At 59.0% G+C, this 57,671-nt stretch carries 50 protein-coding genes, 2 tRNA genes and 1 rRNA gene (2 of these 53 running past the window's edge); 19 read left to right on the forward strand and 34 right to left on the reverse strand.

Annotated features, from left to right (window positions below; all coding sequences use genetic code 11):
* From PSH94_RS21445 to mrcB, 10 genes are all read right to left on the reverse strand, one after another.
* Positions 1-758: ribosomal RNA gene (locus PSH94_RS21445) — 16S ribosomal RNA — on the reverse strand (it extends 779 nt beyond the left edge of the window).
* A 544-nt stretch (positions 759-1,302) separates the two neighbouring features.
* Positions 1,303-1,923, reverse strand: coding sequence for a protein-methionine-sulfoxide reductase heme-binding subunit MsrQ (gene msrQ, locus PSH94_RS21450; RefSeq protein ID WP_181079984.1), 621 nt, complete (start codon positions 1,921-1,923; stop codon positions 1,303-1,305).
* On the reverse strand, positions 1,923-2,936 hold the full coding sequence (gene msrP / locus PSH94_RS21455; RefSeq protein WP_181079985.1) for a protein-methionine-sulfoxide reductase catalytic subunit MsrP: 1,014 nt from the start codon (positions 2,934-2,936) through the stop codon (positions 1,923-1,925). Before msrP ends, msrQ begins: the two co-directional genes overlap by 1 nt.
* Before the next feature lie 63 nt (positions 2,937-2,999).
* Entirely contained in the window at positions 3,000-3,857 is an 858-nt protein-coding gene (pssA, locus tag PSH94_RS21460; protein ID WP_181079986.1) for a CDP-diacylglycerol--serine O-phosphatidyltransferase, read from the reverse strand.
* 143 nt (positions 3,858-4,000) lie between these two features.
* Positions 4,001-5,017, reverse strand: a complete 1,017-nt coding sequence (ilvC, locus tag PSH94_RS21465; protein ID WP_003194132.1) for a ketol-acid reductoisomerase — start codon at positions 5,015-5,017, stop codon at positions 4,001-4,003.
* Between the two features lie 47 nt (positions 5,018-5,064).
* A complete protein-coding gene (ilvN, locus tag PSH94_RS21470; protein WP_003176102.1) occupies positions 5,065-5,556 on the reverse strand; it encodes an acetolactate synthase small subunit in 492 nt (163 codons plus the stop codon).
* 2 nt (positions 5,557-5,558) lie between these two features.
* Positions 5,559-7,283 carry an acetolactate synthase 3 large subunit gene (locus PSH94_RS21475; RefSeq protein WP_266246786.1) on the reverse strand — a complete coding sequence of 575 codons (1,725 nt, stop codon included), beginning with the start codon at positions 7,281-7,283 and terminating at the stop codon, positions 5,559-5,561.
* Positions 7,284-7,714: 431 nt separating this feature from the next.
* Positions 7,715-8,044, reverse strand: coding sequence for a YqcC family protein (locus tag PSH94_RS21480; protein WP_181079988.1), 330 nt, complete (start codon positions 8,042-8,044; stop codon positions 7,715-7,717).
* A complete protein-coding gene (locus PSH94_RS21485) occupies positions 8,044-8,778 on the reverse strand; it encodes a tetratricopeptide repeat protein (RefSeq protein WP_253509377.1) in 735 nt (244 codons plus the stop codon). Before PSH94_RS21485 ends, PSH94_RS21480 begins: the two co-directional genes overlap by 1 nt.
* Positions 8,779-8,794: 16 nt before the next feature.
* Positions 8,795-11,119 (reverse strand): penicillin-binding protein 1B, encoded by a 2,325-nt coding sequence (gene mrcB / locus PSH94_RS21490; RefSeq protein ID WP_181079990.1) that lies wholly within the window; start codon positions 11,117-11,119, stop codon positions 8,795-8,797.
* 118 nt (positions 11,120-11,237) lie between these two features.
* Here mrcB and PSH94_RS21495 point away from each other — a divergent pair, with 118 nt between their 5' ends.
* From PSH94_RS21495 to PSH94_RS21505, 3 genes are all read left to right on the forward strand, one after another.
* Entirely contained in the window at positions 11,238-12,794 is a 1,557-nt protein-coding gene (locus PSH94_RS21495; RefSeq protein ID WP_305435726.1) for a bifunctional aminoglycoside phosphotransferase/ATP-binding protein, read from the forward strand.
* A 92-nt stretch (positions 12,795-12,886) separates the two neighbouring features.
* Positions 12,887-13,231, forward strand: coding sequence for a pentapeptide repeat-containing protein (locus tag PSH94_RS21500; RefSeq protein ID WP_253509381.1), 345 nt, complete (start codon positions 12,887-12,889; stop codon positions 13,229-13,231).
* A gap of 203 nt (positions 13,232-13,434) precedes the next feature.
* Positions 13,435-13,707 carry a TfoX/Sxy family protein gene (locus tag PSH94_RS21505; RefSeq protein ID WP_181079993.1) on the forward strand — a complete coding sequence of 91 codons (273 nt, stop codon included), beginning with the start codon at positions 13,435-13,437 and terminating at the stop codon, positions 13,705-13,707.
* Positions 13,708-13,942: 235 nt separating this feature from the next.
* Here the strand turns inward: PSH94_RS21505 and PSH94_RS21510 are convergent, their stop codons facing one another.
* Genes PSH94_RS21510 through PSH94_RS21520 form a run of 3 tightly spaced genes read right to left on the reverse strand, consistent with a single transcriptional unit; the run spans position 13,943 to position 16,622 of the window.
* The gene (locus PSH94_RS21510) at positions 13,943-14,710 is read right to left on the reverse strand and encodes a heme ABC transporter ATP-binding protein (RefSeq protein WP_305435727.1); all 768 of its coding nucleotides are present in this window, start codon (positions 14,708-14,710) and stop codon (positions 13,943-13,945) included.
* Complete coding sequence (locus tag PSH94_RS21515) at positions 14,710-15,747, reverse strand: iron ABC transporter permease (protein ID WP_253509385.1); 1,038 nt, start codon at positions 15,745-15,747, stop codon at positions 14,710-14,712. The genes PSH94_RS21510 and PSH94_RS21515 overlap by 1 nt, the downstream gene beginning before the upstream one ends.
* Positions 15,744-16,622 carry a hemin ABC transporter substrate-binding protein gene (locus PSH94_RS21520; RefSeq protein WP_305435728.1) on the reverse strand — a complete coding sequence of 293 codons (879 nt, stop codon included), beginning with the start codon at positions 16,620-16,622 and terminating at the stop codon, positions 15,744-15,746. The genes PSH94_RS21515 and PSH94_RS21520 overlap by 4 nt, the downstream gene beginning before the upstream one ends.
* 155 nt (positions 16,623-16,777) lie before the next feature.
* On the opposite strand from PSH94_RS21520, the gene PSH94_RS21525 reads away from it, so the two are divergent.
* Positions 16,778-17,095, forward strand: a complete 318-nt coding sequence (locus PSH94_RS21525) for a Rieske 2Fe-2S domain-containing protein (protein WP_181079996.1) — start codon at positions 16,778-16,780, stop codon at positions 17,093-17,095.
* Here the strand turns inward: PSH94_RS21525 and sfsA are convergent.
* On the reverse strand, positions 17,092-17,802 hold the full coding sequence (gene sfsA, locus PSH94_RS21530) for a DNA/RNA nuclease SfsA (protein ID WP_305435730.1): 711 nt from the start codon (positions 17,800-17,802) through the stop codon (positions 17,092-17,094). The genes PSH94_RS21525 and sfsA overlap by 4 nt on opposite strands.
* Positions 17,802-18,974: a pyridoxal phosphate-dependent aminotransferase gene (locus tag PSH94_RS21535; RefSeq protein ID WP_305435732.1), complete on the reverse strand. Its 1,173-nt coding sequence runs from the start codon at positions 18,972-18,974 to the stop codon at positions 17,802-17,804. The genes sfsA and PSH94_RS21535 overlap by 1 nt, the downstream gene beginning before the upstream one ends.
* Before the next feature lie 320 nt (positions 18,975-19,294).
* On the opposite strand from PSH94_RS21535, the gene dksA reads away from it, so the two are divergent.
* The 14 genes from dksA to PSH94_RS21605 all read left to right on the forward strand — a co-directional run bounded on the left by dksA (position 19,295) and on the right by PSH94_RS21605 (position 38,723).
* Positions 19,295-19,735, forward strand: coding sequence for an RNA polymerase-binding protein DksA (gene dksA, locus PSH94_RS21540; protein WP_034100675.1), 441 nt, complete (start codon positions 19,295-19,297; stop codon positions 19,733-19,735).
* Between the two features lie 83 nt (positions 19,736-19,818).
* Positions 19,819-20,706 carry a tRNA glutamyl-Q(34) synthetase GluQRS gene (gluQRS, locus tag PSH94_RS21545; protein WP_305435733.1) on the forward strand — a complete coding sequence of 296 codons (888 nt, stop codon included), beginning with the start codon at positions 19,819-19,821 and terminating at the stop codon, positions 20,704-20,706.
* Between the two features lie 62 nt (positions 20,707-20,768).
* Positions 20,769-20,945: a hypothetical protein gene (locus PSH94_RS21550; protein WP_003176118.1), complete on the forward strand. Its 177-nt coding sequence runs from the start codon at positions 20,769-20,771 to the stop codon at positions 20,943-20,945.
* On the forward strand, positions 20,929-23,883 hold the full coding sequence (locus PSH94_RS21555; protein WP_181080000.1) for a sensor histidine kinase: 2,955 nt from the start codon (positions 20,929-20,931) through the stop codon (positions 23,881-23,883). The genes PSH94_RS21550 and PSH94_RS21555 overlap by 17 nt, the downstream gene beginning before the upstream one ends.
* Positions 23,884-23,905: 22 nt before the next feature.
* Positions 23,906-25,345, forward strand: coding sequence for a sigma-54 dependent transcriptional regulator (locus PSH94_RS21560; protein ID WP_181080001.1), 1,440 nt, complete (start codon positions 23,906-23,908; stop codon positions 25,343-25,345).
* 692 nt (positions 25,346-26,037) lie between these two features.
* A complete protein-coding gene (locus tag PSH94_RS21565) occupies positions 26,038-27,441 on the forward strand; it encodes a polynucleotide adenylyltransferase PcnB (RefSeq protein WP_181080002.1) in 1,404 nt (467 codons plus the stop codon).
* Between the two features lie 2 nt (positions 27,442-27,443).
* A complete protein-coding gene (gene folK / locus PSH94_RS21570) occupies positions 27,444-27,941 on the forward strand; it encodes a 2-amino-4-hydroxy-6-hydroxymethyldihydropteridine diphosphokinase (protein WP_181080003.1) in 498 nt (165 codons plus the stop codon).
* Positions 27,942-28,155: 214 nt separating this feature from the next.
* Entirely contained in the window at positions 28,156-28,956 is an 801-nt protein-coding gene (panB, locus tag PSH94_RS21575; protein ID WP_253509391.1) for a 3-methyl-2-oxobutanoate hydroxymethyltransferase, read from the forward strand.
* Positions 28,953-29,804: a pantoate--beta-alanine ligase gene (panC, locus tag PSH94_RS21580; protein WP_305435734.1), complete on the forward strand. Its 852-nt coding sequence runs from the start codon at positions 28,953-28,955 to the stop codon at positions 29,802-29,804. The genes panB and panC overlap by 4 nt, the downstream gene beginning before the upstream one ends.
* 222 nt (positions 29,805-30,026) lie before the next feature.
* Positions 30,027-31,691 (forward strand): glucose-6-phosphate isomerase, encoded by a 1,665-nt coding sequence (gene pgi, locus PSH94_RS21585; RefSeq protein WP_181080006.1) that lies wholly within the window; start codon positions 30,027-30,029, stop codon positions 31,689-31,691.
* Between the two features lie 105 nt (positions 31,692-31,796).
* On the forward strand, positions 31,797-33,734 hold the full coding sequence (gene acs, locus PSH94_RS21590; RefSeq protein WP_305435736.1) for an acetate--CoA ligase: 1,938 nt from the start codon (positions 31,797-31,799) through the stop codon (positions 33,732-33,734).
* 16 nt (positions 33,735-33,750) lie between these two features.
* On the forward strand, positions 33,751-34,620 hold the full coding sequence (locus PSH94_RS21595; RefSeq protein ID WP_305435737.1) for an oxygenase MpaB family protein: 870 nt from the start codon (positions 33,751-33,753) through the stop codon (positions 34,618-34,620).
* Positions 34,621-34,685: 65 nt separating this feature from the next.
* Positions 34,686-35,702, forward strand: coding sequence for a class I SAM-dependent rRNA methyltransferase (locus PSH94_RS21600; protein WP_253509399.1), 1,017 nt, complete (start codon positions 34,686-34,688; stop codon positions 35,700-35,702).
* An 87-nt stretch (positions 35,703-35,789) separates the two neighbouring features.
* Entirely contained in the window at positions 35,790-38,723 is a 2,934-nt protein-coding gene (locus PSH94_RS21605) for a DUF748 domain-containing protein (RefSeq protein WP_253509401.1), read from the forward strand.
* A 269-nt stretch (positions 38,724-38,992) separates the two neighbouring features.
* Here the strand turns inward: PSH94_RS21605 and PSH94_RS21610 are convergent, their stop codons facing one another.
* The 16 genes from PSH94_RS21610 to rlmE form a co-directional block, all read right to left on the reverse strand.
* Entirely contained in the window at positions 38,993-39,595 is a 603-nt protein-coding gene (locus PSH94_RS21610) for a BON domain-containing protein (RefSeq protein WP_181080011.1), read from the reverse strand.
* A 294-nt stretch (positions 39,596-39,889) separates the two neighbouring features.
* Positions 39,890-41,995, reverse strand: coding sequence for a polyribonucleotide nucleotidyltransferase (gene pnp, locus PSH94_RS21615; RefSeq protein ID WP_181080012.1), 2,106 nt, complete (start codon positions 41,993-41,995; stop codon positions 39,890-39,892).
* A gap of 193 nt (positions 41,996-42,188) precedes the next feature.
* A complete protein-coding gene (rpsO, locus tag PSH94_RS21620; RefSeq protein ID WP_003176135.1) occupies positions 42,189-42,458 on the reverse strand; it encodes a 30S ribosomal protein S15 in 270 nt (89 codons plus the stop codon).
* Between the two features lie 115 nt (positions 42,459-42,573).
* Positions 42,574-43,491, reverse strand: a complete 918-nt coding sequence (gene truB, locus PSH94_RS21625; RefSeq protein WP_034117853.1) for a tRNA pseudouridine(55) synthase TruB — start codon at positions 43,489-43,491, stop codon at positions 42,574-42,576.
* A 3-nt stretch (positions 43,492-43,494) separates the two neighbouring features.
* A complete protein-coding gene (rbfA, locus tag PSH94_RS21630; protein ID WP_057725021.1) occupies positions 43,495-43,890 on the reverse strand; it encodes a 30S ribosome-binding factor RbfA in 396 nt (131 codons plus the stop codon).
* A 159-nt stretch (positions 43,891-44,049) separates the two neighbouring features.
* Entirely contained in the window at positions 44,050-46,566 is a 2,517-nt protein-coding gene (infB, locus tag PSH94_RS21635; protein WP_181080014.1) for a translation initiation factor IF-2, read from the reverse strand.
* A 27-nt stretch (positions 46,567-46,593) separates the two neighbouring features.
* Positions 46,594-48,075: a transcription termination factor NusA gene (nusA, locus tag PSH94_RS21640; protein ID WP_181080015.1), complete on the reverse strand. Its 1,482-nt coding sequence runs from the start codon at positions 48,073-48,075 to the stop codon at positions 46,594-46,596.
* Positions 48,076-48,122: 47 nt separating this feature from the next.
* Entirely contained in the window at positions 48,123-48,581 is a 459-nt protein-coding gene (gene rimP, locus PSH94_RS21645) for a ribosome maturation factor RimP (protein WP_181080016.1), read from the reverse strand.
* A 140-nt stretch (positions 48,582-48,721) separates the two neighbouring features.
* Positions 48,722-48,798: transfer RNA gene (locus PSH94_RS21650), tRNA-Met, on the reverse strand.
* Positions 48,799-48,894: 96 nt separating this feature from the next.
* Positions 48,895-48,980: transfer RNA gene (locus tag PSH94_RS21655), tRNA-Leu, on the reverse strand.
* Between the two features lie 22 nt (positions 48,981-49,002).
* Positions 49,003-49,386 (reverse strand): preprotein translocase subunit SecG, encoded by a 384-nt coding sequence (gene secG / locus PSH94_RS21660; protein ID WP_253509405.1) that lies wholly within the window; start codon positions 49,384-49,386, stop codon positions 49,003-49,005.
* Positions 49,387-49,390: 4 nt separating this feature from the next.
* Positions 49,391-50,146, reverse strand: a complete 756-nt coding sequence (gene tpiA / locus PSH94_RS21665) for a triose-phosphate isomerase (protein ID WP_181080018.1) — start codon at positions 50,144-50,146, stop codon at positions 49,391-49,393.
* 66 nt (positions 50,147-50,212) lie between these two features.
* Positions 50,213-51,550: a phosphoglucosamine mutase gene (gene glmM / locus PSH94_RS21670; protein WP_181080019.1), complete on the reverse strand. Its 1,338-nt coding sequence runs from the start codon at positions 51,548-51,550 to the stop codon at positions 50,213-50,215.
* Between the two features lie 16 nt (positions 51,551-51,566).
* Positions 51,567-52,418, reverse strand: a complete 852-nt coding sequence (gene folP, locus PSH94_RS21675; protein WP_305435739.1) for a dihydropteroate synthase — start codon at positions 52,416-52,418, stop codon at positions 51,567-51,569.
* A gap of 8 nt (positions 52,419-52,426) precedes the next feature.
* Positions 52,427-54,337, reverse strand: coding sequence for an ATP-dependent zinc metalloprotease FtsH (ftsH, locus tag PSH94_RS21680; RefSeq protein WP_305435741.1), 1,911 nt, complete (start codon positions 54,335-54,337; stop codon positions 52,427-52,429).
* Between the two features lie 200 nt (positions 54,338-54,537).
* On the reverse strand, positions 54,538-55,188 hold the full coding sequence (gene rlmE, locus PSH94_RS21685; RefSeq protein WP_010206606.1) for a 23S rRNA (uridine(2552)-2'-O)-methyltransferase RlmE: 651 nt from the start codon (positions 55,186-55,188) through the stop codon (positions 54,538-54,540).
* Positions 55,189-55,293: 105 nt separating this feature from the next.
* Here rlmE and PSH94_RS21690 point away from each other — a divergent pair, with 105 nt between their 5' ends.
* A complete protein-coding gene (locus PSH94_RS21690; RefSeq protein ID WP_010206607.1) occupies positions 55,294-55,602 on the forward strand; it encodes a YhbY family RNA-binding protein in 309 nt (102 codons plus the stop codon).
* A 9-nt stretch (positions 55,603-55,611) separates the two neighbouring features.
* Here PSH94_RS21690 and PSH94_RS21695 read toward each other — a convergent pair whose 3' ends face one another.
* The 3 genes in view from PSH94_RS21695 to carB are tightly spaced (at most 28 nt apart) and all read right to left on the reverse strand, a layout consistent with a single transcriptional unit that may run on beyond the window.
* Positions 55,612-56,016: an MFS transporter gene (locus tag PSH94_RS21695; protein ID WP_181080022.1), complete on the reverse strand. Its 405-nt coding sequence runs from the start codon at positions 56,014-56,016 to the stop codon at positions 55,612-55,614.
* Between the two features lie 28 nt (positions 56,017-56,044).
* Positions 56,045-56,521: a transcription elongation factor GreA gene (gene greA, locus PSH94_RS21700; protein WP_181080061.1), complete on the reverse strand. Its 477-nt coding sequence runs from the start codon at positions 56,519-56,521 to the stop codon at positions 56,045-56,047.
* Positions 56,522-56,523: 2 nt separating this feature from the next.
* A protein-coding gene (carB, locus tag PSH94_RS21705) for a carbamoyl-phosphate synthase large subunit (RefSeq protein WP_010206612.1) crosses the window boundary here: on the reverse strand, positions 56,524-57,671 show its final stretch. It continues 2,074 nt past the right edge of the window; only the last 1,148 of its 3,222 coding nucleotides appear in the window; the start codon falls outside the window, past its right edge; it ends in the stop codon at positions 56,524-56,526.

A 57,671-nucleotide genomic window follows, 5' to 3' on the forward strand; every position in this document is an offset into this window, starting at 1 on the left:
GCACCTCAGTGTCAGTATCAGTCCAGGTGGTCGCCTTCGCCACTGGTGTTCCTTCCTATATCTACGCATTTCACCGCTACACAGGAAATTCCACCACCCTCTACCATACTCTAGTCAGTCAGTTTTGAATGCAGTTCCCAGGTTGAGCCCGGGGATTTCACATCCAACTTAACAAACCACCTACGCGCGCTTTACGCCCAGTAATTCCGATTAACGCTTGCACCCTCTGTATTACCGCGGCTGCTGGCACAGAGTTAGCCGGTGCTTATTCTGTCGGTAACGTCAAAACCATCACGTATTAGGTAATGGCCCTTCCTCCCAACTTAAAGTGCTTTACAATCCGAAGACCTTCTTCACACACGCGGCATGGCTGGATCAGGCTTTCGCCCATTGTCCAATATTCCCCACTGCTGCCTCCCGTAGGAGTCTGGACCGTGTCTCAGTTCCAGTGTGACTGATCATCCTCTCAGACCAGTTACGGATCGTCGCCTTGGTGAGCCATTACCCCACCAACTAGCTAATCCGACCTAGGCTCATCTGATAGCGCAAGGCCCGAAGGTCCCCTGCTTTCTCCCGTAGGACGTATGCGGTATTAGCGTCCGTTTCCGAACGTTATCCCCCACTACCAGGCAGATTCCTAGGCATTACTCACCCGTCCGCCGCTCTCAAGAGAAGCAAGCTTCTCTCTACCGCTCGACTTGCATGTGTTAGGCCTGCCGCCAGCGTTCAATCTGAGCCATGATCAAACTCTTCAGTTCAAACATCTTTGGGTTTTTAAGAAACCCTAAACTTGGCTCAGCAATCGTTGGTTACATCTTTGATTTCTCGCGGAGTAACTTGTGATGCTGATAATCTTGTTGACTATCAGTCTGACTCCACAAGCACCCACACGAATTGCTTGATTCAGTTGTTAAAGAGCGGTTGGTTAAGATCTTTCGTCTCAACCGAGGCGCGCATTCTACAGCAGCCTCATTTGCTGTCAAGTGATTATTTTCAGAAGTTTTCGAAGATTTCTTCAACAACTTCAACCACTTGCGCTTCCGATCTCTCGTTAGCGGGAGGCGAATTCTACAGCGTTACACGCTGCTGTCAACACCTCTTTTTCTCCGCTTTCGACCGAGAAGATCGAAACGTTAATAGAGCCAAACAACCTTGCTCTACCAACTCCTTCTGAGCTTCGATGAACTGAAGCGATCCGCTGTCGAATTCTGCGTAACTCTTTGTTTACCAAGAGTTTTCCGTTTCGACTGCGCCGGAAGTGGGGCGAATTATAGACTTCTGGAATCTGCCGTCAAGCGTTAATTATGCTTTTGTCGCGAAAGATGATTTTTTCGCGATAACCCGCGGGATACGCCGCATAACCGGGGGAATTCGCAAGACCAGAAGCGCCGCACCTAGAGAGGCGTAGACGGCCCATTCTTTAAGATCCGCCCTCACGATCCACAGCATATGCAACAAGCCAAGCCCAAGAATTACGTACACAAGACGATGCAGCTTCTTCCAACGCTTACCCAGCCGGCGCTGACTATAGCGATTCGATGTCACTGCCAACGCTGACAAACCCAGGAAACCCAACGCTCCGACAATAATGTACGGGCGCTTGCGCAGCTCCACTCCCAGTTGCGACCAATCCAGCCCCAGAACAAAGACACCATAGGCCGCCAAGTGCAGCACCACATAAGCAAAGCACCACAACCCCAACTGCCGGCGCACCGCTATCCATCCCGACCATCCAGTGAGCTTCTGCATCGGGGTCATTGCCAGAGTGATCAGTAGCAGGATCAAGGTCCCCAGACCCAACCGATCAACCAACACCTTGCCCGGATCGGGGCCAAGTGCAGAACTCCATGCCTGGTATAGCCAATACAACGGCCATATCGCCACGGCTATAAAGACGGCAACACGCCAGATAAGTTGACGCATCAATAGTTCTTCCGCAGATCGAGGCCCGTATAAAGAGACGCCACCTCTTGCGAGTACCCATTGAACATTTGCGTTTCACGCACATTGGGACTGAATAGGCCGCTCGGCAGCCGACGCTCACGGGCCTGTGTCCAACGAGGATGATCGACCGTAGGATTCACATTCGCATAAAACCCATACTCATCCGCAGCGATGCTTTGCCAGGTGGTTTTCGGTTGCTCACTGACAAGACTGATGCGGACAATTGACTTCACACTCTTGAAGCCATACTTCCAAGGCACAACAAGACGCAAGGGTGCGCCATTCTGGTTAGGCAGCTCCCGCCCATACATGCCCACGGCAAGAATCGCCAAAGGGTTCATTGCCTCGTCCAGACGCAAACCTTCTACATATGGCCAATCAATCAAGGCGAAGCTGGAACGTTGACCCGGCATGCTCTTAGGATCCTGCAGGGTTTCGAAACGGATGTACTTGGCCTTGGAAGTCGGCTCGACCTGCTTGAGCAGGGCTGCAATCGGAAACCCTATCCATGGAATAACCATCGACCACGCTTCGACACACCGCAGCCGGTAGATGCGCTCTTCCAATTGATAAGGCTTAATGAAATCTTCCAGGGCATAACGCCCAGGCTTTGCAACCTCACCATCAATCACAACACTCCAGGGCTCAGTCTTGAGCGAACCGGCGTTTTTCGCCGGATCCCCCTTGTCGGTACCGAACTCGTAGAAGTTGTTGTAGTGCGTTGCGTCTTTGAATGGCGTGATGGCCTCATCCTTGACCGTTATCGCTTGCCACTTTGTAGCAGGCAGCTTCTCGGCAAACCAGCCAGGCGCCCTGCCCGGCTCGACGTCGGCATAACGGGCAGCTTCATCCGCGCTCGCCCAGCGTGGCAAGCTGCTGGTGGCAATGCTGGCAAGCGCACCACCGAGCAAGCTGCGGCGAGAGAGGTAGAAGGACTCGGGGGTGACATCCGATTCGTGGCAATCGGACGCTTTAGGCGATTTAATTAACATGGCAACTCCGCAGCGTTGGAGAACTGATGCACCAATAGACTGCGGAGTATGGGCGAAATTACATTAAGGCAGCGTTTTGTCCCGACGCAGACGCAGCAGATATTGAATCGGCCCCGACGCTGCATAAGCCAGGAACGCCAGCAGCAGAATACGCGGCGGGTCGCTGAACACCACAGCGAACACCAACACCACCACAAGAATCGCCACGAAAGGCACCCGCCCCTTGAGATCCAGCTCCTTGAAGCTGTTGTACTTGATGTTACTCACCATCAGCATCCCAGCAGCGGCAACCATCAGTGCCACCAGGAACGACATTTTCGACCCCTGGATGCCGTAGTCACTGAACGCCCAGACGATGCCCGCTACCACACCCGCAGCGGCAGGGCTGGCCAATCCAATGAAATAACGCTTGTCGGCGGTGCCCACTTGAGTATTGAAGCGCGCCAGACGCAGCGCGGCACCCGCGACATAAATGAAGGCGACCATCCAGCCGACCTTGCCCATATCACCCAACGCCCAGGCAAATGCCAGCAAGGCCGGGGCAACACCAAACGCGACCATATCCGACAGCGAGTCGTATTCGGCCCCGAAAGCGCTTTGCGTATTCGTCATTCGCGCCACACGACCATCCAGGCCGTCGAGCACCATGGCCACGAAAATCGCGATGGCGGCAAAGCCGAAATATTTGCTGGCGCTTACGGCATCACCCGCCGCCAACGCGCTTTGCGCGCTCATGGAGTTGATGATGGAGTAGAACCCAGCAAACAGGTTCGCAGTCGTAAACAGGTTGGGCAGAAGATAGATGCCACGATGCCGGACCTTGCGACCTTCCGCGTCATGCCCTTCTTCGACATGTTCATCGATCGGCAGCAGGCTTTCGGCGTCAGAAGCCTGGCTTGGCTCTTCGGGACGTTCGCTCATGGACTTTACCTTGCAACAGTTTGAAAAATTCAACAAAGACGTGCGGCGAGTGTTCGCCAGCAAACGATGCAGCTTTATACCAGAACCGGCGACCCAAACGAAAAAACGCGGCCTAAGCCGCGTTTTTCGCTGATGCGTACGACTTAGTTCTTGGCTTTGTCGACGATCTTGTTGGCACCGATCCACGGCATCATCGAGCGCAGTTGCTCGCCGATGACTTCGATACCGTGAGCAGCATTGTTACGACGCTTCGCGGTCATCGAAGGGTAGCCGGTAGCGCCTTCGCTGATGAACATTTTGGCGTATTCGCCGTCCTGAATGCGTTTCAGGGCGTTACGCATGGCCTGACGGGACTCGGCGTTGATGACTTCCGGGCCAGTCACGTACTCGCCGTATTCGGCGTTGTTGGAGATCGAGTAGTTCATGTTGGCGATACCGCCTTCGTACATGAGGTCAACGATCAGCTTCAGTTCGTGCAGGCATTCGAAGTAGGCCATTTCCGGCGCGTAGCCAGCTTCAACCAGGGTTTCGAAACCGGCTTTAACCAGCTCAACGGTACCGCCGCACAGAACGGCTTGCTCGCCGAACAGGTCGGTTTCGGTCTCGTCCTTGAAGGTGGTTTCGATGATGCCGGTACGACCGCCACCCACGCCGGCGGCGTAGGACAGCGCAACGTTCTTGGCGTTGCCCGACGCGTCCTGGTAGATCGCGATCAAGTCAGGGATACCACCGCCTTTGACGAACTCGGAACGCACGGTATGGCCCGGTGCTTTCGGCGCGATCATGATTACGTCGAGGTCGGCGCGCGGCACAACCTGGTTGTAGTGGATCGCGAAGCCGTGGGAGAACGCCAGGGTGGCGCCTTTTTTGATGTTCGGCTCGATTTCGTTCTTGTACAGCGAAGACTGGAACTCGTCCGGGGTCAGGATCATGACCAGGTCGGCAGCAGCAACGGCGGAAGCGACGTCCGTCACTTTCAGGCCGTGGGCTTCAGCCTTGGCCACGGTGGCCGAGCCTTTGCGCAGGCCGACAGTCACGTCAACGCCGGAGTCTTTCAGGTTGCAGGCTTGCGCGTGACCTTGGGAGCCGTAGCCGATGATGGCGACTTTCTTGCCCTGGATGATCGACAGGTCACAATCTTTATCGTAATAAACTTTCATGAGGTTCCTCTATATATCCAGGCCGTAAGGCCATTCGCTAATTTGGTTTAGATGCTGAGTACTTTGTCGCCACGGGCAATCCCGGTGACACCACTGCGGACGGTTTCCAAAATCGAGGCCGTCCCGATCGACTGGATGAAGCTGTCCAGCTTGTCGCTCGTACCGGTCAGTTGAACGGTATAAACACTGGCGCTCACATCGACGATCTGCCCGCGATAAATATCGGTAGTGCGCTTGATCTCGGCACGCTGGGCGCCCGTGGCCTTGACTTTAACCAGCATCAGCTCGCGCTCGATATGGGCGCTTTCCGACAGGTCGACCAACTTGACCACTTCGATCAGCTTGTTGAGGTTTTTGGTGATCTGCTCGATCACCTCATCGTGGCCGACGGTGGTCAACGTCAGACGCGACAGGGTCGGATCTTCGGTTGGGGCCACGGTCAGGCTTTCGATGTTGTAGTTACGTTGTGAAAACAGGCCGACAACACGCGACAGGGCGCCGGGTTCGTTCTCCAGAAGCAGGGAGATAATATGCCGCATGATTAAGTACGCTCCGTCTTGTTCAGCCACATGTCGCGCATAGAGCCGTCTTTGATCTGCATCGGGTAGACGTGCTCGCTGGTATCCACCTGAATATCGATGAACACCAGGCGATCCTTCATGGCGAACGCCTCTTCCATCTTAGGCTTCAGATCTTTCAGATCGGTGATGCGAATGCCGACGTGGCCATAGGCTTCAACCAACTTGACGAAGTCCGGCAACGATTCCATGTAGGAGTGGGAGTGACGGCTACCGTAGCTCATGTCCTGCCACTGACGAACCATGCCCAGCACGCCGTTGTTCAAGCAGACGATCTTCACGGGAAGGCCGTACTGCAGGCACGTCGACAGCTCCTGGATGTTCATCTGGATGCTGCCTTCGCCGGTGACGCACGCAACGTCCGCCTCCGGGAAGCTCAGCTTCACCCCCATGGCCGCTGGGAAACCAAAGCCCATCGTGCCCAGGCCACCGGAGTTGATCCAGCGGTTCGGCTTGTCGAACTTGTAGTACTGCGCAGCGAACATCTGGTGCTGCCCCACGTCGGAGGTCACAAAGGCGTCGCCCTTGGTCACTTCGCAGAGGGTTTCGATCACGGTTTGGGGCTTGATGATGCTGCCGTCGCCCTTGTCGTACGGGAACAGGCCGCGATCACCGCGCCATTCGTCGATCTGCTTCCACCAACTGGCGACAAACTCCTTATTCGGCGCTTCACCGATGTCCTTGAGCGCTGCCACCATTTCAGTCAATACGCTTTCCACCGGCCCCACGATCGGCACATCGGCCTTGATGGTCTTGGAGATGGATGCAGGGTCAATGTCGATGTGGATGATCTTGGCATTCGGGCAAAACTTGCTCGCGCCATTGATCACACGGTCGTCGAACCGCGCGCCAACCGCCAGAATGACATCCGCGTGGTGCATGGTCAGGTTGGCGGTGTAGCTGCCGTGCATACCGAGCATGCCGACGAACTGACGATCCGAACCCGGGAATGCACCGAGGCCCATCAAGGTATTGGTTACCGGCAGGTTGAGCAGCTTGGCCAGTTCGGTCAGCGGCGCGGAGCCACCGCCCAGGATCACGCCACCCCCCGAGTACAGCACGGGACGCTTGGCCGCCAGGAGCATTTCCGCTGCCTTGCGAATTTGACCCGAGTGCCCACGGACGGCCGGGCTGTAGGAGCGCAATTTGGCTTTCTTCGGAAAAATGTATTCGAATTTCTCCGCCGGGTTGGTCATGTCTTTCGGAATATCGACCACCACAGGGCCCGGACGACCGGACTGCGCGAGGTAGAACGCCTTTTTCATGACTTCCGGAATTTCCGAGGCATGCTTGATCATGAAGCTGTGTTTCACGATCGGCCGGGAGATACCGATCATATCGGTTTCCTGGAATGCGTCGGTACCGACCATGGTGCTGGCAACCTGGCCGGAAATGATCACCATTGGGATGGAGTCCATATAAGCAGTCGCGATGCCGGTAATGGCATTGGTTGCGCCTGGGCCTGACGTTACCAGCACCACACCGGCTTTACCGGTGGCACGGGCATAGCCGTCAGCCATATGGGTCGCGGCTTGTTCGTGGCGAACCAGGATGTGGGTAACAGCCGGTTCCTTGAACAGCGCGTCGTAAACATGCAGAAGAGCACCACCTGGGTACCCGTAGATATAGTCGACGCCTTCGTCACGCAAAAAGCGGACGAGCATCTCACCACCAGATAAAAGCTCCACGTTGTTCACCTCTAAAACGCCAGAATACCGTCCGTTGAAAACCGACGGGTCTTAATAGGTTTACTTCTCAACAGAGCATGAGCGACGGTGGTCGCCGACTACGTCAGCACTGACTGAGCAAGTATTGGGATCGTCCCAAGTGTTGCGGGCTTTTCCCACCCAGCGCGAGGTAACGCGTTGCGGGTGTAACAGGTCGGCGCGGATGTGCGCCTCATGATCTGCTGAGCGGGCCTGCTTCTGGCAGTCCCGATACAGCGGACTTTGGATTCTTCTGTTTCAGGCCGTTCAAGTCAAGCAATAATTGCGCTTTTTTCCAACTAAGCGCATGAGAACGCATAAGAAAGGGCTGTGAGGAGGGATAAAACTCGCCTGAATGTCGTCAAGCGGTAGAAATATGCGCAAGACTGCCGAAAAAGCCGGCAGTCAGGCAATTAACGAGCGCCGACGATCAATTGATCGAACTTTTTCAGCGCATTGCGCAGCCCGAGGCTTTCCACAGGCCGGTCGGCGTAGACCATCTCGGCCATTTCCAGAATTCCCGATGCGCCGGGCAGAGGCAGATCCTGCTCAAGGATGTGCTTCATGCGCGCCAGGAAAACCCACTGCAGCCATTGATGAAAGTCCAGCGTGTCCACCGAAAACGGCTCGACACTCCTGAGCGCCTCAGGGCTGGGAGGCGTCTCGTCCCACCAGCCCTGCACACGCAATTCCCGCTCGATCAGCAATAACTGTTCGGCAATCGCATGAAAACGCCCATCCATCAGAGGTTGACCTTGGCTTTCTGCCGAGCCTGGGCCGCACCGGCGGCATCACCCTGCGCCGCGCGCGCATCACCGATCAAAGCCCATAGGCTGGCTTGCAGGTCAGGCCGACCATTGGCCAGGCTGAGACCGCGACGCGCGAACTGTTCAGCCTGCGGCGCGTCGCCCTGGGCCATGCGCACCTGCGCCAAGCGATACAGAACCTGAGGCTCACGCGGCGCAACACGTTGCGCACGTTCAAGGCTGGACGATGCGCCATTCAAATCGCCGCCTGCCTGCTGCTGTTGCGCGGTAGTCAGCAAGGCCAGCACCGGCCCGTCCAACTGCTCATCAGCCGACAGGCCACCCGCATTGGAAGACGACGGAATGCCGCTCGGCGACGATGGCATGTTATAGGTGCCCTGATTGACTGGCGCCGTCTGAATCGGCGTGGCATCGATCGGCCCGGAAGTGCTTGGCCCTGGCGTCCACGGCTCAGCGCTGATCGGCGCCGCTGTGGCAGCACCGCCGCCGGGAACCATCACTACCACGCCCGAATCCTGCGGCACCGCTTGGGCCGCGGCCTGCACAGGACGCTTGGTCACGGTCTGGCGGAAGCCGCCATTGGCCGAGATACGGTCGCTATTGGAAACGGCTGTGCTCGAGTCCACCACGGGAATGGAACCGCGCTGCACGCTGGAGCAACCGCTGAGCAAAGCCAGCGCTGTAATAGCTGGAATCCACCACTTGTTCACTTGAAACCCTCTTTGCTTAATTCATCCAGCCCTTGACCCAGTCCATCACCGATTCCGCGTCAGCAGGGGCACCGCCACCGCACGCGGCACCGGGTGGTGGTTCGCTGCCGCGAATATACGGCATCTGCACCGCCCCCGGACAGTTCGCATCGGAGCCCTGGCCGGTGTGTGGATCAATCCAGGCCTGCACAATGTTGTCCGGCTGCGGCATGTTCAACGGAAGCGGGTCGGCCTTGCGCATGAAACTGGTCCAGACCTGCAACGCCCCCGTGGCACCGGTGAACGGCGTCTTGCCATTATCGTCACGGCCCAACCACACGACAGCCAGCACATCCTGTCCAAAACCTGCGAACCAGCTGTCGCGCGAATCGTTACTGGTACCCGTCTTGCCCGCCAACGTCAGATTCGAAGGCAGCACTTTATAGACCGAACTGCCAGTACCTTCGCGCATCACGCGCTGCATAGCGTTCTGGATCAGGTAGATGGAACCCGCGTCGAAACGCTGCTGAATCTGGAACGGATAGCGCTTGAGCGGTTCACCCTCGGCCGTCAATACGCTGCGAATACCGCGCATCGGCGTGTTGAAGCCACCGTTGGCCAGGGTCTGGTACATGGTTGCAACTTCCATTGGCGTCATGGCGCCGGCGCCCAGCAGGATCGATGGGAACGCCGGGAATTCCCGCTCGATGCCCAGGCGCGCCAGCGTCTTGAGCACGCTCGGCACCCCGACTTCCAAGCCAAGCCGAGACGTGGAGATGTTGTAGGAGTGCGCCAACCCCTGGTACAGAAATACCGTGCCATGGGAACGGCGATCAAAGTTCTGGGGGGTCCAGACCTGGCCATCGGCGCCCTTGACCGACAGCGGATCGTCCGAGAGCCAGCTGGTGAGCGTGTACTTGTTCGGTTTTTCCAACGCCGTCAAATACACCGCCGGCTTGACCAGCGAGCCAATCGGACGCACAGCATCCAAGGCCCGATTGAATCCGGCGAAGCTGGCCTGACGACTGCCGATCATGGCCTGCACTTCACCCGTCTCAGGATTGGTCACGACCATTGCCGCTTCCACTTCATCGGAACCCTTGCGGCCGGTCAGGCGCTTGAAGGTGTCGTTGACCGATGCTTCGGCCTTCATCTGCAGGATCGGATCGAAGCTGGTGAAGATCCGCAGGCCTTCCTCGGTCAAGTCTTCGTCGCGGTAGTCTTCACGCAACTGGCGTTTGACCAGGTCGATAAAGCCGGGGAAGGAGCTGTCCGCCAACTTGCCACGCGAGGTCACGCCCAGCGGCATTTTCTTGGCTGCGGCAACCTGCTCGGCGGTTGCGACACCCTGCTGCTCCAGCACGTCCAGCACCAGGTTACGGCGTTCCAGCGCGCGCTCCGGGTTGCGACGCGGGTTGTAATAGGACGGGCCCTTGACCATGCCGACCAGCAGTGCGACCTGATGCAGCTTCAATTCGGACAGCGGCTGACCGAAAAAGAACTGACTGGCCAGGCCAAAACCATGCACCGCGCGCTGGCCGTCCTGACCGACGAAGACTTCATTAAGGTAAGCCTCGAGAATTTCCTGCTTGCTGTAGTGCAGCTCAAGCAGCATCGCCATCATGGCTTCAGTGAGCTTGCGGGTCAGGCTGCGCTCGTTGGTCAGGTAGAAGTTCTTGACCAATTGCTGGGTAAGCGTACTGCCGCCCTGGGTCATTTTGCCGCCGGAGGTATTTACCCAGATGGCGCGGGCAATCGACTTGGGCGAGACGCCCCAGTGACTGTAAAAATCGCGATCCTCCACCGCAACCAGCGTTTCGAGCAGGTACGGCGGCACCTGGTCCAGCTTGATCAGGATGCGATCTTCGAGATTCTTGGGGTAAATGCCGCCGATCATCAGCGGTTCCAGGCGAACCACCGGCAGCTTCGAGCCGTTGAGCGACGACAGTTCGGCTACATAGTCGCCGGAGAAGCGCACACGTACCGGCTGAGGTTTTTCCAGACCTTCATAGAACTGGAAACCACGGGTGTTCAAATCGACGGTGTTACCGCTGACGGCGGCGGCACCGGGGCCATTGCTGACGGGTTCACGACGATAACCGAGCGCGTCGAGCTCGGTGAGGAAGTCGTCCTTGCTCAGCTTCTGGCCGGTGAACAACTCCAGCGGGCGTGCGTAGACCTTGGCCGGAATGGTCCACCGTTTACCGGAGAATTTCTCCTGTACCACGGCGTCGAGATACACCGCAAAGCCGGCGAGCACGACAAGACCGACAAGGCCGAGCTTGAGCGCCCAGCCCAACCAGGGGCGCAGGCTGCGGGAGGGTGTTTTTTTACGGGAACGGGGAGATCGGGTTCGAGTCATGGCGGCGGATTATACGCACTTTATCGATGATCAACATGAGCCGGACAGCGGTTTGCACGACCGCCCACAGCGGCCATAATGCCCACCATGATTTCCCCCAGACTCTGAAGGATCGCCCGTGAGCCAGTCCCTGATCGCAGCCCTGCAAAACCCGGCGTTGTACCCGCATCCGGTAGAAGCGTTCCAAGTCATCGAAACCCATATCTCCTGGGTCATTTTGACCGGCCCTTATGCCTATAAACTGAAGAAGCCGATGAACTTCGGATTCCTGGACTTCACCGCCCTGGACGATCGCGGGCACTTTTGCAAAGAGGAACTGCGCCTCAACCAACGCCTGACAACAGATTTATATCTGGACGTACTGCCGATTACCGGCACCACCGAATCGCCGCAATTGGGCGGTGATGGCCCGGTGATCGAATACGCGCTGAAAATGCGCCAGTTTCCGCAAAGCCAGCTGCTGAGCACCTTGCAGGCCAATGGCGAACTGACCAGTGCGCACATCGATGAGATGGCCCGGCAGATCGCGCACTTTCATCTCACCGCCCCACACGTACCGCAAGCTCACCCCGCCGGCACCCCGGAAGAGGTGATGGCGCCGGTGCGACAGAACTTCGAACAAATTCGGCCTTTCCTCAGCGACAAGGCCGACCTGATTCAACTCGACGCCCTGCAAGCCTGGGCCGAAAGCAGCTTCGAGCGCCTCAAGCCACTGCTCGCGCAACGCAAGCTCGATGGCTTCACCCGCGAATGCCATGGTGATATCCACCTCGGCAACGCCACGCTGATCGATGGTCAGGTGGTCATTTTTGACTGCATCGAATTCAACGAGCCCTTTCGCTTCACCGACGTTTACGCCGACACCGGCTTCCTGGCCATGGACCTGGAAGATCGCGGGCTCAAGTCCCTGGCGCGCCGCTTCATCAGCCAATACCTGGAGCTGACCGGTGACTATCAGGGCCTTGAGTTGCTGAACTTCTACAAAGCCTACCGCGCCCTGGTCCGCGCCAAAGTTGCGCTGTTCAGCATGCCGAGCGAGGCCAGCCCGGTGCAACGCGCCACCACCCTGCGCCAGTACCGCAACTACGCCAATCTGGCGGAAAGCTACAGCACCATTCCATCGCGCTTTCTGGCGATCACCCACGGTGTGTCGGCGGTTGGAAAGAGCCACGTTGCCATGCGCCTGGTGGAAGCCTTGGGCGCCGTACGCCTGCGTTCGGACGTGGAGCGCAAGCGCCTGTTCGGCCAACAGCAGATAGAAAACACGCCCCAGGCCGGTATCTATGCCGCCGATGCCAGCATCAAGACCTACGCACGCCTGAATGAAATCGCCACCATCGTGCTGCGCGCCGGTTTCCCCGTGGTGCTGGATGCCACATTCCTCAAACGCGAACAGCGCGATGCCGCCGCCAAAGTCGCCGAAGCCACCGGTGCGCCTTTTCTGATTCTGGATTGCAATGCGCCACCCGCGGTAATCGCCAGCTGGCTGGCACAACGTCAGGCGGAACAAAACGACCCTTCCGACGCGACCCTCGCCGTTATTGAGGAACAACAGGCCAACCGCGATCCGCTGACGGCCGAAGAACTGTTGCAGAGCAAGCGCGTAGAGACCAATCAGAGCGGGACATTGGATGCGTTGGTCGCGCACATTCGCCAACGTCTGCCAGGCTTGTAAGAAATATTTCTTGGTCGTGTCGCTGCTTGAGGCGCGCGACCTGCAAATAGTGGCACTATAATGGCGTCATAATTCCAACAGGAGTCGCCTTCATGAGTCAGCCCAAGCTTCTCGATACTCCGCTCTACTCGCTCCTGCATAAAGATGATATCCGCGGCTTCAACCACGAGCGCCCGACAGAGGGCATTGTCGATATGCGGGGCGGCGACTTCCGTGGGCTGGACCTGCGCGAGCTGAACGCCAATGGCGTGGATTTCACCGACGCGTATTTCCGCTCCGCCGATTTGCGCGGCGTGGATTTGCGCGGTTGCTCGCTGGAAGGCGCCAGCCTGGCGCATGCGCAGATTTCAGGCGCCTACTTTCCGCCTGAGCTGACCGCGGATGAAATCCTCATGTCGGTCAATTTCGGCACCCGCCTGCGCTACCGCACCAAGTGAACCCAACGACCTAAGCCCCGGTCATGCAAGCGCGTAACCGGGAGCTTGCGGCTGCGTCAGTCATGGCTACCACTCCATTCTTATAAGCGTTTAAGCCGCTTCGGAGCAAAGAACTGCACTTTTCCTACTGAGCGCTACACTCCTTTTCAGGCTTGCCTGGTCACGATACCCACCGAACCATTCGGCCGTCGCAAGGAGGCTTGATGAACGATGAGCTGCAACACCTGAAAAACCTCGGCAAGACTTCAGCACAGTGGTTGCATGCGGTGGGCATCCACAGTGCATCCGACTTGCGTCGCCTGGGCGCGGTCGACGCGTACAGAGCCGTCAGGACCCGCGGATTTCGGGCGTCTAAAGTGCTGTTATATGCGATTGAAGGGGCATTGCTGGATGTGCACTGGAATGACATACCTGCCGAGCGCAAGGAAGCACTGAATCGCCAGGTAGATGCAATTGCGGCACGACAGAAAAGCTGAACCTTTCACCCTCCAACCCCCATGTTTCGAACGAGCGTTTGAGAAAAGCTCTGATGCGAGCCGAAACAACGGTTGACTCTCAAATGAGAATCGTTATGATTATCACAACTGGTCGCGAGATCAGCCGATAACTGAAAGGCCCTTGGTTCGGGCGCTCAGATTATCTCCTCATCAGGCTAATCACGGTTATTTGACCCGGCTCTTGCCGGGTCTTTTTTTGCCTGCCAAACCCGTATCAGCGCGCGATGATCAACGGATGCCCGCGTTCCGGATGCGGCTGAACCAGCACTTCAAGCCCAAACACCGCTTTAAGGGCCTCAGGCTGCAGCACCTGCACCGGCGTGCCCAGTGCATGAGGGCGCCCTTGCGCCAGCAGTAGAATCCTGTCGCAGTAACGTGCGGCCAGGTTCAGATCATGCAGGATCACCAGCACCGCCGCCCCTTGATCAGCAAAGGAGCGGACCGCTTGCAAAATGGTGTGTTGGTGCAAAGGGTCGAGCATCGATGTGGGCTCATCCAGCAGCAGGGTCTGCCCCGCTTCACCTGGCCATACCTGCGCCAATACGCGCGCCAGGTGCACACGCTGACGCTCACCGCCGGACAAGGCGAGGTAACTGCGCGCGCTTAAATGCCCGATATCGGCGGCTTGCAACGCCGCCTTGATAATCTCGTCGTCACGCGCCTTGCCCGTCTGATGAGGCAGGCGCCCCATGCCGACCACGTCCTGGACACCGAAAGCGAAGTCCAGCGTGGACACCTGCGGCAACACCGCCAGGCGTTGCGCACGCTGCGCCCCACTCCATGCGCCCAGTGCTTTCTGATCCAGCCACACTGCGCCCTGATCCGCCTGCAATTCACCCGACAACGCCCCCAGCAATGTGCTTTTACCAGCACCATTGGGACCCAGTACGCCAAGCACTTCACCCGGCAGCAGGTCGAGGGTGACGCCCTCCAGTACGGTTTTGCGATCACGGCGGATCTGCAAGGCTTCAACCCGCAACATCAGGCGCGTCCTCGTAACAGCAAGTAGAGAAAAAACGGCGCACCGATAAACGCAGTCACAATTCCAATCGGCAACTCAGCAGGTGCCAAGGCCAGCCGTGCGACCAGGTCGGCAAACAGTAATAGGCTTGCGCCCGCCAACACCGAAGCAGGTAACAGCACCCGATGATCGGGCCCGGCCAACAGCCGAACCAGGTGCGGCACCACCAACCCGACAAAGCCAATCATGCCCGCCGCAGCCACCGCCGCGCCCACCCCCAAGGCAGTGCAGAACACCAACTCGCGTTTGAGACGTTCAACATCAATGCCCAAATGACCCGCTTCGGATTCGCCAAGCAGCAGCGCATTCAACGCCTTCGCCCGGCGCGGCAACCATAGCGCCACGCCGGCACTCACCAGCAGCAATGGCCACAGCCGCGAATAACTGGCGCCGTTCAGGCTGCCCAGGTTCCAGAACGTGAGCGTACGCAACGTCGCGTCATCCGCCAGGTAGGTGAACAATCCGACGGCCGAACCGGCGAGCGCAGTCAGAGCAATACCCGCCAGCAGCATGGTCGCTACATGGGTCTGACCATTGCGTCGCCCCAGGCGATAAACCAGCGCAGTCACCCCCAGCCCACCCAGAAACGCACACAGCGACAACAGGTAAGGGCCGAACACTTCCGGCAAACCGCCCAGCAACGTAGCACCGACTATGGCGACCGCCGCTCCCAGGGCCGCCCCGCTGGACACCCCGACCAATCCGGGGTCCGCCAACGGGTTGCGAAACAGCCCTTGCATCGCCACGCCCGACAGCGCCAACACTCCTCCGACCGCCAGGCCCAGCAGAGTGCGCGGCAGACGAATCTGCCCCAGAATCAGCTCAGCCTGCTCAAGCCCCTGGGCATCGAGCGGCACGCCCAGCAAGCGCAAAGCCGCACGCAGGGTGTCCCACAACGGCAGGCTCACCGGCCCCAATGCCAAAGACAGCCAGATCGCCAAGCCGCACAGCAGCGTCAAGCCGATAAACAAGGTGCGCGGTTTTACCAGAGTGCTCATCGGGCGGATTCAGTCGAGTCTGGATAAAACACCGCCGACAAGGCTTGCAGGCTCTGCGGCAGACGCGGCCCCAGCCCGCCGACCAGCAGGGTCGGGTCCAGCTCAAGCACTCGCCCACGCTTGGCCGCCGGTGTGGCCGCCAGAATCGGGTTTTCCTTGAACAACGCGGCACGCGCCGCATCACCGCCGAGCGCGCGATCCGCGAACACCAGGACATCCGGGCTCAACCCCGCCAGCGATTCCGCAGAAAACGGTTTGTAACCGGTGTGCGTCGCCAGATTCCGCCCACCCGCGTGCCGCAACACCCAATCCGCGACCGTGCCCCGACCGGCCACAAGCGGCTTGCCACCGGCATTGCCGACCAGCAACAACACGCCCGGCGCCTTGTGAGTGGCCTGCATCGTCGCAACGAGGGCTTCGTGCCGAACCAGCGCGTGTTCGTACTCACTGAACACCGCGTCAGCCTGGGCTTCGTTGCCGAGCAACTGACCCAAGTGACCGAGGTTGCTCTTCAACGTCTGCAAATCCGGCTGCGCCGAGAACAGCTCCACCTGCACACCTGCATTACGCATCTGTGCCAGCGCCGCCGGCGGCCCCATTTCCTCTGTACCTACAAGCACGTGCGGGCGCAGGCTCAGAACTCCCTCGGCGGACAATTGCCGCTGGTAACCGATGCTTGGCAATGCCTTGAGCGTTGCGGGATGCTGGCTGGTAGTGTCCACACCGACCAGTTTCGGCTCGCCGCCCAACGCCACCACCCACTCCGACAACGCGCCACCGGCACTCACCCAGCGTTGCGGCAGTTCAGAGGCCAGCGCCCCGTGGTTGACCAGCAGTCCGACAACAAGCGCAATAGCGCTGGCACTCAGGCGCATAACAGGGTTTCCTTCCAGGGGCAGGGCTTTTGAGGCTTGTCCGAGGTGACAGACGGGTTCCGACTGGCATCGAACGTAGCACCCCGTCAGCCAACGGGCGAAGCCGGCATTTGATAATTGTTTGCATTTGAACGTCAAGGCACTTAAGGATTGAAATGAAGTTTCTCTGCTCCTCCGCCGCGCTCGCGCCCAACACCAGCCTCGGTTTCAATATCGACGGTTGCACGTTATTGGCCGTGCGCCGCGATGGCATCGCTTACTTCTATATCAACCGCTGCCCCCATCGCGGTGTCGCGCTGGAGTGGCAGCCGGACCAGTTTCTCGACGACAGCGCCAGCTTGATACGGTGTGCCACCCACGGCGCGTTGTTTCTGATCGAAACCGGTGAATGCATCGCCGGGCCGTGCGCCGGTAGAAGCCTGGTCGCCGTGCCCGGCCGCGAAGACGCCCATGGCCTTTGGGTGGATGCCTAGTCGAGCAACACGTCCAGGCGGCGCTCCACGCAAATCTCCTGCGCCGTGACGCGCACGCCATACGCCAGCACTTCCACCCCGGCGGCCTTGGCCTCGCGTAATGCCGCACTGTAGGCCGCATCGATTTCCACGGCCGGGCGCACTGCGTCGATCCCCGACAGATTGACGCAATACAATTGCACGGCCCGCACGCCATCCCGCGCCAGGTGCGCCAACTCCCGCAGATGCTTGGCCCCGCGCTGCGTCACCGCGTCGGGAAAAGCCGCCACTCTGGAATCATCAAACCCCAAGGTGACGCTTTTGACTTCCACGTAGGCCGCGCCGTGGGGATAGTCCAAACGGAAGTCGATACGGCTTTTCTCCTGACCATACGGGACTTCGCGCTTCAGAGCGGTAAAACCATCCAGCTCGATGATGACCCCGGCGCGCAACGCCTCCTCCACCAACTGATTGGCGCGCGCCGTGTTCACGCAAGCCAGGCGGCCCTGAGGCGTTTCAGCGATTTCCCAGGTGCCGGGCAGCTTGCGCTTGGGATCATCGGAGCGGCTGAACCAGACCTGCCCGCCTTCGACCATGCAATTGAGCATCGAGCCGGTGTTCGGGCAGTGAATCGTGAGTAACTCGCCGGTAACGGTTTCGATATCGGTAAGAAAGCGCTTGTAACGACGAATCAAGCGGCCTTCTTCGAGGGGAGGATAAAAACGCATCAGCCTTGCCAACTCCGCAGACCACGGGCGATGCGTTGCACTGCTTCCTGCAGGCGCTCGGTGTTCTGCGTGTAGGCAAACCGTACGTGGTGGCTGGCCTGATAACGACCAAAATCCAGGCCGGGCGTAAATGCGACGTGCTCGGTTTCCAGGAAATGACGGCAGAATGCGAAGGCATCGCCGCCGAATGCGCTGATATCAGCGTACAAATAGAAGGCGCCTTCGGGCTCGACGGCAATACCGAAGCCCAACTCGCGCAATGCCGGCAGCAGGAAATCGCGACGGCGCCCGAATTCGGCGCGGCGCTCTTCCAGGATACTCAGCGTCTGCGGGGTAAAACACGCCAGCGCGGCATGCTGAGCCATGCTTGGCGCACTGATGTAGAGGTTTTGCGCCAACTTCTCCAGTTCACCCACCGCAGCGGATGGCGCCACCAGCCACCCCAAGCGCCAACCGGTCATGCCGAAATACTTCGAAAAACTATTCAGGACAAAGGCGTCATCATCGACCTCCAGCACACTGGCGGCGTCGGTGCCGTAAGTGAGGCCGTGGTAGATCTCGTCCACCACCAAATGGCCATCGCGCGCCTTGATCGCACTCGATAGCCCGGCCAGTTCGTCACGGGTCAGGATCGTGCCGGTCGGGTTAGCCGGCGATGCCACGAGGGCGCCCACGCTGTCCTGGTCCCAGTGCTTGGCCACCAGGTCCGCCGTCAGTTGATAGCGCACGTCCGGGCCCACCGGTACCAGTTGCGCCGCGCCTTCCACCAACCGCAGAAAATGCCGGTTACACGGATAACCCGGGTCTGCCAGCAGCCAATGCTTGCCGGGGTCCACCAGCAAACTGCTGGCCAGCAGCAACGCACCCGAGCCACCGGGCGTGATCAGGATCCGCTCGGGATCGACACTTAAACCGTAGCGTTGCTGATAGAACCCACTGATGGCCTCGCGCAGTTCCGGCAGGCCACGGGCGGCGGTGTAGCGGGTTTTGCCGTTGGCCAACGCAGCCTGGCCGGCCCGAATGATCGGCTCGGCCGTGGTGAAATCCGGCTCGCCGATTTCCAGGTGGATCACATCATGGCCCGCCGTCTGCAGCTCGTTGGCGCGCGCCAGCAACGCCATGACATGAAAAGGTTCGATGGCGCGACTGCGCGCACTGTAGGGCTGGGCCATTAGCCTTCCTTAACGGTGAGGACAAAATCAGGATTCTACCGAACCCTCGCGGTAAAACATGCTCTATTGCCTGCTCGGTCGTTCGAGATGAACCCGGCACGCGCCAGCAAAACGACTAAAATCAACATTCGAGGCGATCCATACCCAGCCACAGCGGGCTGCTGCAGTTTGCAACCCCTGGGCGGAGGGCTTCGACAACCGGGAGTGGCGCACCCTGAATCTATCTGGTAAGTTCGCCCGCTTGCAGCCGCAGGGCCGGCAGGTGTCGGTGACGTTGCAATCCTGCGCAATGGATTAGAAGAGTGAGAGGCGGTCTATTCATGTCCACCCAAGCAAAGCAACAGCAGCAGAGCCTCAGCGGCTTCACACCTTACGTCGAAACGAAGGGTGAGGAGTACATGGGCAAGCCCATGCGCCAGCACTTCACCAAGATCCTGCAAAAGTGGAAGCAGGACTTGATGCAGGAAGTCGACCGTACGGTTGACCATATGAAGGACGAAGCGGCCAACTTCCCTGACCCGGCCGACCGTGCCAGCCAGGAAGAGGAATTCGCCCTCGAGCTGCGTGCCCGTGATCGCGAACGTAAGCTGATCAAGAAGATCGACAAAACACTGCAACTGATCGAAGACGAAGAATATGGCTGGTGCGAATCCTGCGGCGTCGAGATCGGCATTCGTCGCCTGGAAGCCCGCCCAACCGCGGACCTGTGCGTAGATTGCAAAACCTTGGCCGAAATCAAGGAAAAACAGGTCGGCAAATAATCCTGCCGGGCTGAACGAATGGGGCGTGCTAACGCTCCATTTTTGTTTCTGGCGTTTGCCGATTTTCCAGTAGTATCCGGCCCATGACTGCCTCTACCTATATCGGGCGTTTCGCCCCCACGCCCAGCGGCCATCTGCATTTTGGTTCCCTGGTCGCCGCCCTCGCCTCCTACCTCGACGCCCGCGCCAACCATGGCCGCTGGCTGATGCGCATGGAAGACCTGGACCCGCCGCGCGAAGAACCCGGCGCCCAGACCGCGATTCTTCATGCACTGGAAAGCTATGGCTTTGAGTGGGACGGTGAACTGGTCCGACAAAGCGAGCGGCATGATGCCTACGCCAAAGTGCTGAACGACCTGTTCAACTATGGACTGGCCTACGCTTGCACCTGCTCGCGCAAACAACTGGAGCCTTATAACGGCATCTACCCCGGCTTGTGCCGTAACGCCGGCCATGACCTGCACGACGCGGCCATCCGTTTGCGCGTTCCCGAGCTGGAATACCACTTTACTGACCGAGTGCAGGGCAACTTCCGACAGCACTTGGGTCGCGAGGTCGGCGACTTTGTTATTCGTCGGCGCGACGGCCTCTACGCCTACCAATTGGCCGTGGTGCTGGATGACGCCTGGCAAGGCGTGACCGACATCGTGCGCGGTGCCGACCTGCTCGACTCCACACCGCGCCAGCTGTACCTGCAGGAACTGCTGGGCCTGCGCCAACCGCGCTACTTGCACGTACCGCTGATCGTGCAGCCCGATGGCAACAAATTGGGCAAGTCCTACCGCTCGCCGCCGTTGACACCCGACCAGGCCACGCCGTTGCTGTTAAGAGCTCTGCGCGCCCTCGGGCAGCAACCGGGCAGCGAACTGCTCTACGCCAGCGCGCGCGAGTTGCTCGATTGGGGTATCCAGCACTGGGATGCCACGCGCATCCCGCGCACACTCACGTTGGCGGAAGCGCACTTGAGCTGAAGGCGCTTGCAGCTTGCCAGCCATCCGTTACCATCGCGGCAGTTTTTTACTCAGAGGCCAACATGTACATCTATCGATTGGTCCTGCTGCTGGTCGTCGGGATCTACCTGTTTTCCCCCGCCATCATGGATTGGTGGATCGACGCCACGGGCGCCTGGTATCGCCCCTATCTGCTGTGGCTGATCCTGATCGTCGTGACTTTCATCCTGCAGAGCCAAAAAGATGCCGATGAGCTTTAGCCTCACCCAGATGTTGCTGATCAGCGCCGCCTACCTGGCCGCGCTGTTCGGCGTCGCCTGGATCAGTGAGCGCGGAATGATTCCGCGGGCGATCATTCGCCATCCGTTGACCTACACCTTGTCCCTGGGGGTCTACGCCAGTGCCTGGGCCTTCTACGGCACGGTGGGGCTGGCGTATCAGTACGGCTACGGGTTTCTGTCCAGCTACCTCGGCGTGTCCGGCGCGTTCCTGCTGGCGCCGGTGCTGCTGTACCCCATATTGAAAATCACCCGCACGTATCAACTGTCGTCCCTGGCCGACCTGTTTGCGTTTCGCTTTCGCAGCACCTGGGCCGGCGCGCTGACCACGGTGTTCATGCTGATCGGTGTGCTGCCCTTGCTGGCCCTGCAGATCCAGGCAGTGGCCGACTCCATCAGCATCCTCACCCATGAGCCGGTACAGCATCGCGTGGCCCTGGCCTTTTGCGCGCTGATCACCCTGTTCACGATTTTCTTCGGTTCCCGTCACATCGCCACCCGCGAAAAACACGAAGGCCTGGTGTTTGCGATTGCCTTCGAATCGGTGATCAAGCTGATCGCTATCGGCGGTGTCGGCCTGTATGCGCTGTACGGCGTGTTCGATGGCCCGCAGCAATTGGAGCTGTGGCTGCTGCAGAACCAGACCGCCCTCGCCGCCCTGCACACGCCCTTGCAGGAAGGTCCGTGGCGTACGTTGCTGCTGGTGTTCTTCGCGTCGGCGATTGTGATGCCGCACATGTACCACATGACCTTTACCGAGAACCTCAACCCCCGCGCACTGGTCAGTGCCAGCTGGGGCCTGCCGCTGTTCCTGCTGCTGATGAGCCTGGCGGTGCCGCTGATCCTGTGGGCCGGTCTGAAACTGGGCGCCACCACCAACCCGGAATACTTCACCCTCGGCATCGGCATCGCCGCCAACAGCCCGGCCCTGGCGTTGCTGGCCTATGTCGGCGGTCTGTCGGCGGCCAGTGGTTTGATCATCGTCACCACCCTGGCGCTGTCGGGCATGGCCCTCAACCACCTGGTGCTGCCGCTGTACCAGCCGCCGGCGGAAGGCAATATCTACCGCTGGCTGAAATGGACGCGTCGCGCACTGATCGTCGCCATCATCATGGCCGGCTACGGTTTCTATTTGATGCTCGGCGCCGGGCAAGACCTGGCCAACCTGGGCATCGTGGCATTTGTCGCCACCTTGCAATTCCTGCCGGGAGTGCTGTCAGTGCTGTACTGGCCGACGGCCAACCGGCGCGGCTTCATCGCCGGGCTGCTCGCGGGGATCCTGGTGTGGGTCGTGACCATGCTGCTGCCGTTGGTCGGCAACCTGCAGGGCTTCTACATTCCCTTGCTGAACATGATCTATGTACTCGACGACACCAGCTGGCACATGGCCGCAATTGCCTCGCTCGCCGCCAACGTCTTGATGTTTACGCTGATCTCGCTGTTCACTAACGCCAGCCCCGAGGAAACCAGCGCCGCCGAAGCCTGTGCGGTGGACAACGTGCGCCGCCCGCAACGCCGCGAATTGCACGCTGCCTCGCCCCAGGAATTCGCTACGCAACTGGCCAAACCCCTGGGTGCCAAAGCCGCGCAAAAAGAAGTCGAACAAGCGTTGCGCGATCTGTACCTGCCCTTCGACGAGCGCCGGCCCTACGCACTGCGCCGCCTGCGTGACCGCATCGAGGCCAACCTGTCCGGCCTGATGGGCCCCAGTGTGTCCCAGGACATGGTGGAAACGTTTCTGCCCTACAAGGCCGGGGGCGAAAACTACGTCACCGAAGACATCCATTTCATCGAGAGCCGCCTGGAGGATTACCACTCACGCCTCACCGGCCTGGCGGCCGAACTCGATGCACTGCGCCGTTACCACCGTCAGACCCTGCAGGAATTGCCCATGGGCGTCTGCTCCCTGGCCAAGGATCAGGAGATCCTGATGTGGAACAAAGCCATGGAAGAACTGACCGGCATCGCCGCGCAGCGCGTGGTGGGCTCGCGCCTGAATACGTTGGCCGAACCCTGGAAAGAACTGCTGCAGGGCTTTATCAACCTGCCGGATGAGCATTTGCATAAACAGCACCTGGCCCTCGACGGCCAGACCCGCTGGCTCAACCTGCACAAAGCCGCCATCGATGAGCCCCTGGCCCCCGGCAACAGCGGCCTGGTATTGCTGGTAGAAGACTTGACCGAAACCCAGATGCTCGAAGACAAACTGGTGCACTCCGAGCGCCTGGCCAGTATTGGTCGCCTGGCAGCGGGCGTCGCGCACGAGATCGGCAACCCGATCACCGGCATTGCCTGCCTGGCGCAGAACCTGCGCGAAGAACGCGAGGAAGACGGCGAAATCACCGAGATCAGCGGGCAGATCCTTGAGCAGACCAAGCGCGTTTCACGCATTGTGCAGTCGCTGATGAGTTTTGCTCACTCCGGCGCTCATCAGAATCAGGACGAAGCGGTGTGCCTGGCCGCGGTGGCACAGGATGCCATCGGGCTGCTGGCCTTGAACCGGCGCAATTTCGAAGTCCAATTCTTCAACCTGTGCGACCCGGATCATTGGGTCGACGGCGACTCACAACGCCTGGCCCAGGTACTGATCAACCTGTTGTCCAACGCCCGTGACGCCTCACCGCCCCACAGTGCGGTACGCGTCAAGAGCGAGGCTTTCGAGCACACGATCGACCTGATCGTGGAAGACGAAGGCAGCGGCATTCCACAGAACATCATGGACCGACTATTCGAACCCTTTTTCACCACCAAGGATCCGGGTGAAGGCACCGGTCTGGGCCTTGCACTGGTCTATTCCATCGTTGAAGAGCATTATGGACAAATCACCATCGACAGCCCGGCTGACACCGAAAGCCAACGCGGCACCCGTATTCGGGTGACTTTGCCGCGTCATGTCGAAGCGACGTCCGCTGTGAACTGAGACCGTCGAGAGAATTGAATCAATGCCGCACATTTTGATCGTCGAAGACGAAACCATTATCCGCTCTGCCCTGCGTCGCCTGCTTGAACGTAATCAGTACCAGGTCAGCGAAGCCGGCTCGGTACAGGAAGCTCAGGAGCGCTTCAGCATTCCTACGTTCGACCTGATCGTCAGCGACCTGCGCCTGCCGGGCGCGCCTGGGACCGAGTTGATAAAACTCGGCCAGGGCACGCCGGTGCTGATCATGACCAGCTACGCCAGCCTGCGCTCGGCGGTGGACTCCATGAAGATGGGCGCGGTGGACTACATCGCCAAGCCTTTCGACCATGACGAAATGCTTCAGGCAGTGGCCCGCATCCTGCGCGACCGGCAGTCGGCCGGCAGCGTGCAGGCCGAACAACGCCCCGCCGGCAAAGCCACCAACGGTGCCGAAAAGCCCGGTGTGGACAACAGCAATGGCGAGATCGGCATTATCGGCTCATGCCCGCCGATGCAGGACCTGTACAGCAAGATCCGCAAAGTCGCGCCTACTGACTCCAATGTACTGATCCAGGGTGAGTCCGGGACCGGTAAGGAACTGGTAGCCCGCGCCCTGCACAACTTGTCCAAGCGCGCCAAGGCACCGATGATTTCGGTGAACTGCGCGGCGATCCCGGAATCGCTGATCGAATCCGAACTGTTCGGCCACGAAAAAGGCGCCTTCACCGGTGCGAGCGCTGGACGCGCCGGCCTGGTGGAGGCGGCGGACGGCGGCACGTTGTTCCTCGACGAAATCGGCGAACTGCCTTTGGAAGCCCAGGCGCGTTTGCTGCGCGTGCTGCAGGAAGGCGAAATTCGCCGGGTCGGTTCGGTGCAATCGCAGAAGGTCGATGTGCGTCTGATCGCCGCGACCCACCGCGACCTCAAGAGCCTGGCCAAGATTGGCCAGTTCCGTGAAGACTTGTACTACCGCCTGCACGTGATCGCCCTCAAACTCCCGGCGCTGCGTGAGCGCGGCGCCGACGTCAACGAAATCGCCAGTGCCTTCCTGCAACGCCAGAGTGCGCGCATCAACCGAACCGACCTGAAATTTGCTCCGGATGCCGAACAGGCTATTCGGCATTACTCATGGCCGGGTAACGTGCGCGAGCTGGAAAACGCCGTGGAGCGCGCGGTGATCCTGTCGGAAAGCCCGGAAATCTCCGCCGAGCTGTTGGGCATCGATATTGAACTCAGTGACCTGGAAGACGATGAGTTCATCGGCCTTGCCCCACAGCAGGGCGCGGCCAGTAACACCAGCCATGAGCCGACGGAAGATCTGTCGCTGGAAGATTACTTCCAGCATTTCGTCCTGGAGCATCAGGACCATATGACCGAGACCGAGCTGGCGCGCAAATTAGGCGTAAGCCGCAAGTGCCTGTGGGAACGACGTCAGCGCCTAGGCATTCCGCGGCGCAAGACCGGCGTGGCCAGCGAAAGCTGAGGCGCGTACGCAGGTAACACCGAAGAATGTGAAAAAACTGTTACCGCAGACAATTCGCGTAACAAAAGCCGGGGCTTACGGTAACGAAGCCCCGGCTTTTTTTCGTCCGTCAAAAAGCCGAAACCACCTCAAACCCCCGGTTTTACTGGGCTTTGAAAAAGTTGGCACGCACCCTGCTATATGCTTAGTACAAAAACAATAACAAGCTTTGTACAAGACAATAAAAATAAGACGAATCGACTCACGCATAACAAAAACAACACGGCGGAGGCGCAGCTAACTGATTCTTTTGGAGAGGCGTTGCATTTGGGGCTTGCCCCGCAACCAGGCCGAGAACAACAAAAACTGCCCTAAGGCAGAGCCTGAACTGGTTGGATCGTAGATCAGCAACACAGCGACCAAAGCAATCCGTTTGCTCTTGACTCCCGATTGGGAGTGTCATGAAGGTGAAGCTTCATGGCGAGGGCGATCAACAAAAACAAGAAGCCCGACCAATAATAAAAATAGAGCACGCAACTACTTCTGGGGGAGCTTCGGCTCCCCTTGTAGTTTCCGCGATTTGACGTTCCAGAGCCTATGGCGCAATGCCTGTAGCTTGTTCCTACACCATCCCCTGACTAAATGCTAGAATCCCGGCCCATCATGCGGTCATTCTTCGTTATGGCCGAACATTCCTTCAAACAGTGCATCCCATGCTGAAGAAGTTGTTCCAGTCATTCCGTTCTCCCTTGCGTCGTACGCAACACAAACGCAGCACGCCTGAAGTGCTCAACAGCAGCCAGCATTCGTTGCAGCGCGCTCAGTTCAGTCGTTATGCGGTGAATATCGTCGAACGTTTGCAGAACGCCGGCTACCAGGCTTACCTGGTAGGCGGTTGCGTACGCGACATGCTGCTCAATATCACGCCTAAAGATTTCGACGTGGCCACCAGCGCCACGCCCGAACAAGTGCGTGCCGAGTTTCGCAATGCGCGGATCATCGGTCGCCGGTTCAAGCTGGTGCATATCCACTTTGGCCGAGAAATCATCGAAGTCGCCACGTTCCGCGCAGGCCACCCGCAAAACGATGAAGAGGAAGACACCAACCAGTCTTCCCGCAACGAAAGCGGACGCATCCTGCGTGACAACGTATATGGCACTTTGGAAGAGGACGCGCAGCGCCGCGACTTCACCATCAACGCGTTGTATTACGACCCGGTCAGTGAGCGCATCCTCGACTACGCCAACGGCGTGCACGACATTCGCAACAACCTGATCCGCCTGATCGGCGACCCGACCCAGCGCTACCAGGAAGACCCGGTACGCATGCTGCGCGCCGTGCGCTTCGCCGCCAAGCTGAACTTCGGTATCGAAAAACACACCGCCGCGCCGATCCGCGACCTGGCGCCGATGCTGCGGGAAATCCCCTCGGCACGCCTGTTCGAGGAAGTCCTCAAGCTGTTCCTCTCAGGCTACGCCGCCGACACGTTCGAAATGCTTGTCGACCTGCAGCTGTTCGATCCGCTGTTCCCGGCCAGTGCCGAAGCGTTGGAATACAACCCGACTTACACCCACACGCTGATCAGTGAAGCGCTGATCAACACGGACCTGCGCATCAAACAAAACAAACCGGTGACCCCGGCCTTCCTGTTTGCCGCGCTGTTGTGGCCCGCCCTGCCAAAACGCGTGCTGCGCCTGCAGGAACGCGGCATGCCGCCGATTCCGGCGATGCAGGAAGCCGCTCACGAATTGATCACCGAGCAGTGCCAGCGCATCGCCATCCCTAAACGTTTTACCCTGCCCATCCGCGAGATCTGGGACATGCAGGAGCGCCTGCCGCGTCGCAGCGGCAAACGCGCCGATCTATTGCTGGAAAACCCACGCTTCCGCGCCGGCTACGACTTCCTCCTGCTGCGCGAAAGTGCCGGGGAGCAGACCGACGGCCTGGGCGAATGGTGGACCGACTATCAGGACGCCAACGACAGCGGGCGACGCGAGATGATCCGTGAGCTGGGCAGCAAAGGTGATGCCGCCGGCGAAGGACCGAAAAAACGGCGTCGCAGCGGCGCCAAGCGCAAACGCAGCGCCGCCGATGCTTCGGGCGCCGCAGGCGAATAAGCGTGGAACGTATCTACATCGGCATGGGCAGCAACCTGGCTGCCCCGGACCAGCAGCTGCACAGGGCAGTCCAAGCACTGGCCGGCCTGCCCGGCACTGCCCTCGCCGGCGTTTCCGCTTTCTATCAAAGCGATTCCCTGTTGCCCGGCCAACCGCGCTATACCAACGCGGTCGCGGCCTTGGACAGCGATCTGGCGCCACTGGACCTGCTCGATGCACTGCAAGCCATCGAGAATGACCAGGGTCGCGAACGCCTCGAGCGCTGGGGCCCTCGCACGCTCGACCTGGACATCCTGTTATTTGGCGATCGCCTGATCGACGAGCCGCGCCTGAAGGTGCCCCATTACCAGCTGCACCTGCGTCCGTTCGTGTTGTATCCATTGGCGGAACTGGCGCCTGCCGAGCTGCAATTGCCGGATGGCAGACGCCTCAGCGCCTTGCTGGAAGCCTGCCCGTTTGTCGGCCTGGAACGGCTCCCCGTTGCTGAATCGCGTCAGTAACAGCGGTAACACCGCCATCGTAACAATGCGGTAACACATCCAATTGACTTCCCGTGTCCTCCTCACGACTATAGGCGTCCTGCTGCCGCCAACCCGGCGCTAAAGGGCGCAATCCAGGCCTTATAAGCACTGCTATCAAGACGGTGCGCCTGTATAAACGAAGACTCACGCGCGTTACTCGCTGTTTCCAAGCGCCTGAACGAGGACCCTTTTCATGCCAGACATTACCCTGACCACCTTGCAGAGCCTCAAGCTCAAAGGTGAAAAAATCACCATGCTCACCTGCTACGACGCCACCTTCGCCCACGCCAGTTGCCAGGCCGGCGTCGAGGTGTTGCTGGTAGGTGATTCCCTGGGCATGGTTCTTCAAGGGAATGACAGCACACTGCCAGTCACCACGGATGAACTGGCGTACCACACCGCCAGCGTCAAGCGCGGGAACGACGGCGCGTTCATCATCGCCGACCTGCCGTTCATGAGTTACGCCACCCTGGAGCAAACGTTCGCGAATGCCGGCAAGCTGATGCAGGCCGGTGCGCACATGGTCAAGGTCGAAGGCGCCGTGTGGCTTGCCGACTCGATCCGCCTGCTGGCTGAGCGCGGCGTGCCAGTGTGTGCGCACATGGGCCTCACCCCGCAGTCGGTCAACCTGCTCGGCGGTTACAAAGTGCAAGGCCGCCAGGAAGCCCAGGCGCGGCAGATGCGCGCCGATGCCATCGCGCTGGAGCAAGCCGGCGCCGCGATGATTCTGCTCGAATGCGTGCCGAGCGAACTGGCGGCGGAAATCACCCAAGCGGTCAAAGTGCCTGTGATTGGAATCGGCGCAGGCTCCGCCACCGATGGCCAGGTGCTGGTATTGCACGACATGCTCGGGCTGTCGATCAGCGGCCGCGTACCCAAGTTCGTGAAGAACTTCATGGTCGGCCAGGACAGCATTCACGCCGCCTTGAGCGCCTACGTCGCCGAAGTCAAAGGCGTGACGTTCCCGGGCGCCGAACACGGATTTTCTGCATGAACACCGTAAGAACCGTAAGAGAACTGCGCGCCGCCGTGGCCCATGCGCGCAAGGCCGGCAAGCGCATCGGCTTTGTGCCCACCATGGGCAACCTGCACAGCGGCCACGCCACGTTGGTGACCAAGGCTGCGCAGCAGGCCGACTTCGTCGTCGCCAGTATCTTCGTCAACCCACTGCAATTCGGTGCCGGCGAAGACCTGGACACATACCCGCGCACCCTGGCCGCCGACCAGGAAAAACTCCTGCAGGCCGGTTGCAACCTGCTGTTCGCCCCCACTGTTGAAGAGATGTACCCCGACGGCATGGCCGGCCAGACCCGCGTCAGCGTCCCGCAAGTGTCCGAAGGCCTGTGCGGCGCCAGTCGCCCCGGGCACTTCGAGGGCGTGGCCACGGTGGTCAGCAAGCTGTTCAACATGGTCCAGCCGGACATGGCCGTGTTCGGTCAGAAGGACTACCAGCAATTGGCCGTGATCCGCGCGATGGTGCGCGACCTGAATATGCCGATCCAGATCATCGGTGAACCGACGGTCCGCGCCGACGATGGTTTGGCGCTGTCGTCGCGCAACGGCTACCTGAGTGACGAACAACGTGCCATCGCACCAGTGCTGTACCGCAGCCTCAGCCAGATGGCCGCGGCGATCAAAACCGGAGACCGCGATTTCGCCAGGCTGCGCGCCGAGCAGATCCAGCACATCGAAGCTGCCGGCCTGCGCCTGGATTACCTGGAAGTGCGCCAGGGCGTACACCTGCGCCCGGCCATGGCCGAAGACCGTGACGTGGTAATTCTGGCCGCGGCCTACCTGGGCACGACGCGCCTGATCGATAACCTGCACCTGACCCTCGACTGACCCCTCCCGACGCCCCGCCATTGCCCCATCCGCTGTGCCGGTATAAAAAAGTACCGGCTACAGCACAGACAAAGCCAAGACATATGCACACGCGAGGTTTAATGTAATCGCCCTGCGCTATGGTTAGCGCTGTCTGGCACCCAGCCCTTGATAAAAGACTGGACGTTCCGGGCTTTGAAGTGTCCTAAAGGCAGTCCCCGTAATAAAAGGAAACCCGCAGCGATGGCGTACTACCGCACCCCTCATGACGTTACCGCTCTGCCCGCCTGGCAAGCGCTCACTCAACACCGCCAAGCCATGCAGGATTTCAGCATGCGCGAAGCATTCAATGCCGATCCCCAGCGTTTTTCCCAATTCACCTTGAGCAGCTGCGGGCTTTTCCTCGATTACTCGAAAAACCTGATCACCAGCGAAACCCGCGACCTGCTGGTAGCCCTGGCCAAGGAAGTCAACCTCAAGGACGCCATCGACGCGCTGTACGCCGGCGAACCGGTCAACTCCTCCGAGGGCCGCCCTGCCCTGCACACCGCGCTGCGCCGCCCGGTAGGCGACAAGTTGTCGGTCAATGGCGTGAACATCATGCCGGACGTGCACAAGGTGCTGAACCAGATCACCGACCTGGTCGGCCGCATCCACGACGGCCTGTGGCGTGGCTACACCGAAAAGCCGATCACCGACGTGGTGAACATCGGCATCGGTGGCTCGTTCCTAGGCCCGGAGCTGGTCTCCGAAGCACTGCTGTCCTACGCCCACAAAGGCGTACGTTGCCACTACCTGGCAAACATCGACGGCAGTGAGTTCCACGAACTGACCATGAAGCTGCGCGCCGAGACCACGCTGTTTATCGTCTCGTCGAAATCCTTCAACACCCTGGAAACCTTGAAAAACGCCCAGGCCGCCCGCGCCTGGTACCTGGCCCAGGGTGGTTCGGAAGCTGAGCTGTACCGCCACTTCATTGCCGTATCGAGCAACAACGCGGCGGCCGTGGCCTTCGGCATCCGCGAAGAAAACATCTTCCCGATGTGGGACTGGGTCGGCGGTCGTTACTCGCTGTGGTCGGCCATTGGCTTGCCAATCGCCCTGGCCATCGGCATGTCCAACTTCAAGGAACTGCTGTCCGGTGCCTACACCATGGACCAGCACTTCCAGAATGCGCCGTTCGAGGCCAACATGCCGGTGCTGCTGGGCCTGCTGGGCGTGTGGTATGGCAACTTCTGGGGCGCGCAGAGCCATGCGATCCTGCCGTACGACCACTACCTGCGTAACATCACCAAGCACTTGCAGCAGTTGGACATGGAATCCAACGGCAAGAGCGTGCGCCAGGACGGTACGCCAGTGGCTACCGATACCGGCCCGGTCATCTGGGGCGGCGTGGGCTGCAACGGTCAGCATGCGTACCACCAGTTGCTGCATCAAGGGACCCAACTGATCCCGGCCGACTTTATCGTGCCGATCGTCAGCTTCAATCCTGTATCCGACCACCATCAGTGGCTGTACGCCAACTGCCTGTCCCAGAGCCAGGCGCTGATGCTGGGTAAAACCCGCAGTGAAGCCGAAGCCGAGTTGCGGGACAAAGGCATCGCCGAAGACGACGTGCAGAAGCTGGCGCCGCACAAAGTGATCCCCGGCAACCGTCCGAGCAACACCCTGGTGGTCGAGCGTATCAGCCCGCGGCGCCTGGGTGCTCTGGTCGCCATGTATGAACACAAGGTGTTCGTACAAAGTGTGATCTGGGGGATCAACGCCTTCGACCAATGGGGTGTGGAACTGGGCAAAGAACTGGGCAAAGGCGTGTACAACCGCCTGACCGGCGCCGAAGAAACCTCGGCCGAGGATGCTTCGACGCAGGGCTTGATCAACTACTTCCGCGGCCGTCACCGCGGCTGATAGCAGTGCCTGCCGGGCCAACGTCGTTTGGACGTTGGCCTTGCCCCCTCCCCGCACTGGGTGCATCTTTATGCCTTGTCCCGACAACAAGAATAAGGACCGCTCATGTTCGATATCAGCACGTTTCCCGCCGCCGATGCCGTCCGCCGGGCTGCGCAACTCAGTCAAAAGGACTATCAGCGCCTGTACCGCCAATCCATCGAGCAACCCGATAGCTTTTGGGCCGAACAGGCCAGCGCTTTTCTCGACTGGATAACCCCATGGCATACCGTCCAACAGTCAGACATCACTACCGGCGCCGCCCAATGGTTTGCCGGCGGCCAGTTGAACGTCAGCTATAACTGCATTGATCGCCATCTGGCAAAACGCGCCGATCAGCCGGCCTTTATCTGGGAGGGCGACGATCCGACAAACTCCAGCACAATCACCTACCGCCAACTGCACCAGAACGTTTGCCGCCTGGCCAACGTACTGAAAAGCCGTGGCGTGAAAAAAGGTGACCGGGTGTGCATCTACATGCCCATGATTCCCGAGGCTGCCTACGCCATGCTCGCCTGCACGCGCATCGGTGCGGTGCACTCGGTCGTGTTCGGTGGATTCTCGCCGGACGCCCTGCGTGACCGCATCCTGGATGCCGATTGCCGCACCGTGATCACCGCCGACGAGGGCGTGCGCGGCGGCAAGCCGGTGGCACTGAAAAACAATGTCGACAAAGCCCTGGCCAGTTGCCCAGATGTCAGCACCGTGCTGGTGGTGGAACGCACCGGGGCGGCCGTGAACTGGAGCGATGGTCGCGACCTGAAATATCAACAAACCCTGGCCGCCGCCAACGATGATTGCCCACCCGAGCCGATGGATGCCGAAGACCCGCTGTTCATCCTGTATACCTCCGGCAGCACCGGCAAACCCAAAGGCGTGCTGCACACCACTGGTGGCTACCTGCTGCAGGCGGCGATGACCTTCAAGTACGTGCTCGACTACCGCGCTGGCGAAGTCTTCTGGTGCACCGCCGATGTCGGCTGGGTCACCGGCCACAGTTACATCGTGTATGGGCCGCTGGCCAACGGTGCCACCTCGCTGATGTTCGAAGGCGTGCCCAGTTACCCCGACAGCTCACGCTTCTGGCAAGTGATCGATAAGCATCAGGTCAATATCTTCTACACCGCGCCCACCGCGTTGCGCGCCTTGATGCGTGAAGGCCACGGCCCCTTGGAAAGCACCTCGCGCGCCAGCCTGCGGCTGCTGGGCAGCGTGGGCGAGCCGATCAACCCGGAAGCCTGGGACTGGTACTTCAACGCCGTGGGCGAACAACGCTGCCCGATTGTCGATACCTGGTGGCAGACCGAAACCGGCGGCATCATGCTCAGCCCGTTGGTCAGCGCCCAGCGCATCAAACCCGGCTGCGCTGCCCAGCCGATGTTTGGCGTGCAGCCGGTGCTGCTGGACGAACAAGGCAACGTCATTACCGGCCCTGGCAGCGGTGTGCTGGCAATCAAAGCCAGTTGGCCGGGGCAGATCCGCAGCGTATACGGCGATCCGCAGCGCATGGTCGACACCTATTTCAAACCCTATCCCGGCTACTACTTCACCGGTGACGGGGCACGACGCGATGAGGACGGCGATTACTGGATCACCGGGCGCATCGATGATGTGATCAACGTCTCCGGCCACCGTATCGGCACTGCCGAGGTGGAAAGCGCACTGGTCCTGCACGATCAAGTGGCCGAAGCCGCCGTGGTGGGCTACCCCCATGATGTGAAGGGCCAGGGTATCTATGCGTTTGTCACGCCCATGAACGGTGTGGAGCCCAGCGAGGCGCTGAAACAACACCTGTTGGAATTGGTCAGCCGGGAAATCGGCAGTTTCGCCAAACCGGAGCTGATTCAATGGGCACCGGCCCTGCCGAAAACCCGGTCCGGCAAGATCATGCGCAGAATTCTGCGCAAAATCGCCTGTAACGAACTGGACAGCCTCGGCGACACCTCAACCCTGGCCGATCCGAGCGTAGTGGATGGCCTGATCGACAAACGCCTGAACCGATAGGAAGCCTCAAGTCGTCATGGAATTTATCCGCAGCCGTATCGAAACCCAGTTGATGAGTATGACGGGCCTGTCTCTGGGCCAATTGGACCTGGAAAACCCCAAGGGCGATCCGGGCCTGTTCGGGCCAGACTCCGTCAGCTGGCAAGTGCATGGCGACTTCAGCAGCATGCTGATCGGCGGGATCAGCGCGTTGATGCTGCAAGCCTTGCACCCACTGGCTCTCGCCGGGGTGTGGGACCATTCGAACTTCCGTCAGGACATGCTCGGACGTCTGCGCCGTACTTCGCAGTTCATTTCCGGCACTACCTTCGGCTCACGCAAGGATGCCGAGTGGCTGATCGAAAAAGTGCGCACCATCCACCTGCAAGTGGTCGGCCATGCGCCGGACGGGCGCCCTTACGCGGCGAGCGATCCGGCACTGCTGACCTGGGTGCATGTGGCGGAAGTGAGCAACTTTCTCGCCGCCCATCTGCGCTACCGCAACCCGCATCTTTCGGGCGCCGATCAGGACCGTTACTACAGCGAAATCGCACTGGTTGCCGAACGCCTGGGCGCGCAGGACGTACCGCGTTCCAGGCAGCAAATGTCCGAGTATCTGCAGCGAATCCGCCCACAGCTGCTGTGCGACGAGCGCAGCCGGGAGGTGCTGCACCTTCTGCTCAATGCGCCTGCGCCAAGCCCACTGGCCAGACCGCTGGGCGCCTTGATGATGCAGGCCGGCATCGACCTGCTGCCGGACTGGGCCAGCGCCTTGCTCGACCAGCATCAGAGCCCGCTGCAACGGCGGATGATCCGCGCCGGGGTCAAGAGCAGTGCACCGTTGCTGCGCTGGGCGATGCGCAACGGCTCGGTGCAACGTGCCCATCGCCGGATGGGGTTGCTGTAGCCGGCCTGCCATAGCTGCTAAACTGCGCGCCCTTCTGCCCACATCCCCTACGCAAGGCGCGCTCCATGTCTTCATTGAATCAGGCGCTGCGCGCCGCCCTCGATCACCGCCAGGCGCTGATCAACGAACTGCATGCTCAAGGCACCGACTGCTATCGACTGTTTCACGGTAGCCAGGAAGGCGTGGGCGGCTTGACCATCGATCGCTACGGCCCGCAATTGCTGGTGCAGAGTTTTCATCAATCGCTGCCAACCACCGACCTGCTGGACCTGCATCGACAGATCAATCAGCACATGGGCCTGGAATTGCTGCTGGTGTACAACGACCGCTCTCGCGGCAACTCGCGGATCGATCGCGAAGACACGGTATACCGCGCCGAACCCGCCGCGCTGGAAGATCTGGTGGGCCATGAATGGGGTCTCAAGTACCGCGTGCGTGGTCGGCATGCCGGCCAGGACCCGCTGCTGTTCCTCGATCTGCGCAACACTCGCGGCTGGGTCAAGGAACAGGCGGCCGGCAAGCGCGTGCTGAACCTGTTCGCCTATACCTGCGGCGTGGGCCTGAGCGCCGCCGCCGGTGGCGCGAGCGAAGTGTGCAACCTGGACTTCGCCGAGGGCAACCTGGCGGTCGGACGCGAAAACGGCCAGCTCAACCCTCAACTACCGCCCATGCATTTCGTGCAGTCGGATTACTTCCCGGCGATCCGCCAATTGGCCGGCCTGCCGATCACCCAGCGGCGCGGGCATAAACTGCCGAGCTATCCACGCCTGGAACAGCGCCAGTACGACCTGGTCGTGCTCGACCCACCCGCGTGGGCCAAGAGCGCCTTCGGCACCGTCGACCTGCTTCGCGACTATCAGAGCCTGCTCAAGCCCGCTCTGCTTGCGACGGCCGACAACGGCGTGCTGATCTGCTGCAATAACCTGGCAAAGGTCAGCATGGACGACTGGCGTGAACAGGTGCTGCGCTGCGCGGAAAAAGCCGGACGCCCGGTACGTGATTGGAAAGTAATGGCTCCGGGCGCGGATTTCCCTTCCCAGGATCATCAGCCGCCCCTGAAAACGCTGATCTTGCAGCTGTAAGACTTGTCTCAAACGCCCGGTTCTTCGGAACCGAAAACCCGTGCCATACTCCAAGGCACTCCTTGTTCGACATAGATGGCGTCACCCATGCCCAAAGGATTGATCCGCGCCGCCGGCGCCTTGTTGACTGCCCTGGCCTTGTACAGCTTACTGGGCTTTTTGATCCTCCCCGGCATTGGCCTTCGCATTGCCAACCAACAATTGGCCGAGTACGCCACGGTGCCGGCACGCATCGAGCGGATCGAACTCAACCCGTTCAGCCTTGAGCTGACGGTCTGGGGCCTGAAAATCGGAGAACCGGGCAAGGAGCATGTGGGTTTCGAGCGCCTGTACGCCAATCTTCAACTCGACAGCTTATGGTCCCGCGCCCTGCACCTGGCCGATGTGCAACTGGACAAGCCTAAAACCGAATTGCTGTTCGACAAATCCGGCCAACTGAATCTGGCGCAGTTGTTCAAACTGCCACCCAGTGAGCCAACGCCGACTGATCCTGACGCCAAGCCCTTTCCGCTGCGTATCGACAGCATCAAGCTGGCCGGTGGCTATGTGCACTTTGAGGACCTGCGCCCCAGCGAGCCCATCGAATTCCTCTACGACAAGCTCGACTTCGAACTGAAGAACCTCAGTACCCTGCCCGAAGACAACGCCGACATGACCCTGGTCGCCGCCGGCCCCGAGGGTGGGCATATCGACTGGAAAGGTAATTTCAGCCTGGTGCCGATTACGTCTCAGGGCACCCTGAAAGTCACCGACGGCAAGATGAAAGCCTGGTGGCCCTATGTGCGTGACGCCTTGCCACTGGTGCTTGAGGATGGCGTGCTCAACCTGAGCACCGACTATAAATTCAGTCTTGCCAAAGAAACCGAACTGAACCTGACCAACACCGCCGCCAGTATCGCGCCGTTTGCCATCAAGGCGCCGGACGGGCGGCCACTGGTACGCCTGGAGCGCCTGGACGTCAGCGACACCACGGTGGACCTGGCCAAACAACAAGTGGTCGTCGGCAAGATTCGCAGCAATAAACTCGAAACCTGGGCCGCGCGTGAGGCCGACGGGCAACTCGACTGGCAGAAACTGTTCGCCGGCCAACCGAGCAAACCGGCCAAGGCGGCGGAGCCGGCCAGCGCCCCTGCCACCGCTGACTCGCCCAAGGCTGAGCCCGCCGCGCCAAGCAAACCCTGGCAAGTGCTGCTCAAGGATGTGCAACTGCGCAACTACCAAGTGCATCTGGCCGATCGTCAGGCCAAGCCTGCGGTCGCACTGGAGCTGGGCCCGCTGAACGTCGACATGCAGAACTTCGACAGCCTCAACGGCAGCCCCTTCAACCTGAAGATCGATAGCGGCGTGGGTAAACAAGGCAAGCTCCAGGCGAGTGGCGAGGTTAACCTCAACCCGGTCAGCGCCAGGCTCAACGTGAATACCCAGGACATCGACCTGCGCGTCGCCCAGTCCTATATCAGCCCCTTCATTCGCCTGGAACTGCGCAGCGGCATGCTGGGCAGTAATCTCGCCGTCAATCTGAAAAGCACCGATCCGCTGGCGCTGCAGGTGACCGGCCGGGCGCAGGTCGATCAACTGCATACCCTCGACACCCTCAAGACCCGCGACTTTCTCAAATGGCAGCGTCTGGTGCTCGAAGGCGTGAATTACCAACATGGCGAAAGCCTGTCGATCGACAAGGTCAACCTGCTGCAACCGTATGCCCGTTTCATGATCAACGATGACCGCACCACCAACGTCGATGACCTGCTGATCCCGCAGCCGGCGGACACTGGCGCCAAGTCGGCGGCCAAACCGGCCGCGAGTAAAGACAAACCGCTGGGCATTCGCATTGGGCAGATTGCGATCAACGATGGCTCGGCCAATTTCGCCGACTTCAGTCTCACGCCCAACTTCGCCACGGCGATTCAACAGCTCAACGGCCAGATCGGTACCATCGACAGTCGCCAGGCCAAGCCTGCCAGCGTCGATATCAAGGGTAAGGTGGACCGCTATGCGCCAGTGACCATCAAAGGCAGTGTCAACCCGTTCGACCCGATGGCGGCGCTGGACATCGCCACCAGCTTTAAACGGGTAGAGCTGACTACCCTCACGCCTTATTCGGGCAAATTCGCGGGCTTCCGCATTCGTAAGGGCCGCCTGAATCTCGACCTGCATTACGTAATCATCAAGGGACAATTGAAGGCCGAAAACAAAGTCGTGGTAGAGCAGCTGCAACTGGGCGAAAAAGTCGACAGCGCCGATGCCGTGGATCTGCCGATCCGTCTCGCGGTCGCGCTGCTCAAGGACAGTGATGGCAAGATCTCCATCGAGCTGCCCGTCAGTGGCGACCTCAATAACCCCCAATTCAGTGTCATGCCGATCGTTTGGCAGACTTTGCGTAACCTGGTGGTTCGCGCCGCCACGGCGCCTTTCAAATTCATTGGTGGGCTGGTCACCGGCGGCGGTTCAGAAGATTTGGGCAACGTATCGTTCGCGCCCGGCTCCAGTGAATTGAGCAAAGACGCCGAGGGCGCGCTGAATAAACTGGCCACAGCGCTTAAAGAACGCCCTGCCCTGCGCCTGGAAATCGAAGGCACCGCCGCAGCCAGCAGCGACGGGCCATTCCTGGCTGAACAGCGCCTGGAGCGCGAATACCAATACAACTACTACAAGATGCTGCAACGTCGGGGCGACAAGGTTCCAGCCCAGGCGTCGTTACTGCAGGTCCCGGAAAACGAAAAAGCCCCGTTGCTCGAAGGCATCTACCGCACCCGCTTGAAACAGCAGCCGCCTGCGGAGTGGAAAGACCTGAGCCGAGACGAACGCTCGGCCAAACTCAAGGACGGCGTGATCAAGTTCTGGAGTGGCAGTGATGTGTTACTGCGCCAGTTGGGACAAGACCGTGCCAGCACCATCAAGGATTACCTTGTGGATAAAGGGCAACTGGAGGACGACCGGGTTTACTTCATTGACGCGCAGCTGGGGCAGGCTGAGAAGGATGGTCGGGTGGTGACACCGATGCATCTGGATGCTGAGTGATGCAAGGCGTCATTCAGCCTCTGTAGGACAGGTTTGAGTGCGGTGAGGGTCGGCGGGGGAAGCCGGCTCCGGTTGGGGCAAGCTCGCTAACCACAGCACGCTGGATCGCCACGTTTAATTGCTGCGTGAAATAGAACAGGCCCTGACACAAAGTGCCGGGGCCTGTAATGACCACTTCCGTGTGGTCGGTCGCATGAACCTCAGAGGTGCATTGAGTGGATATCTAACTCACGCGCCGCCGCCGCTAAGTTCAGACGAACTGTCGAGCGTTACTCAGCTTTCAGGCCGTCGGCCGATACAGCTTTAACGCCTTTGATTTTCTTGGTGATCGCAACAGCAGTGGCTTTCTGCGATTCGGTCACTGGGGTAGCGGACGACAGGGAAACCACGCCTTTGTTGGTTTCAACCTTGATGTCGGTACCAGGAATACCTTTTTCGGTAACCAGATCAGCCTTCACTTTGGTAGTGATCCAGGTGTCCGAAGTGGCATCTTTGGATTTGTCGATGTTATCGGCTTTGACAGCGCCGCCAGCCAACAGGCCGTCAGCGGAAACAGCGGTTACGCCTTTGATTTTCTTGGTGATGGCTACGGCAGTCGCTTTCTGCGAGTCCGAGATAGCTACGTCGGAAGACAGGGAAACCACGCCTTTGTTGGTTTCAACCTTGATGTCCGAACCTGGAATGCCTTTTTCAGTCAGCAAGTCAGCTTTGACTTTGGTGGTGATCCAGGTATCCGAAGTGGACTCTTTAGCCTTGGTCATCTCGCCAGCAGCCAGAGTCATTGGCGCCTGGGTAGGTTGGGCGAAGGCGGCGTTAGCCATGGCCAGGGTCAGAGCGGTAGCTGTTGCGGTAGCGAGAGCGAACTTCTTCATACGAGTAACTCCTGTTTTATCAAAAGTCTGCAGCGTGTAAACCTTGATGCTGCAGCGTTAACAGGGATATTGCAGACACTGTGCCAATTCTGTTCGGACGATTAAATCCTTAAAAAACAATGAGTTATAAAACATGGCTAATTTCGGAATCGTGCATATTGCATGAAGCCCCCTGCTCCTGCATGCAAGTTGCGGCTTTTGAATACGCATTAACCGTCTGATTTTCAGGCATTTTCCATCGCGCATAAAAAAGGACTCCGTAGAGTCCTTTTCTCAGCTTAAAAACCAGGGTAGTTAAACACCCGAAGCTTTGGCTGCTGCCACGTCTTTGATGGACAGTTTGATACGGCCGCGGTTGTCCACGTCCAGTACCAGCACTTCCACTTCCTGGCCTTCCTTGAGGATGTCGGTCACTTTTTCAACGCGAGCATCGCTCAGCATGGAGATGTGAACCAGACCGTCCTTGCCTGGCAGGATGTTGACGAATGCGCCGAAGTCGACGATGCGCTCAACCTTACCGACGTAGATCTTGCCGATCTCGGCTTCCGCAGTGATACCCAGCACGCGCTGACGCGCGGCTTCCGCAGCTTCCTTGGTTTCACCGAAGATCTTGATCGAACCGTCGTCTTCGATATCGATCGAGGCCTTGGTTTCTTCGCAGATTGCACGAATGGTCGCGCCGCCTTTACCGATAACGTCACGGATTTTGTCGGTGTCGATCTTCATCGCGATCATGGTCGGAGCATTTTCCGACAGCTCGGTACGCGACTGACCAATGATCTGGTTCATCTGGCCGAGGATGTTCAGGCGCGCTTCCAGGGCTTGGCCCAGGGCGATTTCCATGATCTCTTCGGTGATGCCCTTGATCTTGATGTCCATCTGCAGCGCGGTCACACCTTTGGCGGTACCGGCTACTTTGAAGTCCATGTCGCCCAGGTGGTCTTCGTCGCCCAGGATGTCGGTCAGGACGGCGAACTTCTCGCCTTCTTTAACCAGGCCCATGGCGATACCGGCAACCGGTGCCTTCATCGGTACGCCAGCGTCCATCAGCGCCAGGGAAGCACCGCACACGGAAGCCATGGAGCTGGAACCGTTGGATTCGGTGATTTCCGATACCACGCGGATGGTGTAAGGGAACACGTCAGCAGCCGGCAGCATGGCCTGAACCGAACGACGAGCCAGACGGCCGTGACCGATTTCGCGACGACCGGCACCGCCCATGCGACCACACTCGCCCACCGAGAACGGAGGGAAGTTGTAGTGCAGCATGAAGGGGTCTTTTTTCTCGCCTTCCAACGTGTCCAGCAGTTGCGCGTCACGGGCGGTGCCCAGCGTTGCAACAACCAGCGCCTGAGTTTCACCACGGGTGAACAGAGCCGAACCGTGAGTCTTCGGCAGAACGCCGACTTCAATGTTCAGCGGACGCACGGTGCGGGTGTCGCGACCGTCGATACGTGGCTTGCCGTTAACGATGTTTTCGCGAACGGTGCGGTATTCGATTTCGCCGAAAGCTGCCTTGACGTCGCTGGCGGAAGGCTGGCCTTCTTCGCCGGACAGCTTGGCCACAACCTGATCCTTCAGCTCGCCCAGGCGAGCGTAGCGGTCGGCCTTGACGGTGATGGTGTAGGCGTCGGAGATGGCAGCGCCGAACTCGGAACGGATCGCGGCCAGCAGCTCGGTCGCTTCAGCCTGTGGCGCCCAGGTCCAGGTTGGCTTGGCGGCTTCGGCAGCCAGCTCGGTGACCGCTTTGATAACGGCCTGGAACTCGTCGTGGGCAAACAATACAGCGCCCAGCATTTGGTCTTCGGTCAGCTCTTTGGCTTCCGATTCAACCATCAGTACGGCTTCCGAGGTACCGGCAACGACCATGTCCAGGCTCGATGCTTTCAGTTGCTCGTAAGTCGGGTTCAGCAGGTAGCCGGTGCTTTCGTGGAACGCAACACGGGCAGCACCGATCGGGCCATCGAAAGGAATGCCGGAGATGGCCAGGGCAGCCGAGGTACCGATCATCGCAGCGATGTCCGGATCGGTCTTTTTGCTGGTGGAAACGACGGTGCAGACAACCTGCACTTCGTTCATGAAGCCTTCTGGGAACAGTGGACGGATCGGGCGATCGATCAGTCGGGACGTCAGGGTTTCTTTCTCGGAAGGACGGCCTTCACGCTTGAAGAAACCGCCAGGGATCTTACCGGCAGCGTAAGTCTTTTCCTGGTAGTGAACGGAAAGAGGAAAGAAGCCTTTGCTTGGGTCAGCGGTCTTGGCACCCACAACGGTCACCAATACGGTGACGTCGTCATCAACGGTAACCAGCACTGCGCCGGAGGCTTGACGGGCGATACGGCCTGTCTCGAGGGTAACGGTCGACTGACCGAACTGAAATTTTTTGATAACCGGGTTCACGGTGTCCTACCTTCTTTGTGGCTCTTGGGGAACTTGTCTTCTTGCGAAATTCTTGGGCAATGCCGGGAATCGGCCCGACGCTCGTCCAGGGTAAAACGTGTATCCAGATAAAACTTGAGGCTGGGAGCCTGCCATGGGCCAGCGCAATCGCACTGACACACGGCAGACAACCAACCTCTAGCGCAATCGCTTATTAGCGACGCAGACCCAGGCGACCGATCAGAGCCTGATAACGACCCAGATCCTTGCCTTTCAGGTAGTCCAGCAGCTTACGGCGCTGGTTTACCATGCGGATCAGACCACGACGGGAGTGGTGGTCTTTACCGTTGGCCTTGAAGTGACCTTGCAGCTTGTTGATGTTGTGGGTCAGCAGTGCAACTTGCACTTCTGGCGAACCAGTGTCACCAACAGCTTGCTGATAGTCAGCTACGATTTGTGCTTTTTCTTGAACGTCGAGAGCCATGAGGCAATCCTTCTTTCAGGAAACCACCCAAAGGATGGTTTCAACAGGCCAGGGACAAATCCCTGTATCTAAAAATGAGTGTTGACCATGCCTGTTAACAGCCACACTCGTTCGGTCATTCTGACCGAATCAGTCGACGCGGCGCGATGCGCCCGTCTTCGCTCACTTCACCGATACCGATAAAGCGACCGTTATGATCCTGTACCCGCACCATGCCGAACTTCGGGGCATCCGGCGCGCGTACCGGCTGGCCGTTGAGCCAGTAGAACGCGCTGTGCTCCGAGAAGTGCAGCAATGGCCAATCCAGCAGCCCACTGTCCGATGGCATCAAAAAGCGATCAACCGCTTCATTGCCGCCTTCGGCATGCACCGCTTCCAGCTCTTCCAGGGTCACGGTCTGTGCCAGGCTGAAAGGGCCGGCCTGTGTGCGCCGCAGCTCTGCAACGTACGCGCCGCAACCGAGCTTTTCACCGATATCTTCCACCAGGGTACGGATATAGGTGCCTTTGCTGCAGTCCACGGCCAGGCGCGCGGTGTCACCTTCACAGGCGAGCAATTCCAAGCGCGCAATAGTAACAGAACGCGGTTCGCGCTCCACTACTTCACCCGCACGCGCCAACTTGTAAAGCGGCTGCCCATCACGCTTGAGGGCCGAGTACATTGGCGGTATCTGACTGATTTCCCCGCGAAAAGCGGGTAAAGCAGCCTCAATATCAGCACGACCAACGGTCACATCGCGAACCTGCAGAACATCACCTTCGGCATCGGCCGTGGTGGTGGTCTTGCCCAGCTGCATCAGGGTTTCGTAACCCTTGTCGGAATCGAGCAGGTACTGCGAAAACTTGGTGGCCTCGCCGAAGCACAACGGCAATACACCGGTGGCCAGCGGATCGAGACTCCCGGTGTGCCCGGCCTTTTCGGCGTTGAGCAGCCAGCGGACCTTCTGCAGCGCGGCATTGGAGGTAAAGCCAATGGGCTTGTCGAGCAGAATAATGCCGCTGACATTGCGACGGATACGTTTGACCTGAGCCACCGCTTACTCCTTGGCGTCTTCAGGTGTAGACGGGTGCTGGCTGTCTTCAGCCACGGCACGCTCGATCAGTGCCGACAGGTGCGCGCCGCGTACGACGCTTTCGTCGTAGTGGAAGTGCAACTGAGGAACGCTGCGCAGCTTCATTTCACGGGCCAACTGCATGCGCAGGAAGCCTGCTGCAGCGTTAAGCACCTTGATGCTTTGCGCGATTTCTTCGCTGCTGTCCTGCCCCATCACGGTGATGAAGATCTTCGCGTGACCCACGTCGCGACTCACTTCCACAGCGGTGATGGTGACCAGGCCAACGCGCGGGTCTTTGACTTCGCGACGGATCAGTTGAGCCAGCTCGCGCTGCATCTGATCGCCGATACGCTGGGTACGGCTGTATTCTTTTGCCATGTCTTGTTACCTGTTACTGCCACACGGTGAAACCCGTGGGGTCTGAAAGCGGCAAACGCCCGGCCTGACAAAAGCCAGACCGGGCGTTGCGTTTAGAGTCCGTACGCTGCGCGGGGCATTTGCATGCCCGCGCGCCGCGTGGCTCCGGAAGTGCGCGAGTCAGAGGCTGCGAGCAACCTGAACCTTCTCGAAGACTTCGATCTTGTCGCCAACCTTGACGTCGTTGTAGCTCTTGACCGCGATACCGCACTCCATGCCGGCACGTACTTCAGACGCGTCATCCTTGAAGCGGCGCAGGGATTCCAGCTCGCCTTCGAAGATAACGATGTCTTCACGCAGTACACGGATAGGACGGTTACGGTACACAGTACCTTCGACAACCATGCAGCCGGCAACCGCACCGAATTTCGGCGAGCGGAACACGTCACGCACCTCGGCGATACCCAGGATATTCTCCCGAACGTCACTGCCAAGCATGCCGGTAAGGGCTTTCTTGACGTCTTCGATGATGTCGTAGATGACGTTGTAGTAACGCATGTCCAGGCCTTCCTGCTCGACAATCTTGCGAGCGCCGGCATCGGCACGCACGTTGAAGCCAAACAGTACAGCGTTGGAAGCCAGTGCCAGGTTGGCGTCGGATTCGGTGATACCACCGACACCGCCACCGACAACACGCACTTGCACTTCGTCGTTACCCAGGCCGTTCAAGGCGCCGTTCAACGCTTCGAGGGAACCACGTACGTCAGATTTGAGGACGATGTTAAGCGTCTTCTTCTCTTCCTGGCCCATGTTCTCGAAGATGTTTTCAAGCTTGCCGGCGTGAGCACGGGCCAACTTGACCTCACGGAACTTGCCTTGACGGAACAGAGCCACTTCACGGGCTTTCTTCTCGTCGGCAACCACGCTCATCTCGTCGCCAGCGTCCGGGGTACCGTCCAGGCCGAGAATCTCGACGGGGATGGCCGGACCGGCTTCCTTGATTGGCTTACCGTTCTCGTCGAGCATGGCACGTACACGGCCGTAGTTCGAACCGACCAGTACCATGTCGCCTTGGCGCAGGGTACCGTCTTGAACCAGCACGGTCGCAACCGGGCCACGGCCTTTGTCGAGGCGGGATTCAACCACAACACCACGGCCAGGAGCCGATGGGGTAGCGGTCAGTTCCAGGACTTCGGCTTGCAGCAGAACGGCTTCAAGCAGTTCGTCAACGCCAGTACCCATTTTTGCGGAAACCGGTACGAATGGAGTGTCGCCACCCCACTCTTCCGACGTCACGCCGTGAACCGACAGTTCGCTACGGATGCGGTCGAGATCGGCGCCCGGCTTGTCGATTTTGTTCACGGCGACTACCAGCGGAACGCCAGCTGCCTTGGCATGCTGAACGGCTTCGATGGTTTGTGGCATTACGCCGTCGTCCGCTGCAACCACCAGGATCACGATGTCGGTCGCCTTGGCACCACGGGCACGCATCGCGGTAAACGCGGCGTGACCAGGGGTGTCGAGGAACGTCACCATGCCACGGTCGGTTTCAACGTGGTAAGCGCCGATGTGCTGGGTAATACCACCGGCTTCGCCAGCAGCCACCTTGGCACGACGGATGTAGTCGAGCAGGGAGGTTTTACCGTGGTCAACGTGGCCCATTACGGTCACAACCGGTGCACGGGAAACCGCTTCACCTTCAAACTTCAGGGACTCGGCCAGGGAATCTTCCAGGGCGGTGTCGCTGACCAGGGTCACTTTGTGGCCAAGCTCTTCAGCAACCAGTTGAGCAGTTTCCTGGTCCAGTACCTGGTTGATGGTAGCCGGAGTGCCCAGCTTGAACATGAACTTGATGATTTCAGCAGCCTTGACCGACATCTGCTGGGCCAGATCGCCCACAGTGATGGTCTCGCCGATCTTCACTTCACGCACGACAGGGCCGGTTGGGCTCTGGAAACCGTGGGCGTTGCGTTTCTTCAGCTTGGCCTTGCCGCGACCACCGCGACGGAAGCCATCGCTTTCTTCGTCGGTTGTACGTGGGGCAACGCGTGGAGCAGGCGCTTTCTCTTTGACCGAAGCACGATGCGGAGCGTTTTTGCGCTCGCCATCACCGCCACCACCGCGACGATTGTTATCGTCGGCACGTGGTTTGTCCGGACGACGAGGCTCGTCGCGCTTGCGGGCATCTGCTGCCGGAGCAGGTGCTGCAGCCACCGGAGCGGCCTCACGCACAGCTTCAACAGGAGCGGCAACCGCTTCAGTGTTAGCAGGTTGCGCAGCAGCAGGCTGGCGACGCGCTTCTTCTTCGGCGCGACGCTTGGCTTCTTCTTCAGCCTTCTGACGAGCAGCATTTTCTACTGCGCGACGTTCTTCCAGTTCGCGTTTACGCTCGGCTTCGATTTCTTCCGGGCTGCGCTGTACGAAGACTTTCTTCTTGCGTACTTCAACGCTGATGCTCTTGCTACCCGCAACACGCAGGGTGCTGGTGGTTTTGCGCTGCAATGTAATCTTGCGCGGTTCTTCCACTTTCGCCTTGTGGCTGCTCTTCAAGTGAGTCAGCAAAGACTGCTTCTCACTATCGCTCACACCTTCATCGGCGGCGGTGTGCGGCAGACCTGCCTCACGCATCTGCTGCAACAGGCGCTCTACCGGTGTTTTGACCTCATCGGCCAGTTGTTTCACCGTGACTTGCGTCATGCACTTCTCTCCTCAGGCCGCGCCTAGTTACTCGAACCAATGGGCTCGGGCGGCCATGATCAACTTGCCGGCACGATCTTCGTCAATGCCGTCGATGTCGAGCAGATCGTCAATAGACTGCTCGGCCAGGTCTTCGCGGGTAATTACGCCGCGCACCGCCAGTTCCATCGCCAAATCCTTGTCCATACCCTCAAGCGAGAGCAGGTCTTCGGCCGGATGGGCGTCTGCCAGCTTTTCCTCAGTAGCGATGGCTTTAGTCAACAAGCGATCCTTGGCCCGAGCGCGAAGCTCGTTGACGATATCTTCGTCAAAGCCGTCGATGTTGAGCATTTCTTCCAACGGTACGTAGGCAATCTCTTCCAGGCTGGTGAAGCCTTCATCTACCAGCACCTGTGCCAGCTCTTCATCGACTTCCAACTCTTCGATGAAGTTGCGCAGGATGTCACCGGTTTCAGCTTGCTGCTTAGCCTGGATGTCCGATTCGGTCATCACGTTCAGGGTCCAACCGGTCAGTTGGCTGGCCAGACGCACGTTCTGACCACCACGACCAATGGCCTGAGCCAGATTGTCTGCGCCAACGGCGATGTCCATCGCATGGGCATCTTCGTCAACGATAATTGCCGCCACTTCAGCCGGCGACATGGCGTTGATCACGAACTGCGCCGGGTTATCGTCCCACAGGACAATGTCCACGCGCTCACCGCCCAATTCGCCAGACACCGCCTGGACGCGCGAACCGCGCATACCAATGCAGGCACCTTGCGGGTCGATGCGTTTGTCTTTGGAGCGGACCGCAATCTTGGCGCGCGAACCCGGGTCGCGGGACGCCGCCATGACTTCGATCAGGCCTTCGGCAATTTCCGGCACTTCGATACGGAACAGCTCAATCAGCATTTCCGGAGCGGTACGCGACAGGATCAACTGAGGGCCGCGGTTCTCGGTGCGGATTTCCTTGAGCAGCGCACGCAAGCGCACGCCCACACGGAAGGTTTCGCGAGAGATGATGTCTTCACGAGCCAGCAACGCTTCGGCGTTATTGCCCAGATCGACGATCACATTGTCGCGGGTGACTTTTTTAACGGTGCCGGAGATGATTTCACCCAGGCGTTCGCGATAGGCGTCGACGACTTGAGCGCGCTCAGCTTCGCGGACCTTCTGCACGATGACCTGCTTGGCGGTCTGTGCAGCAATACGGCCGAATTCGATCGATTCGATTTTTTCTTCGACCACATCGCCAACCTTGGCACCAGGATGCGTTTCAGCAACCTTGCTCGGCCAGGTTTCAATAGCCGGATCGTCAAGATCGGCCTCTTCGACGACTGTCCAGCGACGGAAAGTCTCATAGGCACCGGTGTGGCGATTGATTTCCACACGCAGATCAACTTCGTCCTCAAAACGTTTTTTGGTAGCAGTGGCCAGGGCCAGCTCCAACGCTTCAAAAATCACGCTTGCCGGTACGCCCTTTTCATTGGATACCGACTCAACAACCAGCAGTACTTCTTTGCTCATCGTACGCCTCGCCTTTCGCAAGCCATTGGATCCGCGGGATCCGCGTCTCAGTCAAAACTGGGAATAATGTTGGCCTTGTCGACCATATCGATCGGCAACAGGAATTCATGGTCTTCTACCTGCACCACGACATCCTGTTCTTCTACACCGCGCAGAAGGCCCTGAAAGTTGCGTCGCCCTTCAAAGGGAGATCGCAGCTTGATCTTCACTTGTTCACCGGCATATTTAGCAAACTGCTCAAGAGTGAACAGTGGGCGTTCCATGCCTGGCGAGGAAACTTCGAGGGTGTATTCAACGGAGATCGGATCTTCAACATCCAACACACCACTGATCTGACGGCTGACAATGGCACAATCGTCCACCAGCACACCGCCCTCTTTATCGATATAAACGCGCAACATTGAGTGGCGACCTTGAGCCGAAAACTCAATACCCCAGCATTCATAGCCTAGGGCCACGACCACCGGGGCCAGCAAGGCCTGCAACTCTTCTAGCTTGCTCGACACCTGAACCCCCTCGTGCATGTATGTGCATGCTGTGCAAAATAAAAAAATGGGCGAAACGCCCATCCTTGAAACGCCGTCGAACAGCGGCGTTGAAAGTGTCCAGCTAACAAAAAGCCCCTTAAAAGGGGCTCCGCTAAAACTGGTTGCGGGGGCCGGATTTGAACCGACGACCTTCGGGTTATGAGCCCGACGAGCTACCAGACTGCTCCACCCCGCGACAAAGCTGGGGCGGAAGTATACGACCGATCCCTTGCAGGGTCAATGTAACCTTCCACCTACAAGAAAGCCCGCAACAGCGGGCTCTCCTGATAATTGGTACCGAGAAGGGGACTCGAACCCCTACACCCTATGGGCACAACCACCTCAAGGTTGCGTGTCTACCAATTCCACCACCTCGGCAATACAACGTTTACAACTCTTCTTACTTCTGCTCTTGAGCTGGAGGTACGTCAGTCGCTGGAGTAGCCGACTTTTGCTCTTGAAGCACCGGAACATCATCAGAAGCCGGTTTTGCTTTTGGTACTTCCAACACTGCTGGATCTGGCAAACCTACTTGAGTCAGCACATGAGCTTTCTCTTTAGCAAAGTAACCTAACCCCAAGCTGGTTATGAAGAAACCGGCGGCAAGTATAGCAGTAAACTTACTAAGAAAGGTAGAGGAACCTTGGCTTCCGAATACAGTATTTGAAGCACCTGCACCGAAAGACGCACCAGCATCCGCACCTTTACCCTGTTGCAGCAAAACCAGGGCAACTACGCCCAGTGCAGCCAACAGATGAAAAACGACCACGACTGTTTCCAGCATTTTTTCAGTTTCCCGCGGCGCGACAGATCGCACCGAACTCATCTGCATTCAGGGAAGCTCCACCAATGAGCCCCCCATCGATATCCGGCATGCCGAACAGTTCGACCGCATTGGCCGCCTTCACGCTGCCGCCGTATAGAAGACGCACACCTTGTGCGACTTCAGAATTCTCTGCCGCCAACTGCGCGCGGATGGCTGCGTGCACATCCTGCGCCTGTTGCGGTGTAGCAGTCAGCCCGGTGCCAATGGCCCAGACCGGCTCGTATGCGATGACCGCTTTTGCAAACGCACCAACACCCAACTCTTCGATGATGCTGCCCAGCTGACGCGAGACAACCTCAAGAGTCTTGCCCGATTCGCGCTGCTCCAGGGTTTCCCCTATGCACAACACTGGGATCAGACCGCATGCCTGTGCCGCTGCGAACTTGCGATTGAGCATCCCATCGCGCTCACCCATCATCTGACGGCGCTCGGAGTGCCCGACAAGCACAAAGGAACATCCCGCATCGACCAGCTGACTCGGCGCAATTTCGCCGGTCAACGCACCTTGCATGGCTTCCACCGCAGAATTCTGCGCGCCGACCTGGATCGACTTACCCTTCAAGCCATCAACCACTTGGGCGATATGCAGGCAAGGCGGGAAAACCGCAACATCGACACCGCCAGGCAATGCCAAGTGACGAAGGCCATTGATCAGCTCAGCGACACTGGCGCGGGTACCGTGCATCTTCCAGTTACCAGCTACCATAGTGCGACGCATGCTGTACCTCGTCGGTCAAAGTGGGCGCAGATGTTACCCAACCCTTTCATCACTGGCAAGCCGAATTCAGGCGCAAACTTCAGTTACCAGTTTTGCCAGGTCTTCAGCGTGGCCGCGAACCTGTGTTTCATCTTCACCCTCGACCATGACACGCACCAGAGGCTCCGTGCCCGACTTGCGCAGCAATACCCGCCCACGCCCTTCCATCGCCAGGGTTACGCGCTCACAAGCGTCCTTGACCGCAGGGTGCTCAATCGGGTTTTCGCCTCCACCGAACCGCACGTTCAGCAGCACTTGCGGACACTTACGCAACGCCTGCCGCGCCTGAGCCAAGCTTTCCTCGCGACGACGCAAGGCAAGCAGCACCTGCAGCGCGGCGATAATCGCATCACCGGTCGTGGTGTGCTGGAAGCACACGATATGGCCCGAGTTCTCACCACCTATCTGCCAATTACGCTCGAGCAGCTCTGCGATGACATAACGATCACCGACATTGGCGCGAATAAAGGGAATGCCCAGATCTGCCAGGGCGAGCTCGAGCCCGAGATTGCTCATCAAGGTGCCGACCACACCCCCTTGCAACTTGTTACGCTCATGCAGGTCGCGAGCAATAATGAACAACAAGTCATCGCCATCCACGATGGTACCTGTGTGATCCACCATCAGAACACGGTCGCCGTCGCCATCGAAAGCGATACCCAGGTCTGCATGCTCGGCCAATACTGCGGCCTGCAACTGCTCCATATGGGTAGAGCCGCAGTTGTCGTTGATGTTCAAGCCGTTAGGCTGGGCCGACAACACAGTAACCTGTGCACCCAACTCCTTGAACACGCTCGGCGCCACCTTGTAGGTTGCACCGTGGGCGCAATCGACAACGATCTTCAACCCGGCGAAATTGGTGCTGCTTGGCACGCTGCTCTTGCAGAACTCAATGTAACGGCCGGACGCGTCGTTAATACGCGAGACCTTGCCCAACTTGCTGGATTCGACCACTGTCATCGGCGCATCCAGCAACTCCTCGATCATCAGCTCAATCTCATCGGGCAGCTTGGTACCTTGACCCGAGAAAAACTTGATACCGTTGTCATCATGAGGGTTGTGCGAAGCACTGATAACAATGCCCGCCTCGGCATGGAAGGTACGCGTCAGGTAGGCGATGGCGGGCGTGGGCATTGGCCCCAGCAGCATCACATCGGCCCCAGCCGCGGACAACCCGGCCTCCAGCGCAGACTCGAACATATACCCCGAAATTCGAGTGTCCTTGCCCACCAGGATGCGACACGCGCCCATGCTGCGGAACGCCATCCCCGCCGCCCATCCCAACTTGAGCATAAAGTCAGGGGTAATCGGGAACTCGCCGACCCGACCACGGATTCCGTCGGTGCCAAAATATTTTTTAGTCATAAGTGCTCCATCATTCTTATTCGGCTGATTCTACAGCGGCAATCATACGCACCACGTCCACTGTCTCGGCGACATCGTGCACGCGCAGAATTCGCGCGCCTTTGGTCAAGGCGAGTGCCGCCAGTGCAAGTCCGCCATACAGACGCTCACCCACCGGACGATTCAACGCCAGCCCTATCATGCTCTTGCGCGACACCCCTACCAACAGGGGCCGACCAAGGGCATGCAAGGACTCCAGGTGCTTGAACAGGCTTAAATTATGTTGCAGGGTTTTGGCGAATCCAAAACCCGGATCAAGGATGATCTGCTCCGGCGCAATACCCACGGCAGCACATTGGGCAATCCGCTCAGCGAGAAAGCCTGTCACCTCTCCCACCAAATCGTCGTAATGCGGGTTGTCCTGCATAGTGCCGGGCTCGCCCAACATGTGCATGAGGCACACCGGCAACCCGGTAGCGGCAGCTGCGTCCAACGCGCCATCGCGCCGCAGTGACCGCACATCATTGATCAAGCCAGCCCCCAAACGAGCAGTTTCGCGCATCACTGCGGGGGTCGAAGTATCAACGGAGATGATGACGTCCAACTCCCGGGCAATACGCTCGACAACCGGAGCGACCCGCTCCAACTCCTCAAGAGGAGAAACCACACGGGCACCAGGCCGAGTCGACTCACCACCGACATCGATCAACGTCGCGCCAGCCGCCACCATCGCCTCGGCATGACGCAACGCAGCGTCCCGCTGACTGAATCGGCCGCCATCAGAAAAGGAATCGGGGGTTACATTGAGGATACCCATGACGTGTGTATGGGCCAAATCAAGAACCCGGCTGCCGCAAGGCAACCGGGTGGAGGGCAACACAGAAGTCATTTCAAACCTTAGTGTTCGGCTGCAGGACCGCCGATCGGGGTTTCAGGGCGTTCATTCTGGACCACGGGCGGAGTGCCCGAGGTGCCTGAACCGCCTTCCCAGTCGCGAGGTTCGCGCGGCGTACGACCTGCCATGATGTCGTCGATCTGATCGGCATCAATGGTTTCGTATTTCATCAGCGCATCGGCCATCGCATCCAGCTTGTCGCGGTTATCGGTCAGGATCTGCTTGGCCGTGCCGTAGCACTGGTCAATGATGCTGCGCACTTCGGAATCAATCAGCTTGGCAGTCTCACCCGAAAAACTGGCACTTTGACCGCCACCACCACGACCCAGGAACACCTCGCCATCTTCCTCGGCATACATCAAAGGACCGAGTTTTTCAGACAAGCCCCACTTGGTCACCATGTTTCGCGCTATCTGACTGGCTCGCATAATGTCGTTGGAAGCGCCGGTGGTCACACCGTCAAAGCCCAAGGTCATTTCTTCGGCAATCCGCCCACCATAAAGTGAGCAGATCTGGCTGATCAGCGCACGCTTGGAGAGGCTGTAGCGATCCTCTTCTGGCAGGAACATGGTCACGCCAAGTGCGCGACCTCGCGGAATGATCGAAACCTTGTACACCGGGTCGTGCTCGGGCACGACGCGCCCCACGATCGCGTGACCGGCTTCGTGATAGGCAGTGTTCTGCTTCTCTTTTTCAGACATGACCATGGACTTGCGCTCGGCGCCCATCATGATCTTGTCTTTAGCCAGCTCGAACTCTTTCATTTCTACAATGCGCTTGCCGGTACGCGCGGCAAACAGCGATGCCTCGTTCACCAGGTTGGCAAGGTCAGCACCGGAGAAACCAGGAGTACCACGGGCAATCACGGCCGGAACCACATCGTCGCCCATCGGCACTTTACGCATGTGCACTTTCAGAATCTGTTCGCGCCCGCGAATATCAGGCAAGCCAACCACCACCTGGCGGTCAAAACGGCCTGGACGCAGCAAGGCTGGGTCAAGCACGTCAGGACGGTTGGTCGCGGCGATGACGATGATGCCGTCATTCATCTCGAAGCCGTCCATCTCTACCAGCAGCTGGTTGAGCGTCTGTTCGCGCTCATCATGACCACCGCCCATGCCAGCACCACGATGACGACCAACAGCGTCGATCTCATCGATGAAGATAATGCACGGCGCGTGTTTCTTGGCCTGCTCGAACATATCGCGAACACGGCTGGCACCGACACCAACGAACATCTCGACGAAGTCAGAACCGGAAATTGTAAAAAACGGCACCTTGGCTTCGCCAGCAATTGCCTTGGCCAGCAAGGTTTTACCCGTACCCGGAGGGCCGACCATCAGCACGCCGCGCGGAATACGACCGCCAAGACGCTGGAATTTGCCCGGATCGCGCAGGAATTCGACCAGCTCACCGACTTCTTCTTTGGCCTCATCGCAGCCGGCAACATCAGCCAGCGTGGTTTTCACCTGATCCTCGGACAGCAGGCGTGCCTTGCTCTTACCGAAACTCATCGGTCCGCCCTTGCCCCCCGCGCCGCCCTGCATCTGGCGCATGAAGAACATGAAGACTGCAATGATCACCAGAATAGGGAAACTGGCCACCAGAAGCTGGGTCCAGATGCTCTGCTGTTCAGGCTGCTTGCCTTCAACCACCACGTGGTTATCGACCAGATCGCCGATCAGACCGTTATCCTGAATTGCCGGACGAATGGTCTTGAAGCTGTCGCCATCGTTACGCTTGCCGGTGATCACATAGCCATCTACCGCTACGCGCTCGACCTTGCCATCCTTGACTTGCTGGATGAAGTCGGAATAGTTGAGGGTCTGCGGCTCGTTAGGGCTGGAGAAGTTGTTCATCACCGTCACAAGGACAGCCGCGATGATCAACCACAGGATCAGATTCTTTGCCATATCGTTCAATTAACTACCCTCTGAAGCAAGCTCCGCTGCTGGCGCGCGCTTCGCATGATATTCACCGGCCTAACTTACTACATTACCTACAACTCTGGCAGGCGCCGTCTGTAACCCTTTGTGAAACTTTGACTACACAATATTCGTAAAGCTTCATGACGAAAGCGATATAAAAAAACCTATCGACTCCCTTCAAACCTTTAAAGACGCTCATCGCTGGCAGCGCCTTCAATGCCACGGAACCCACGCGCCAACAGGTATTGCTCGCGGGACCGATCCCGGGAAGAGTCCGGTTTGCGCATCTGAACCTTGTCGAATAGCTTACGGATGTTCTTGTGATACTCGTCGAAACCTTCCCCCTGGAAGACCTTGACCAGGAAATCACCCCCCGGACGCAATACCCGGCCCGCCAGATCCAGCGCCAATTCGCACAGGAACATGGCGCGCGGCATATCAACAGCCGGTAATCCACTCATATTGGGGGCCATGTCGGAAATCACAAGGTCTACCTGCGAATTTCCCACGGCTTCAAGAATCTCGGCCAGTACCGCATCCTGAGTGAAATCCCCATGTACAAAGGTTACATCCGGAATGCTGTCCATCTCCAGAATGTCGGAAGCGATCAACCGCCCCTGCCCACCAATCAGACGACTGGCAACCTGTGACCAGCCGCCAGGCGCCGCTCCGAGGTCGATCACACTCATGCCGGGGCGGAATAGTTTGTCCTTGTCCTGCAACTCCAGCAGCTTGTAGCTGGCCCGGGAGCGGTAGCCGTCCTTCTGCGCCTTTTTGACGTAAGGGTCGTTGAAATGCTCTTGTAGCCACTTAAGGCTGGTTTTGGAACGGGCCACTGGGCACCTCGAAAATAAAACGGGTCGTGATTAACTGGGCGGTCCCGGACTCGCTCGGGTAAACTGGCCGCCGCTTTTTACAAGATCAGACGCAGGGGTCAGATTATGCCGCTCACTCAAGAGCAGAAGAAACAATACAAATCCATTGGCCACCATCTGAAACCAGTTCTGATTGTGGCAGACAACGGTTTGACTGAGGGTGTGTTAGCCGAATTCGAACGCGCACTCAACGATCACGAGCTGATTAAGATCAAGGTTAATATCCTTGACCGCGAAGCACGCCTGGCCGCCATTGCAGAACTGTGCAAGGTGGGCAAAGCGGACCTGGTTCAGGTTATCGGCAAGATGGCACTGCTGTATCGCAAGAATTTCAGCGTCAACAAGCAACTGTCGAATGTTCACCGCTTCAAATGATAGCAAGGGTCAAGGGCGTGCTTCGCGCGCCCTGCCACTCCAACCCGGTGCCGGCTGTATCACCAGCACGAGGCCTGAGAACCCTAGCACAAGATAGCTGAATAGTTGCCAGCGCAACGCTTGCGGCAGCCAGACATGCACGACGAAATACATCGAACAGCCATACAGCGCCATCAACAGTAATTGCCCACGAATATCCCGCCACAGACTCTCCAAGCCCTCGGTCCTTACCAGCACCAACACTTGAAGTATCACGCACGCCGCCGCAAAACCCACCAGCAACGCACTCAGTAATCCATCGAGCTCATCGATCAGCAACGGCGCCAGCCCAATCAGGCCCAACGCCGGCAAAACGCCAAGGTGCAACAGCCACAAGCCACCCACCCAGAGCATCTGGGTGAGCTGCCAGAGCATTGCGCCCGCCTGGAGCGGGCGCCGTCTTTCAGACGTGACGAACTTCGACAATCTCGTACTCGATCACACCGCTTGGTGTTTTCACGGCGACCACGTCGCCTTCTTCCTTGGCGATCAAGGCGCGTGCGATCGGCGAGCCGACAGAGATCTTGCCTTGCTTGATGTCAGCTTCATCCTCACCCACGATGTGGTAAGTCACGCTCTCATCAGTCTCGACGTTGGCAATTTCAACGGTCGTACCGAAAATCACCTTGCCGGTGTGCGGAATAGTGGTCACATCGATGATCACAGCATTCTGCATGCGGCCTTCGATATCGCGGATCCGCGCCTCGACCATACCTTGCTGCTCGCGAGCAGCATGGTATTCGGCGTTTTCCTTCAAGTCACCCAGCTCGCGGGCCGTACCGATGTCCTGGCTCAGCTTTGGACGTACGACCTTGGTCAGGTGGGCGTGCTCCTCTTCCAGGGCCTTGGCACCCTGGACGGTCATTGGGTATTTGGTAATGCTCATGCCTTCAATCCTGCGTGTAGATCCTGCAAGCGACGCACGGTCTTTTCCGGACCGAACTTGAGCGCTTCGCAGATAGCTTCGCCAGCAGCAATGGTGGTGGTGCAGTAAATCTTGTGCTGCAAGGCGTTACGACGAATGGAGTAGGAATCCGCGATCGATTGACGACCTTCGGTGGTGTTGATGATCAAAGTGACTTCGTCATTCTTGATCATGTCGACCACGTGCGGACGACCTTCCGTTACCTTGTTCACGCGACGCACTTTCAGGCCGGCAGCCTCGATCAGCTTGGCGGTCCCGGCGGTGGCCACGACCTCGAAACCCAAGTTGATCAGATCACGGGCCACACCTGCAACCAGTGGCTTGTCGTCATCGCGCACGCTGATGAACGCCGTACCGCCGGTCGGCAGCACTTCGCTGGCGCCCATCTGCGCCTTGGCAAAAGCCTCACCGAAGGTATCGCCCACGCCCATCACTTCACCAGTGGACTTCATTTCCGGGCCCAGGATCGGGTCCACGCCAGGGAATTTGGCGAACGGGAACACCGCCTCTTTCACACTGTAGAAGTTCGGGATGATTTCCTTGGTGAAGCCGATTTCCTTCAGGGTCTTACCAGCCATCACACGCGCAGCGATCATGGCCAGCGACACGCCGATGCACTTGGAAACGAATGGCACGGTACGCGACGCGCGCGGGTTGACTTCGATGACGTAGATGTCTTCGCCCTGCAAAGCCAACTGCACGTTCATCAGGCCGACCACACCCAGTTCGAGGGCCATTTTCTTGACCTGCTCGCGCATCTCGTCCTGGATGTGCGCCGGCAGCGAGTAAGGCGGCAGCGAGCATGCGGAGTCACCGGAGTGAACGCCGGCCTGCTCGATATGCTGCATGATTGCGCCGATCACCACGTCGGTGCCGTCGCAGACCGCATCCACGTCCATCTCGATGGCGCAGTTAAGGAAGTGGTCCAGCAGCACCGGGCTGTCATTGGAGACTTTCACCGCGTCGCGCAGGTAACGCTTGAGTTCTTCTTCTTCGTAGACGATTTCCATCGCACGGCCGCCCAGCACATAGGACGGACGCACCACCAGCGGGTAGCCGATCTTGCTGGCAGCACGAATCGCTTCATCTTCGCTGCGCACAGTAG

This window comes from Pseudomonas sp. FP2254 (assembly GCF_030687695.1).
Classification (GTDB): Bacteria; Pseudomonadota; Gammaproteobacteria; order Pseudomonadales; family Pseudomonadaceae; genus Aquipseudomonas; species Aquipseudomonas quebecensis.

Coding starts and splice junctions, on each gene's coding strand:
- msrQ (WP_181079984.1), bottom strand. CDS start 1,923: ATGCGTCAACTTATCTGGCGTGTTGCCGTCTTTATAGCCGTGGCGATA.
- msrP (WP_181079985.1), bottom strand. CDS start 2,936: ATGTTAATTAAATCGCCTAAAGCGTCCGATTGCCACGAATCGGATGTC.
- pssA (WP_181079986.1), bottom strand. CDS start 3,857: ATGAGCGAACGTCCCGAAGAGCCAAGCCAGGCTTCTGACGCCGAAAGC.
- ilvC (WP_003194132.1), bottom strand. CDS start 5,017: ATGAAAGTTTATTACGATAAAGATTGTGACCTGTCGATCATCCAGGGC.
- ilvN (WP_003176102.1), bottom strand. CDS start 5,556: ATGCGGCATATTATCTCCCTGCTTCTGGAGAACGAACCCGGCGCCCTG.
- PSH94_RS21480 (WP_181079988.1), bottom strand. CDS start 8,044: ATGGATGGGCGTTTTCATGCGATTGCCGAACAGTTATTGCTGATCGAG.
- mrcB (WP_181079990.1), bottom strand. CDS start 11,119: ATGACTCGAACCCGATCTCCCCGTTCCCGTAAAAAAACACCCTCCCGC.
- PSH94_RS21500 (WP_253509381.1), top strand. CDS start 12,887: ATGAGTCAGCCCAAGCTTCTCGATACTCCGCTCTACTCGCTCCTGCAT.
- PSH94_RS21505 (WP_181079993.1), top strand. CDS start 13,435: ATGAACGATGAGCTGCAACACCTGAAAAACCTCGGCAAGACTTCAGCA.
- PSH94_RS21510 (WP_305435727.1), bottom strand. CDS start 14,710: ATGTTGCGGGTTGAAGCCTTGCAGATCCGCCGTGATCGCAAAACCGTA.
- PSH94_RS21515 (WP_253509385.1), bottom strand. CDS start 15,747: ATGAGCACTCTGGTAAAACCGCGCACCTTGTTTATCGGCTTGACGCTG.
- PSH94_RS21520 (WP_305435728.1), bottom strand. CDS start 16,622: ATGCGCCTGAGTGCCAGCGCTATTGCGCTTGTTGTCGGACTGCTGGTC.
- PSH94_RS21525 (WP_181079996.1), top strand. CDS start 16,778: ATGAAGTTTCTCTGCTCCTCCGCCGCGCTCGCGCCCAACACCAGCCTC.
- sfsA (WP_305435730.1), bottom strand. CDS start 17,802: ATGCGTTTTTATCCTCCCCTCGAAGAAGGCCGCTTGATTCGTCGTTAC.
- PSH94_RS21535 (WP_305435732.1), bottom strand. CDS start 18,974: ATGGCCCAGCCCTACAGTGCGCGCAGTCGCGCCATCGAACCTTTTCAT.
- dksA (WP_034100675.1), top strand. CDS start 19,295: ATGTCCACCCAAGCAAAGCAACAGCAGCAGAGCCTCAGCGGCTTCACA.
- gluQRS (WP_305435733.1), top strand. CDS start 19,819: ATGACTGCCTCTACCTATATCGGGCGTTTCGCCCCCACGCCCAGCGGC.
- PSH94_RS21550 (WP_003176118.1), top strand. CDS start 20,769: ATGTACATCTATCGATTGGTCCTGCTGCTGGTCGTCGGGATCTACCTG.
- PSH94_RS21555 (WP_181080000.1), top strand. CDS start 20,929: ATGCCGATGAGCTTTAGCCTCACCCAGATGTTGCTGATCAGCGCCGCC.
- PSH94_RS21560 (WP_181080001.1), top strand. CDS start 23,906: ATGCCGCACATTTTGATCGTCGAAGACGAAACCATTATCCGCTCTGCC.
- PSH94_RS21565 (WP_181080002.1), top strand. CDS start 26,038: ATGCTGAAGAAGTTGTTCCAGTCATTCCGTTCTCCCTTGCGTCGTACG.
- panB (WP_253509391.1), top strand. CDS start 28,156: ATGCCAGACATTACCCTGACCACCTTGCAGAGCCTCAAGCTCAAAGGT.
- panC (WP_305435734.1), top strand. CDS start 28,953: ATGAACACCGTAAGAACCGTAAGAGAACTGCGCGCCGCCGTGGCCCAT.
- pgi (WP_181080006.1), top strand. CDS start 30,027: ATGGCGTACTACCGCACCCCTCATGACGTTACCGCTCTGCCCGCCTGG.
- acs (WP_305435736.1), top strand. CDS start 31,797: ATGTTCGATATCAGCACGTTTCCCGCCGCCGATGCCGTCCGCCGGGCT.
- PSH94_RS21595 (WP_305435737.1), top strand. CDS start 33,751: ATGGAATTTATCCGCAGCCGTATCGAAACCCAGTTGATGAGTATGACG.
- PSH94_RS21600 (WP_253509399.1), top strand. CDS start 34,686: ATGTCTTCATTGAATCAGGCGCTGCGCGCCGCCCTCGATCACCGCCAG.
- PSH94_RS21605 (WP_253509401.1), top strand. CDS start 35,790: ATGCCCAAAGGATTGATCCGCGCCGCCGGCGCCTTGTTGACTGCCCTG.
- PSH94_RS21610 (WP_181080011.1), bottom strand. CDS start 39,595: ATGAAGAAGTTCGCTCTCGCTACCGCAACAGCTACCGCTCTGACCCTG.
- rpsO (WP_003176135.1), bottom strand. CDS start 42,458: ATGGCTCTCGACGTTCAAGAAAAAGCACAAATCGTAGCTGACTATCAG.
- rbfA (WP_057725021.1), bottom strand. CDS start 43,890: ATGGCAAAAGAATACAGCCGTACCCAGCGTATCGGCGATCAGATGCAG.
- infB (WP_181080014.1), bottom strand. CDS start 46,566: ATGACGCAAGTCACGGTGAAACAACTGGCCGATGAGGTCAAAACACCG.
- nusA (WP_181080015.1), bottom strand. CDS start 48,075: ATGAGCAAAGAAGTACTGCTGGTTGTTGAGTCGGTATCCAATGAAAAG.
- secG (WP_253509405.1), bottom strand. CDS start 49,386: ATGCTGGAAACAGTCGTGGTCGTTTTTCATCTGTTGGCTGCACTGGGC.
- tpiA (WP_181080018.1), bottom strand. CDS start 50,146: ATGCGTCGCACTATGGTAGCTGGTAACTGGAAGATGCACGGTACCCGC.
- glmM (WP_181080019.1), bottom strand. CDS start 51,550: ATGACTAAAAAATATTTTGGCACCGACGGAATCCGTGGTCGGGTCGGC.
- folP (WP_305435739.1), bottom strand. CDS start 52,418: ATGACTTCTGTGTTGCCCTCCACCCGGTTGCCTTGCGGCAGCCGGGTT.
- ftsH (WP_305435741.1), bottom strand. CDS start 54,337: ATGGCAAAGAATCTGATCCTGTGGTTGATCATCGCGGCTGTCCTTGTG.
- PSH94_RS21690 (WP_010206607.1), top strand. CDS start 55,294: ATGCCGCTCACTCAAGAGCAGAAGAAACAATACAAATCCATTGGCCAC.
- PSH94_RS21695 (WP_181080022.1), bottom strand. CDS start 56,016: ATGCTCTGGCAGCTCACCCAGATGCTCTGGGTGGGTGGCTTGTGGCTG.